Annotated in this window: 52 protein-coding genes (2 of these 52 running past the window's edge); 38 read left to right on the top strand and 14 right to left on the bottom strand. The window is 40.1% G+C overall.

Annotation, left to right across the window (positions count from 1 at the left end):
• On the top strand, window positions 1-221 hold the 3' portion of the coding sequence (locus tag IGK53_RS00855; RefSeq protein ID WP_002293437.1) for a hemolysin family protein. 1,081 nt of this gene lie to the left of the window's left edge; the window shows 221 of its 1,302 coding nt (coding positions 1,082-1,302); its start codon lies off the left edge, out of view; its stop codon occupies window positions 219-221.
• Between the two features lie 128 nt (window positions 222-349).
• Here IGK53_RS00855 and IGK53_RS00860 read toward each other — a convergent pair whose 3' ends face one another.
• The 3 genes from IGK53_RS00860 to IGK53_RS00870 form a co-directional block, all read right to left on the bottom strand.
• The gene (locus IGK53_RS00860; RefSeq protein WP_430604879.1) at window positions 350-1,720 is read right to left on the bottom strand and encodes an MATE family efflux transporter; all 1,371 of its coding nucleotides are present in this window, start codon (window positions 1,718-1,720) and stop codon (window positions 350-352) included.
• A gap of 181 nt (window positions 1,721-1,901) precedes the next feature.
• The gene (locus IGK53_RS00865) at window positions 1,902-2,225 is read right to left on the bottom strand and encodes a DUF960 domain-containing protein (RefSeq protein ID WP_002289744.1); all 324 of its coding nucleotides are present in this window, start codon (window positions 2,223-2,225) and stop codon (window positions 1,902-1,904) included.
• Window positions 2,226-2,550: 325 nt separating this feature from the next.
• Window positions 2,551-3,159 (bottom strand): 50S ribosomal protein L25/general stress protein Ctc, encoded by a 609-nt coding sequence (locus IGK53_RS00870; RefSeq protein ID WP_002293435.1) that lies wholly within the window; start codon window positions 3,157-3,159, stop codon window positions 2,551-2,553.
• 327 nt (window positions 3,160-3,486) lie between these two features.
• Here IGK53_RS00870 and IGK53_RS00875 point away from each other — a divergent pair, with 327 nt between their 5' ends.
• From IGK53_RS00875 to IGK53_RS00905, 7 genes are all read left to right on the top strand, one after another.
• Complete coding sequence (locus tag IGK53_RS00875) at window positions 3,487-4,203, top strand: 16S rRNA pseudouridine(516) synthase (RefSeq protein ID WP_002293433.1); 717 nt, start codon at window positions 3,487-3,489, stop codon at window positions 4,201-4,203.
• 12 nt (window positions 4,204-4,215) lie between these two features.
• Complete coding sequence (locus IGK53_RS00880) at window positions 4,216-4,911, top strand: YjjG family noncanonical pyrimidine nucleotidase (RefSeq protein ID WP_002315562.1); 696 nt, start codon at window positions 4,216-4,218, stop codon at window positions 4,909-4,911.
• Window positions 4,912-4,994: 83 nt separating this feature from the next.
• On the top strand, window positions 4,995-5,624 hold the full coding sequence (gene udk, locus IGK53_RS00885) for a uridine kinase (protein ID WP_002289751.1): 630 nt from the start codon (window positions 4,995-4,997) through the stop codon (window positions 5,622-5,624).
• A gap of 461 nt (window positions 5,625-6,085) precedes the next feature.
• Window positions 6,086-6,688 carry a TVP38/TMEM64 family protein gene (locus IGK53_RS00890; RefSeq protein WP_002293431.1) on the top strand — a complete coding sequence of 201 codons (603 nt, stop codon included), beginning with the start codon at window positions 6,086-6,088 and terminating at the stop codon, window positions 6,686-6,688.
• A 21-nt stretch (window positions 6,689-6,709) separates the two neighbouring features.
• On the top strand, window positions 6,710-7,198 hold the full coding sequence (locus IGK53_RS00895) for a GNAT family N-acetyltransferase (RefSeq protein WP_002293430.1): 489 nt from the start codon (window positions 6,710-6,712) through the stop codon (window positions 7,196-7,198).
• A 321-nt stretch (window positions 7,199-7,519) separates the two neighbouring features.
• Window positions 7,520-8,893 carry a hypothetical protein gene (locus tag IGK53_RS00900; protein WP_002329728.1) on the top strand — a complete coding sequence of 458 codons (1,374 nt, stop codon included), beginning with the start codon at window positions 7,520-7,522 and terminating at the stop codon, window positions 8,891-8,893.
• Window positions 8,877-9,344, top strand: coding sequence for a YaiI/YqxD family protein (locus IGK53_RS00905; RefSeq protein WP_002293427.1), 468 nt, complete (start codon window positions 8,877-8,879; stop codon window positions 9,342-9,344). Before IGK53_RS00900 ends, IGK53_RS00905 begins: the two co-directional genes overlap by 17 nt.
• 182 nt (window positions 9,345-9,526) lie before the next feature.
• On the opposite strand, the gene IGK53_RS00910 is transcribed toward IGK53_RS00905, so the two are convergent.
• The gene (locus IGK53_RS00910) at window positions 9,527-11,272 is read right to left on the bottom strand and encodes an ABC1 kinase family protein (RefSeq protein WP_002329727.1); all 1,746 of its coding nucleotides are present in this window, start codon (window positions 11,270-11,272) and stop codon (window positions 9,527-9,529) included.
• Window positions 11,273-11,467: 195 nt separating this feature from the next.
• Here IGK53_RS00910 and IGK53_RS00915 point away from each other — a divergent pair, with 195 nt between their 5' ends.
• From IGK53_RS00915 to IGK53_RS00940, 6 genes are all read left to right on the top strand, one after another.
• On the top strand, window positions 11,468-12,544 hold the full coding sequence (locus IGK53_RS00915; RefSeq protein WP_002293424.1) for a D-alanine--D-alanine ligase: 1,077 nt from the start codon (window positions 11,468-11,470) through the stop codon (window positions 12,542-12,544).
• A gap of 152 nt (window positions 12,545-12,696) precedes the next feature.
• Complete coding sequence (locus IGK53_RS00920) at window positions 12,697-14,049, top strand: UDP-N-acetylmuramoyl-tripeptide--D-alanyl-D-alanine ligase (protein ID WP_002293421.1); 1,353 nt, start codon at window positions 12,697-12,699, stop codon at window positions 14,047-14,049.
• A gap of 321 nt (window positions 14,050-14,370) precedes the next feature.
• Entirely contained in the window at window positions 14,371-15,882 is a 1,512-nt protein-coding gene (cshA, locus tag IGK53_RS00925) for a degradosome RNA helicase CshA (protein ID WP_002293419.1), read from the top strand.
• A gap of 129 nt (window positions 15,883-16,011) precedes the next feature.
• Window positions 16,012-16,362: a holo-ACP synthase gene (acpS, locus tag IGK53_RS00930; protein WP_002293418.1), complete on the top strand. Its 351-nt coding sequence runs from the start codon at window positions 16,012-16,014 to the stop codon at window positions 16,360-16,362.
• A gap of 15 nt (window positions 16,363-16,377) precedes the next feature.
• Window positions 16,378-17,499 carry an alanine racemase gene (gene alr, locus IGK53_RS00935; RefSeq protein ID WP_002329725.1) on the top strand — a complete coding sequence of 374 codons (1,122 nt, stop codon included), beginning with the start codon at window positions 16,378-16,380 and terminating at the stop codon, window positions 17,497-17,499.
• Between the two features lie 10 nt (window positions 17,500-17,509).
• Window positions 17,510-17,872: a type II toxin-antitoxin system PemK/MazF family toxin gene (locus IGK53_RS00940; protein ID WP_002289874.1), complete on the top strand. Its 363-nt coding sequence runs from the start codon at window positions 17,510-17,512 to the stop codon at window positions 17,870-17,872.
• A gap of 171 nt (window positions 17,873-18,043) precedes the next feature.
• Here the strand turns inward: IGK53_RS00940 and rpsN are convergent, their stop codons facing one another.
• Window positions 18,044-18,313: a 30S ribosomal protein S14 gene (rpsN, locus tag IGK53_RS00945; RefSeq protein WP_430604881.1), complete on the bottom strand. Its 270-nt coding sequence runs from the start codon at window positions 18,311-18,313 to the stop codon at window positions 18,044-18,046.
• 187 nt (window positions 18,314-18,500) lie between these two features.
• Between rpsN and IGK53_RS00950 the strand changes: the two genes are divergently transcribed.
• From IGK53_RS00950 to IGK53_RS00960, 3 genes are all read left to right on the top strand, one after another.
• Window positions 18,501-19,448 (top strand): NADP-dependent oxidoreductase, encoded by a 948-nt coding sequence (locus IGK53_RS00950; RefSeq protein ID WP_002293412.1) that lies wholly within the window; start codon window positions 18,501-18,503, stop codon window positions 19,446-19,448.
• A 307-nt stretch (window positions 19,449-19,755) separates the two neighbouring features.
• Entirely contained in the window at window positions 19,756-22,461 is a 2,706-nt protein-coding gene (locus IGK53_RS00955; protein ID WP_002329724.1) for a YhgE/Pip domain-containing protein, read from the top strand.
• Between the two features lie 417 nt (window positions 22,462-22,878).
• A complete protein-coding gene (locus IGK53_RS00960) occupies window positions 22,879-24,702 on the top strand; it encodes an APC family permease (protein WP_002329723.1) in 1,824 nt (607 codons plus the stop codon).
• A 97-nt stretch (window positions 24,703-24,799) separates the two neighbouring features.
• Here IGK53_RS00960 and IGK53_RS00965 read toward each other — a convergent pair whose 3' ends face one another.
• Genes IGK53_RS00965 through IGK53_RS00980 form a run of 4 tightly spaced genes read right to left on the bottom strand, consistent with a single transcriptional unit; the run spans window position 24,800 to window position 28,208 of the window.
• On the bottom strand, window positions 24,800-25,477 hold the full coding sequence (locus IGK53_RS00965; RefSeq protein ID WP_002329722.1) for an ABC transporter permease: 678 nt from the start codon (window positions 25,475-25,477) through the stop codon (window positions 24,800-24,802).
• Window positions 25,474-26,391, bottom strand: a complete 918-nt coding sequence (locus IGK53_RS00970; RefSeq protein WP_002293406.1) for an osmoprotectant ABC transporter substrate-binding protein — start codon at window positions 26,389-26,391, stop codon at window positions 25,474-25,476. Before IGK53_RS00970 ends, IGK53_RS00965 begins: the two co-directional genes overlap by 4 nt.
• On the bottom strand, window positions 26,388-27,029 hold the full coding sequence (locus IGK53_RS00975) for an ABC transporter permease (RefSeq protein WP_002293405.1): 642 nt from the start codon (window positions 27,027-27,029) through the stop codon (window positions 26,388-26,390). The genes IGK53_RS00970 and IGK53_RS00975 overlap by 4 nt, the downstream gene beginning before the upstream one ends.
• Before the next feature lie 3 nt (window positions 27,030-27,032).
• Entirely contained in the window at window positions 27,033-28,208 is a 1,176-nt protein-coding gene (locus IGK53_RS00980) for a betaine/proline/choline family ABC transporter ATP-binding protein (RefSeq protein WP_002329721.1), read from the bottom strand.
• A 217-nt stretch (window positions 28,209-28,425) separates the two neighbouring features.
• On the opposite strand from IGK53_RS00980, the gene queA reads away from it, so the two are divergent.
• Window positions 28,426-29,457, top strand: a complete 1,032-nt coding sequence (queA, locus tag IGK53_RS00985) for a tRNA preQ1(34) S-adenosylmethionine ribosyltransferase-isomerase QueA (RefSeq protein WP_430604885.1) — start codon at window positions 28,426-28,428, stop codon at window positions 29,455-29,457.
• 865 nt (window positions 29,458-30,322) lie between these two features.
• The gene (locus IGK53_RS00990; RefSeq protein WP_002329719.1) at window positions 30,323-32,962 is read left to right on the top strand and encodes a cation-translocating P-type ATPase; all 2,640 of its coding nucleotides are present in this window, start codon (window positions 30,323-30,325) and stop codon (window positions 32,960-32,962) included.
• A 227-nt stretch (window positions 32,963-33,189) separates the two neighbouring features.
• Here the strand turns inward: IGK53_RS00990 and IGK53_RS00995 are convergent, their stop codons facing one another.
• Window positions 33,190-33,888 carry a DUF975 family protein gene (locus IGK53_RS00995; protein ID WP_002329718.1) on the bottom strand — a complete coding sequence of 233 codons (699 nt, stop codon included), beginning with the start codon at window positions 33,886-33,888 and terminating at the stop codon, window positions 33,190-33,192.
• Between the two features lie 215 nt (window positions 33,889-34,103).
• On the opposite strand from IGK53_RS00995, the gene tgt reads away from it, so the two are divergent.
• The 9 genes from tgt to IGK53_RS01040 all read left to right on the top strand — a co-directional run bounded on the left by tgt (window position 34,104) and on the right by IGK53_RS01040 (window position 44,703).
• On the top strand, window positions 34,104-35,249 hold the full coding sequence (tgt, locus tag IGK53_RS01000) for a tRNA guanosine(34) transglycosylase Tgt (RefSeq protein ID WP_002294183.1): 1,146 nt from the start codon (window positions 34,104-34,106) through the stop codon (window positions 35,247-35,249).
• Window positions 35,250-35,345: 96 nt separating this feature from the next.
• Window positions 35,346-35,726: a preprotein translocase subunit YajC gene (gene yajC, locus IGK53_RS01005; protein WP_002293398.1), complete on the top strand. Its 381-nt coding sequence runs from the start codon at window positions 35,346-35,348 to the stop codon at window positions 35,724-35,726.
• Between the two features lie 304 nt (window positions 35,727-36,030).
• On the top strand, window positions 36,031-38,628 hold the full coding sequence (gene adhE / locus IGK53_RS01010) for a bifunctional acetaldehyde-CoA/alcohol dehydrogenase (protein WP_002329717.1): 2,598 nt from the start codon (window positions 36,031-36,033) through the stop codon (window positions 38,626-38,628).
• A gap of 229 nt (window positions 38,629-38,857) precedes the next feature.
• Window positions 38,858-39,964 carry a glycoside hydrolase family 88/105 protein gene (locus IGK53_RS01015; protein WP_002309738.1) on the top strand — a complete coding sequence of 369 codons (1,107 nt, stop codon included), beginning with the start codon at window positions 38,858-38,860 and terminating at the stop codon, window positions 39,962-39,964.
• A gap of 16 nt (window positions 39,965-39,980) precedes the next feature.
• The gene (locus IGK53_RS01020) at window positions 39,981-41,009 is read left to right on the top strand and encodes a TRAP transporter substrate-binding protein (RefSeq protein WP_002293394.1); all 1,029 of its coding nucleotides are present in this window, start codon (window positions 39,981-39,983) and stop codon (window positions 41,007-41,009) included.
• 5 nt (window positions 41,010-41,014) lie between these two features.
• Entirely contained in the window at window positions 41,015-41,494 is a 480-nt protein-coding gene (locus IGK53_RS01025; RefSeq protein ID WP_002329716.1) for a TRAP transporter small permease, read from the top strand.
• A gap of 15 nt (window positions 41,495-41,509) precedes the next feature.
• On the top strand, window positions 41,510-42,805 hold the full coding sequence (locus IGK53_RS01030) for a TRAP transporter large permease (RefSeq protein ID WP_002329715.1): 1,296 nt from the start codon (window positions 41,510-41,512) through the stop codon (window positions 42,803-42,805).
• Between the two features lie 10 nt (window positions 42,806-42,815).
• A complete protein-coding gene (locus tag IGK53_RS01035) occupies window positions 42,816-43,640 on the top strand; it encodes a sugar phosphate isomerase/epimerase family protein (RefSeq protein WP_002329714.1) in 825 nt (274 codons plus the stop codon).
• 163 nt (window positions 43,641-43,803) lie between these two features.
• Window positions 43,804-44,703, top strand: coding sequence for an AraC family transcriptional regulator (locus IGK53_RS01040; protein ID WP_002329713.1), 900 nt, complete (start codon window positions 43,804-43,806; stop codon window positions 44,701-44,703).
• A 116-nt stretch (window positions 44,704-44,819) separates the two neighbouring features.
• Here the strand turns inward: IGK53_RS01040 and IGK53_RS01045 are convergent, their stop codons facing one another.
• A complete protein-coding gene (locus tag IGK53_RS01045) occupies window positions 44,820-45,689 on the bottom strand; it encodes a helix-turn-helix domain-containing protein (RefSeq protein WP_002315595.1) in 870 nt (289 codons plus the stop codon).
• 152 nt (window positions 45,690-45,841) lie between these two features.
• On the opposite strand from IGK53_RS01045, the gene rhaB reads away from it, so the two are divergent.
• The 10 genes from rhaB to IGK53_RS01095 all read left to right on the top strand — a co-directional run bounded on the left by rhaB (window position 45,842) and on the right by IGK53_RS01095 (window position 55,284).
• On the top strand, window positions 45,842-47,302 hold the full coding sequence (gene rhaB / locus IGK53_RS01050; protein ID WP_002329712.1) for a rhamnulokinase: 1,461 nt from the start codon (window positions 45,842-45,844) through the stop codon (window positions 47,300-47,302).
• The gene (gene rhaA / locus IGK53_RS01055) at window positions 47,299-48,555 is read left to right on the top strand and encodes an L-rhamnose isomerase (protein ID WP_002329711.1); all 1,257 of its coding nucleotides are present in this window, start codon (window positions 47,299-47,301) and stop codon (window positions 48,553-48,555) included. Before rhaB ends, rhaA begins: the two co-directional genes overlap by 4 nt.
• Before the next feature lie 13 nt (window positions 48,556-48,568).
• Window positions 48,569-49,414: a rhamnulose-1-phosphate aldolase gene (gene rhaD, locus IGK53_RS01060; protein WP_002293380.1), complete on the top strand. Its 846-nt coding sequence runs from the start codon at window positions 48,569-48,571 to the stop codon at window positions 49,412-49,414.
• Window position 49,415: 1 nt separating this feature from the next.
• Window positions 49,416-49,727, top strand: coding sequence for an L-rhamnose mutarotase (gene rhaM / locus IGK53_RS01065; RefSeq protein ID WP_002329710.1), 312 nt, complete (start codon window positions 49,416-49,418; stop codon window positions 49,725-49,727).
• An 81-nt stretch (window positions 49,728-49,808) separates the two neighbouring features.
• Window positions 49,809-50,960 (top strand): lactaldehyde reductase, encoded by a 1,152-nt coding sequence (fucO, locus tag IGK53_RS01070; RefSeq protein WP_002329709.1) that lies wholly within the window; start codon window positions 49,809-49,811, stop codon window positions 50,958-50,960.
• A gap of 126 nt (window positions 50,961-51,086) precedes the next feature.
• Window positions 51,087-51,845 carry an IclR family transcriptional regulator gene (locus IGK53_RS01075; RefSeq protein WP_002329708.1) on the top strand — a complete coding sequence of 253 codons (759 nt, stop codon included), beginning with the start codon at window positions 51,087-51,089 and terminating at the stop codon, window positions 51,843-51,845.
• A gap of 99 nt (window positions 51,846-51,944) precedes the next feature.
• A complete protein-coding gene (locus IGK53_RS01080) occupies window positions 51,945-52,589 on the top strand; it encodes a bifunctional 4-hydroxy-2-oxoglutarate aldolase/2-dehydro-3-deoxy-phosphogluconate aldolase (protein ID WP_002288242.1) in 645 nt (214 codons plus the stop codon).
• Window positions 52,590-52,595: 6 nt separating this feature from the next.
• On the top strand, window positions 52,596-53,603 hold the full coding sequence (locus IGK53_RS01085) for a sugar kinase (protein WP_002329707.1): 1,008 nt from the start codon (window positions 52,596-52,598) through the stop codon (window positions 53,601-53,603).
• Window positions 53,604-53,618: 15 nt separating this feature from the next.
• A complete protein-coding gene (gene kduI, locus IGK53_RS01090) occupies window positions 53,619-54,461 on the top strand; it encodes a 5-dehydro-4-deoxy-D-glucuronate isomerase (RefSeq protein ID WP_002288239.1) in 843 nt (280 codons plus the stop codon).
• A gap of 19 nt (window positions 54,462-54,480) precedes the next feature.
• The gene (locus tag IGK53_RS01095) at window positions 54,481-55,284 is read left to right on the top strand and encodes a gluconate 5-dehydrogenase (protein ID WP_002320630.1); all 804 of its coding nucleotides are present in this window, start codon (window positions 54,481-54,483) and stop codon (window positions 55,282-55,284) included.
• Window positions 55,285-55,401: 117 nt separating this feature from the next.
• On the opposite strand, the gene fni is transcribed toward IGK53_RS01095, so the two are convergent.
• The 3 genes in view from fni to mvaD are tightly spaced (at most 12 nt apart) and all read right to left on the bottom strand, a layout consistent with a single transcriptional unit that may run on beyond the window.
• Window positions 55,402-56,457 (bottom strand): type 2 isopentenyl-diphosphate Delta-isomerase, encoded by a 1,056-nt coding sequence (gene fni, locus IGK53_RS01100; RefSeq protein WP_002329706.1) that lies wholly within the window; start codon window positions 56,455-56,457, stop codon window positions 55,402-55,404.
• Window positions 56,454-57,539, bottom strand: coding sequence for a phosphomevalonate kinase (locus IGK53_RS01105; protein WP_002329705.1), 1,086 nt, complete (start codon window positions 57,537-57,539; stop codon window positions 56,454-56,456). The genes fni and IGK53_RS01105 overlap by 4 nt, the downstream gene beginning before the upstream one ends.
• 12 nt (window positions 57,540-57,551) lie before the next feature.
• Window positions 57,552-57,671, bottom strand: the 3' end of a protein-coding gene (gene mvaD / locus IGK53_RS01110; protein WP_002293367.1) for a diphosphomevalonate decarboxylase. Its footprint extends 858 nt past the window's final position; 120 of the gene's 978 nt are visible here — the last part of the coding sequence; its start codon lies beyond the right edge, outside the window; it ends in the stop codon at window positions 57,552-57,554.

Below are 57,671 nucleotides of genomic sequence, written 5' to 3' on the forward strand. Positions count from 1 at the left end.
AACTAACATTAGATGATTTCCAACGTTATTTTCATGTAGAGATTCCAGAGTTTGAAGAAACGAATTTTACTACACTTGCGGGATTTGCTTCTAGCCGATACAAAGAAATAAACGCAGGAACGATCATTGAGATTGCCTCATTTCGCTTCACGGTATTAGAATACCAGCATGCACATATCGATTATTTCAAAGTAGAGACCATGGAAAGAGAAGCAGAATAAATGAAAAAGGGCTGTGACAAAAAATGTCACAGCCTTTTGTTATCTAAAAAACCTGTTTTCGGTAAACGAAGAAGATATTTTCAATAAAAGTTTTCATTTTTAGCCGCACCGATTTCTTTTAATCAAGGTTACCTTGCTTCGGCATGTTCTAACGTGAAATGCTCCTCTTCACCCATGTGTTTCAATTGTTTCATCGAACGCATGTAAGAGTAAAGCAACACAGCAACAGAGCCGATCCAAGCTAGAGGAGAAGCTGCTGCGGCTCCTGGATACCCCCACATTCCTGTAAGAACGATAGCTGCAAAAGAACGCATAAGCAATTCCATCATACCGGCGATCGTAGGAATCTTGCTTTGTCCAAGACCTTGAAGCGTGTAGCGTAAAATGAACAGGACTGCTAAGATCCAGTAAAGAGACCCATTGATATTGAAGTAGGTTTGTGCTAATTCAAATACATGTGTTTCTGATGGGCTAACAAACAGTTGAACAAAGAAATGTCCGAAGAAAATGACGATAGCACCTGCTAAAAGACTAAATCCGACACTCATCAATAAAGTTTGTCGTACACCTTCCAAGATTCGGCCATATTCCTTTGCACCATAGTTTTGTGCAGTGAAAGTCGCCATTGCGATACCAAATGACATCATCGGTTGATTGGCAAATTGATCAATACGACCAGCAGCGGCTTGAGCAGCCACAACATCTGTCCCTAAGCTATTTAGTGCTGCTTGTAATACGATAGCACCGACAGCGATGATTGAAGACTGGAACGCCATTGGCAAAGCTGCATTTAGATGTACACGAAACTCTTCTTTGTCAAAATTGAAATCTTTTTTGCGTAACTGTAATAAAGGCATCTTTTTCTTGATATACACAAGACACAGTACGCTAGAAGAAACTTGTGCGATTACGGTAGCAATAGCTGCACCTTCCACACCCATACCAAAATAGATAATAAAAATCAAATCAAGTACGACATTGATGATGACCGCAATGATCAGAAAGAATAATGGTGTGCGGCTGTCACCAAGTGCGCGAATGACATTAGAAAGCAAATTGAAACTGACGGATGCAAAGATCCCTAACAAAATAATTGAAATAAATGTTTGTGCTTGATCAATTATTTCAGGAGGAGTTTGCATCAACTGAAGCATCGGACGAATAAACAGGAGACTCAGGACAGTTAAAATCACAGTGACGACAAGACTAATAACAACACTAGCAGCAAAACTTTTCTTCAGACCCCGATAATCTTTTGCACCGTAACGTTGTGCAGTAATAATGGCTAAACCAGCTGTTAATCCTTGGGCAAAACCAATGATCAAAAATGTCAGGCTTCCAGTTGCACCAACCGCTGCCAGCGCATTTTTACCTAGTGTCTGACCCACGATGATCATATCGATCATATTATAAAACTGCTGAAAAACGTTTCCGATCAGTAAAGGAACAGTGAACAGCAAAATCAGTTTAGCGGGGCTTCCTTTTGTTAAATCGCGCATCTTTTAAACTCCTTATATCTTTAAAATTTAGTTAGTAGTATATAGCGTTTATCCTGAGAATACCAATTAGAAATCAATGATAATTGATGAAATTCCATAAAAAGAAGCCAAGAATTGAGTCAAAGAATCAACAACTTGGCCTGGTCTGTAAAATAAGGGACATCCACGTTTATCTATCACCTTAATATTGTCTGATCTCACTTGGTAAAAGGATCGTTTCTCTCGTACCGTCATCATAGGCGTATACTTGAGCAGGAAATTGGTTCGAATAGGCAAACGGCAAATCAATATCCATTTCCACATTGCTTCCTGCTTGAGAAAAATGCATCGTCACTTTTCCACGATTTTCGATCAAATCAAAGGTTAATATATTTTCTAATGGAATGACTCCCTTAAGATCTAGGTCAATAATAAACCATATACTGTCAATCAATTCATCTGGCAAACTTGATACTACACCAACTGAAGCGTAACGGTTGCGGCTGCTATCAAAACTTTCAAACATCTGGTTAACCTCCTTCGAATCAACGAATGTTTTTATTTTTATAATCAATCATAGGATAAACTAGAAATACTTACTTTAACGAGGGTTCATTCTAATAAAGAATCAGGAAAAATGCAACAATAATTGAATACTTTTTTTCAAAGTATAAATTTTTATAAAGGTACGATAAAAATATGCGAGGAAAAGCTTGGTAAATCAGCATTTTTCGTTTGCAAAGCTATTTACAAAAGCGGAAGCCCCATATGAAAATAAACGATTAGAAATAAAAAAGGCGTGTTAAAAGCTGCTGACCCGCCGCTTCTAACACCACCTGATTGTTTCAGTATTATTCTTCTTTTGAACCGATTACTTCTGGTTCGCCGCCTTCACCTGTGCTTTCTTCTTCTTCACTTTGAGCGACTACAGCAGCAATTTGTTCTTCACTGTCGGTCACGAACTTGTAATCGTCGTTTTTTGGAAGATCGGCTACTGTAATAGAATCGCCTAATTCCAAGTTTGTCACGTCGACTTCAATTCGTTCAGGCAATTTGTCTGGTGTAGCAGATACGACTACTGTATACAAGTTTTGAGCTAACACTCCACCCGATTTGACACCAACTGATTCGCCAACAAGAACGACTTCTGTTTCGACTTCTGTTTCTTCCGACATGTTGACAGATAGAAATTCTGCATGTTCGAAATGATTAGTAAAAGTGTTCGTTTGGATCTTATGAACCAAAGTATTGACTTTTTGTCCGTCAATGTCCATCGTGATAACTGTGTTTGCTCCATGTTCACGCAGCAATTTGCTTAGTGTCAAACCATCGAATGAGATAGGGGTACTTTCTATTTTATACCCATAAACAACAGCTGGAACTTTCCCTTCATGACGAAGTTTATTTCTTAATGAACGGGGACGTACTTCTCTTTTACTTACTTCTAATGATACTGACATAACCAAAATTCCTCCTTAAAATGTGACTGTCTGCTTTGGTAACGGACAGATTTTATTTAAGTGAATTCTAAAGGCTAATCTCTTGCACATCATCGAAGGCAGGGCGCTTAAAAAACGCAAAAGGAGAGATGTGCGCATCTCCCCTTAGAAAGTCAGGATTCAACTTTTCTCCACCAGGTCATTACGCTGTGTATGAGAAATCCAATTCACTTTACTCTTTAACCGTAACGCGAACTGCTAGTTAAGTCAAGGAATAACGTTGATGATTTATTTGCAAGCAAACATATTCAAGGTATAATTCTTATTAGTAATAAGAAAGGAAACGGTATGCGCTTAGATAAATTAATAGAAGAAAAATTAGAAACGACACGTAAGGAAATGAAGCGGCTGTTTGCTTTGAAGCAAGTGATGATCGATGGCACAGTCGAATTTCGACAAAATCGAAATGTAGACAGTTTGCTGCATCGGATTGAAGTAGCAGGTGAACATTTAGAAACAAATGAGTCCTACTATCTTCTCAACAAGCCTAAAAAAGCTGTGACTGCTGTGTCAGATCCAGAAAAGACGACGGTAATCGATCTGATTGCAAGTGCCGATCGTTTTCAGCCGCTCTATCCAGTGGGAAGACTGGATAGAGATACAACAGGACTATTGCTGATTACTTCGAATGGCCAATTGGGATATGAAATGCTCCTTCCTGAAAAAAAGGTCTCAAAGACTTATCAAGCAGTGGTGAACGAAAGGGTGACATCAGCAGACGTAGCAGCATTTGAAAAAGGAATCGTATTCGCTGATGGGTACCAATGCCAGCCGGCTAATCTAAAAATACTCAAAGCAGACAAGCACCAAAGTACCGTTTTATTGACGATCCAAGAGGGGAAATTCCATCAAGTCAAAAAGATGTTTTTAGCCCAAGGAAAGAAAGTGATCGCATTGAAGCGGTTAAGCATGGGACCATTGGAATTAGATGAACACTTGGCAGTAGGCGAGTACCGATCGTTGACGCTAGCAGAGATGAAAAAGTTAAGTATTTATTTTAAATAGGAGATTAAAAGGATGAGATATAACACTTTATTGTTTGATGTTGATGATACATTGCTAGACTTTCAACAAACTGAGGCAAATGCTTTAAGTGCTTTGTTCGCAGAGCAAGGGATCACATTGACACCAGAAATCAAAACGAGCTATAAGGCTTTGAATCATCATTTATGGCAGGAATTTGAAAAGGGCAGACTATCACGAGAAGAAGTAACAGGCAGTCGTTTTGGATTACTCTTCCAGCAATTTGGGAAAACAGTAGATAGTCGCCAAATGGAGAAACGCTATCGTCACTACTTGAACCAAGGACATGATCTTGTTCCGGGAAGTCTAGAACTTCTGAAAAAGCTCCATCCTCACGCCGAACTTTATATTGTAACGAACGGTGTGTCGCATACTCAATATCAGCGTTTAACAGATGCAGGAATGCTTGATTATTTTAAAGATATATTTGTCTCAGAAGCTGTCGGAGCGCAAAAGCCGATGAAAGAATTTTTTGATCATGTATTTTCCCACATTCCTGATCTTGATAAAAAGCAGACGGTGATCATTGGTGATTCACTGACTTCTGATATCAAAGGAGGGAACATGGCAGGGATCGATACGATTTGGTTCAATAAAAACAAATTGCCGGAAATCGAAGAGATCCAACCCACTTATCGAATCGATTCTTTAGAAGAACTTTACTCATTATTGGAAATTGAAAAGGATTAATTTTCAGAAAAATATAGCATTTTCGTGTTTTTTCGCTATAATAGATTAGAATGAAAAAACGGATACGAAAGAGGTTTTAGTCAATGACAAAAAGCAAGCCAATTATCATTGGTGTGACGGGTGGGTCAGGAAGCGGAAAGACAAGTGTCAGCCGTGCGATTTTCAACAACTTCCCGGACCATTCCATCATGATGCTTGAACAAGATTCTTATTATAAGGATCAGAGCCATTTGAGTTTTGAAGAACGATTGAACACAAATTACGATCACCCTTTTGCCTTTGATAATGATCTGCTGATTCAGCATGTAGGCGACTTACTGAACTATAAAGCCATTGAAAAACCCGTGTATGACTATGTAGCGCATACAAGAAGTCAGGCAACGATCATTCAGGAACCAAAAGAAGTGATCATTCTAGAAGGAATCCTGATCTTAGAAGATGAACGTCTGCGTGACTTGATGGATATCAAGGTATACGTAGATACAGACGATGATATTCGTATTATTCGTCGTATCAAACGGGATATGGAAGAACGGGGACGCACATTGGACTCCGTGATCGAGCAATATTTGACAGTTGTTAAACCGATGTATCATCAATTTATCGAACCAACGAAGCGCTATGCGGATATCATTGTTCCAGAAGGCGGAGAAAACCACGTTGCTATTGATTTGATTACAACAAAAGTGGCTAGTTTCTTAAACCATAAATAGTGCGCAGCGAAACAGTTGAACGGACTGCGACCGTTTGAAAAGCAAGGATCCTGCTTTTTGAACAGTCACCAGTCAACTGTTTTTTTATTTATAACAAGAGGTTGTGAAATCAGCGTCTTGACTTGAGTATTAGAGAAACAAACGGAAAAATAGTTCCTTATATTTTACCGTTTTTTGAGCTAATACCGAAGGTCAGCTGATTGAGCACCGTGAATCAGAGGTCGTGAAAAAGCTGCCCTGCATCCAGTAATAAGAACAAATCAAACAAAAACAGCTTCTCATGTTTTTCGTTTGGTTGGGTTTATTATCGCAGATGCAAGCTTTTGAACACCGTTTAACAAGAGGTTGTGTCAGAAGTAGTCAGCTTCAATAAATAAGAAGGAATTTTCCGAAGAAGCTACTTTTGCATCACCCCCTAAGGAGGCAGTTTTAGCAAATGAAAAAAGATATGAGGAAGAAAGATGTCTAAAAAAGCATCAGTTTTACAAAAATGTCTTCAGATCATGCCAATCATCGGTCTGTTGTTTTTCTTTGTGTTGATTCTCTATGCTTATCATCATGGGATTTTTCGTTCAAGCACGTCTTTGCAAGCGTTTATCCAGGAATTCGGCAAGTATGCAGTGATAGTATTTGTTCTGCTGCAAGTGATCCAAGTGATCATTCCTATTTTGCCGGGAGGAATCTCTTCGGTAGCTGGCATGCTGATGTTTGGCAATGGATTTGGGCTTTTATATAGTTGTATTGGTCTAGTGATTGGAGAAGCAATCGGATTTTTGCTTGTCCGTTACTATGGCGTAGCCTTTGTCCAGCTTATTTTATCGCCAAAAAAGTATCAAAAATTTGATGAATTGCTGACAAGAAAAACGAAAGATATCAAAAAAGTATTAGTCGTTACCTTGCTGCTTCCCTTTGCGCCAGACGACTTAATCTGTCTAGTAGCTGGTTTGACGAAATTATCTTTTAGAGAGTTTATGCAGATCGTGATTTTCTTGAAGCCGTGGTCGGTAGGTGTGTACAGTATGATCATGCTCTTTTTATTCCATCAAGCGCAAGGTCATTTATAATGTAAAAAAGGACGTGGGTGTATGGAAAAAATAAAAGTAACAGAAAATGAACTGGATGAGCTGATGGCAGTCATTCAAGAAGTATGGCCGGAAGCTTTTGTACCAATTATTGGTCAAAAGCAAGTCGATTATATGCTGAAAACTTATCAGTCAAAAAAGCAGATCCAAAAAGAACTGGCAGAAGGCGTTTCTTATTTTTTATTAAAAAGTGAAGGGAAGACTGTTGGTTACACTGCTTATGAAGAGATAAAAGGTAAAATCTATTTAAGTAAATTATATTTGCTGAATAAAGCCCGTGGCCAAGGATTGACTTCTTCGGTTTTTCGCTGGTATGAAGAACTTGCTGCGCAAACAAAGGAAAAAGAGATTTTTTTACGAGTGAACCAGGGAAATCACCAAGCAATCGAGGTTTATAAGCATGAAGGGTTTGAGATTACAGAAGAACTTGTTTCAGATATCGGTCAAGGATTTCAAATGGTCGATTATAAAATGAAAAAAGCTCTCGCATAATCTTAGGAACTGTGTTAAAGTAACTTCATGCGACGGGTCGAGAAGGACTCTGGTTTACAGAGCTCCTAATTGATTTTGGAGGCACAGGATAATTGATTTCTATCTTTATCACCTGCCGGATGCAGGGGTGTCGGGCAAGACTTTTGTGGAGAAGGGCTTGTCTGCTTGAGTAATCAAGTACCGCAAAAATGCGGAAAGAAGCTTATGCTTCTTTCCGCATTTTTTTTACAAGAATATATTCTGTAAAATTGGTTTATTTCCCCTTTAATGCTAAAATCGAAGAGCAGATTAGTTATAAGACTGTTTAAGGGAGCCATTGTCATGTTCGAAAAACTCAAACGATTTGGGCGCAATTTTACGCAAACAACGCCCTTTATCTTAAGCAATACGATTATTTTGATTCCTTATCTTTTATTTTTGGGAATAACAGATTCGCATAATTGGCTGACGATTTTGCCATTTACGCTGTTTTATGCCTTTCGGATGACTGGGCTGTTTTTAGTCAATAGTCTACGATTTGGTCTAGATAGTTACACGTTGCTGATGATCGCTCTGCTGATGGGTGGTACTGGTTCATTACTTGGAATACTAGGCGTATTTTATTTTCCTTTGTTTTATTTTTCAAGTGTTCTTCTAGGGCTGAGTGCAGCATGGCTTGTACCTGCTAATATCACGGTCAATTTCCATGAGAAGACGCAAGGCTTTATCAATATGGATGGGAAAAAATACTTATTTGCAGCTATCTGGCTATTTATCCTGTATCAAGCGATCGGACTGCCTGCACCGACTCAGATTGCAGCAAGCTTTACGATTTATACACTTTTTTACGTCATGGCCTACCATACGGTCAGTCATTATCCGCGTTACGAACTGGATTTCAAAGATATTAAAAGAAACCTAGTGGCTACGCGGGAGCTTGTTTTATTTTTGGTGTTCTTTGGCTTATTGTTTCTTTTGAGAAATGCCCGATTGTTATTCGATGAAAGGCTTTTTGATCTTGCTGTTTATGGTTTCTTGGTGTTGTTCATTGTGTTCGTGTTCGTCTTAGGCCACCAGAAGAAGGAATGGAAGTTGCCAAGTTGGCTGAATCTGTTTACTTTTCTAAACGGAATGCTAGGGAATTTTCTTTTTTTGTTTAGCAGTTTTTATGTTGGCATACTGTACGGATTAGAGAAACTTCCGTTTTATATGTATTTTCCTTATGCTGCCGGTTTGATTGCAGCAAAAATAGTCGGACCATTGATTTTGAAACGTTTATCATGGTCTCCATTGGCTACGCAATTGCTTGGACTGAGTTCTTCTTTGCTGGTCCTCTTGATTCCAAATGGTTTTGCGATAGGTGTCTTTCTGCTTAGTTTCTGGCACGTAGTAACAGGCAGTTGGCTAAATAAGGAATACTATCAAACCGATGTAGCTATTCCAATGGATCGTCGGATTATTGCCAAATACACTACTCAAAATAAAGGAAGTGTGATCCACCAGTTTTTATTGATGACGCTTTTGTTTATTTTAGCAAAAGAAATGGGAGAGCCAATCCATCTACTACTGATCATGCTGAACCATGGAGCAGTGCCGATAGCAAGTGCGCAACTGCTTATTTTAGCCAAATGGATCAATGTCGGTCTTTTAATGAGCGGATTGGTGACTGTATATCATTTATGGAAGAAGGCGAAAAAGAATGAGGCTATTCATTGATGGGGATGGTTCTCCAGTAAAAGACGACGTCATAAAGTTAGGAGAATCCTATGGTCTCGACGTGATTATCGTAACCAGTGTAGATCATTATACGATCAAAGAATACGCTAATCATGTCCAAATCGTCTACGTAGACCGTGGAGCTGATAGTGCAGATTATAAAATCGTCGGTATGGTTAAGAAGAATGACTTTTTGATCACGCAAGATTATGGTTTAGCTTCACTTGTATTGCCGAAGGGTGTTCGAGTATTCCATCACTCTGGAAAAGAATTTGACGAAGCGAATATCGGTACGCTTCTCGAACAACGTTACCATAGTGGGAAGTTAAGAAAAGCTGGCATAAGGACAAAGGGTCCAAAACCTTTTACGGAGAAAGATCATACGGCTTTTCGTCAAGCGTTGAAAAAGGCAATTGACCAAGGTTTACCAAGTACAGAAGATAGTAGGTAACGAAGGTAGTTTACTTGTGCGCGAATACACCAAAAAGGAACAGGGAAACAGGATAAATGGGTTCCTTGTTCCTTTTTTTGTTGTTCTTCGGTACTCGCTCAAAAAACGGTAAAATAGGAGGAGCTATTTTTATTTGGTCGTTCTTATTGCTTGAGACAGAACAGCTTTCTCCCAACTTTTTTCTACTTTTTCCTCTTCTTATACATTTGGATCAATGCATCGATTGCTAAAAAAATAATGACAAATGCGGCAATAGCATACGTAAATATCCCTAATAAGGAAACAACCTCTGCATTTTCTACAGGTGCAGCTTGGACAAGTAGGGAAGATCCTACGATCAATGCAGCTAAAATCATACCGAAAACAAGCCGATTGATCATACTTTCGATCCTGCTCAATAATTTGTCTTGCTTTTTTAATTCCAAATTGACTTTTCCTTGTCCCGAAGTCCACATTTCTAATAGATGATGGAGCTGTTGTGGAATCTTAGGCGCAGCCTTCATTCCCTCTAATAGGTCTAATCCACTTTGTTTCAATGTATCTTCTACATCCAAATGGGTGAGAAAGTAATGTTGGGCAAAAGGCGAAGCAACTTCCATGAGGGAAACTTCAGGGTCAAGGACACGGATCACCCCTTCTAATGTCCCAAATGCTTTCAGCAAAAGCGTGATATCACGGTCGAACTGCAGATTATTTTGATGACAGATCATCACGACTTGTGCGAATACTTCTTGCAAGTTGATTTCATCAATAGGGGAATCATAATATTGTTCAAGAAAACTTGTCAGTTCTTGATGAAACCGACTTTCATCAAATAAGCCTTCCTGCTGACAAAGTCGAAGGACCGCTTTTTCGATTCGATAAGCATCTTTCGTATACAGCGCTAAAACGGCTTGTGTGAGCTTTTGCCTAAGACCTGCAGAAAGATGCCCCATCATGCCAAAATCAATGTAGTTGACCGTATATGGCGCAACAGGGTCTTCTGTAGAAGTAGAGGCTCGAAAAGCAAAGGGACCGAACTCTTTTTCATGAACTGTTTCAGCTGTTCGGCGAGCTCGTGTCTGTTCTTCTTTTGTTAGCACATGGAACAGCAAATTCCCCGGATGAGGATCAGCATGGAAAAAACCATCATCAAACACCTGTTTCATAAAGTTCTCAACTAAAAGCTTTGCAACTTCTTGTTTCAGCTGCTTGTTTTGAATACCGGTGATAAAAGTTTCTGTTCCGTTTTCGGCATTCATCAAATGATTCAAGTTTTTACCAGACATTTCTTCCATCACGATCACTTTTTTCGAACAAAAAGCGTCATAAATTTTGGGGCTGCGGATCTCTTTCCAGCCATTGTTCTTTTGATAGAATTGTTCGCCATTTTGACTTTCTTTTAAGAAGTCCATTTCATTGATCAAGGAACGTTTTACTTCTTGGAGTACCCCTTTTAGATCAACGACGCTAGTTTCAGGAATGTATTTGATCAAAGGGATTGCACGTTCAAATAGTTGAAGATCAAGGCGGATCTCTTCGGCAATGTTAGGGTGTTGGATCTTAACAACTACCGCGTCACCGCTTTTCAGCTTGGCACGGTGCGCCTGTCCCATAGAAGCGGAAGCAAAAGGTGATTTGGAAAAATCATCGAATATATCTGATACTGAAAGAGAAAGTTCCGTTTCAATCGTCCTTTTGACCGTTGAAAATGTGTCGCTAGGTACACTGTCTTGTAATGTTTTGAATGTCTGAGTGAAGGCAGAGGAAAGCAAGTCCTCCCGAACAGAAAGCATCTGTCCTATCTTGATGAAGGTGGGTCCTAATTCTTCAAAGGCTTTTTTTACCTGTTCGGGATTTTTTTGCTGTACAAAGTTTGGCACTACATTGTAGTTGATGAACACTCGAATGATTTCTGCCAAGCGGTTGCGTGGATTTGTTTGCGCCATCATCATCCCTCCTTTCCTTTATCATAACTTTTTATAAAAAACGGGACAAATAATCTAGCTGACAAAAAATAAATGACGTTTGTTCTTTTAGAAACCAACTCGTTTTTTTATAAATAAGTTATTCGTTTATTTTTGTTTTGTGCTAAAATATGAGAGTAAATCACTGAACGATTTAGAATACAGGAGGACAATCTTTTGAAGATTACTTTACTATATGGCGGACGCAGCGCAGAGCATGAAGTGTCCATTCTTTCCGCATTTTCAGTTTTAAATGCCATTTATTATAATTATTACCAAGTTCAACTCGTATTTATTACAAAAGAAGGACAATGGGTCAAAGGTCCATTACTAACAGAAAAACCTGCCAGCAAAGATGTCTTGCATCTTTCATGGGACCCAAGTGGACAGACAGAGGAAGGCTTTACAGGAAAAGTGATCAATCCGGGCGAAATCAAAGAAGAAGGAGCCATCGTTTTTCCAGTTTTACATGGGCCAAACGGAGAAGATGGAACGATCCAAGGCTTCTTAGAGACATTGAATATGCCTTATGTCGGCGCAGGCGTATTGACCAGTGCATGTGCCATGGATAAAATCATGACCAAATATATTTTACAAGCTGCTGGTGTGCCACAAGTTCCTTATGTACCAGTACTTAAGAATCAATGGAAAGAAAATCCTAAAAAAGTATTTGATCAATGTGAAGGTTCTTTGCTTTATCCGATGTTTGTCAAACCGGCGAATATGGGTTCTAGTGTCGGTATTACAAAAGCAGAAAACCGCGAAGAATTGCAAAATGCTTTAGCAACAGCCTATCAGTATGATTCTCGAGCAATCGTTGAACAAGGAATTGAAGCGCGCGAAATCGAAGTTGCTGTATTAGGAAATGAAGATGTTCGGACGACTTTGCCTGGTGAAGTCGTAAAAGACGTAGCATTCTATGATTATGAAGCCAAATATATCAATAATAAAATCGAAATGCAGATTCCAGCCGAAGTGCCGGAAGAAGTTTATCAAAAAGCGCAAGAGTACGCGAAGTTAGCTTACACGATGTTAGGCGGAAGCGGATTGAGCCGGTGTGATTTCTTTTTGACAAATAAAAATGAATTATTCCTGAATGAATTAAATTCTATGCCAGGATTTACGGAGTTCAGTATGTACCCACTCTTATGGGAAAACATGGGCTTGAAATACGGTGATTTGATTGAAGAACTGATTCAATTAGGAATGAATCGATACCATCAGCGTCAATCTTTTTTTGAAAAAAATGAATAAAGAGAAATAAAGAAGAAGCTGGAGTGATTGCGTAACCGCGTTCATTCTAGCTTCTAAATACGAATAGAGAAATTTACTTGGAAGTGAGAGTCATGCGAACCCGCCGTTTAGGCCAAACGCTTTTTTCACAACCTTTTTTAGGAGAGATCTCAATGAATCTAACAATACAAGAAATTGCACAAGCCGTGGGCAGCGAATGCTCTGCACTGACAAAGATTACCAATGTCGAATTTGACAGCCGGAAGATAACCGAAGGAAGTTTATTCGTTCCTCTTGTCGGTACGCGAGATGGACATGAATTTATCCAGCAAGCGATCACAAACGGCGCATCTGCTTCATTTTGGAGCTTGCCTGTTGAACAAGCACCAAAAGATTTTCCAGTTATCCCTGTAGCAGATCCTTTGAAAGCCATGCAGCAATTGGCAACCTATTACTTGGAAAAAGTAGGCGCAGAAGTCGTTGCAATTACAGGAAGCAATGGTAAAACAACCACGAAAGATCTAACCGCGTCTGTCTTGTCTGAAAAATACAAAACATATAAGACGCAAGGAAATTACAACAATAATATTGGTCTTCCTTACACGATTTTGCACATGCCGCAAGATACAGAAAAAATCGTTTTGGAAATGGGCATGGATCACGCCAATGAAATCACAGAACTTTCACTTATGGCTCAACCAAAAGCTGCAGCAATCACAATGATCGGTGAAGCACACATAGAAAATCTTGGGTCGCGAGAAGGAATCGCTAAAGCCAAAATGGAAATCACTGACGGACTTGTACCAGACGGATTACTCGTTGTGCCCGCAGATGAACCGTTGCTGACACCTTTAACGGCAACATTAGTACAAACAGTCACAACATTCGGTATTGGAAATGGCGATGTTCATGCAGAAGTGACAGCAGAAGGAAAAGCGCAAACCGATTTTGTAGTAGAAGGAGAAACATTTACGATCCCGCTGCCTGGAAGTTATAATGTAACGAATGCTTTGATTGCGTATACGATCGGGCGCTTCTTTGGACTGTCCATACCTGAGATACGCCAAGGGCTCGCTCATGTTTCTATCACACAAAACAGAACTGAATGGCTAACGGCAGGAAATGGTGCAGCTATTTTGAGCGATGTCTACAATGCAAATCCAACAGCCATGGGACTAGTATTAGATACTTTTAAAAATCTGCCAACAAAAGGGCGCAGAATCGCTGTGTTAGCAGATATGCTGGAATTAGGGAAAGATTCATTAAACATGCATGCGCAAATGAGTGAACATATCGATCCTGAGAAGTTTGCCATGATTTTCTTGTACGGGGAACAAATGCATGCATTAAAAGAAGACTTGAATCAAAAATATCCGCAACTACCTGTGTTCTATTTTGAAAAAGAAAAGAATAAATTGATTGAAGCTGTCAAACAAAATCTTGAATCAACAGACAGTATTATGCTGAAAGGCAGCAACAGCATGGGCTTATTCGAAGTAGTAGAACAGCTTCAGCAAATGAAATAAAAATCTGTAAACTTGCAGAAAATGAAAAGCTATGTTAGAATAACCTATTGCCGAAAGATGAAGAGAAATTGGACTGGTTTTGCCATGGAAGCAACTTGTCGAAACCAGATGTCATAATCATGATAAAGCTGAACGCGACCCGTTTGGCTTTTCTAATGCCTAAACTTCGCAAAGTGATTTTTCGGTGGTGCCACAGGGGCTAAGAATGGGTAAAAACGTGCGTGGCCACTGTCAAAAAGAAACAATACACTTTGACCGAACAAATCGACGGGGTAGCAAAAAAGCTACATCCTCAGTTAACAACCATATAGGAGGATTCATTTGAAATTTAAAGAACTAGAATTATCACCAGAATTGTTGAAATCAGTCGAACGTGCTGGTTTTGAAGAAGCAACACCTATCCAAGCAGAAACGATTCCGCTAGCATTAGCTGGAAAAGACGTTATTGGACAAGCTCAGACAGGTACAGGGAAAACAGCTGCATTTGGATTACCAATGTTAGAAAAAATCGATCCAGATCGTCACGAATTACAAGGTCTGGTTATCGCACCAACACGTGAATTAGCTATCCAAACACAAGAAGAACTATATCGTTTAGGGCGCGACAAAAAAGTGCGTGTGCAAGCCGTCTACGGTGGAGCAGATATTGGCCGTCAGATCCGTGGCTTGAAAGATCGTCCACATATCGTTGTGGGTACACCAGGACGTATGCTTGACCACATCAACCGCCATACATTGAAGCTTGGAACTGTTCAAACATTAGTCTTGGATGAAGCAGATGAAATGTTGAATATGGGCTTCTTGGAAGATATCGAAAAAATCATTTCTCAAGTTCCTGAGCAAAGACAAACATTACTTTTCTCAGCAACAATGCCGCCAGCCATCAAGAATATCGGCGTTAAATTCATGAAAAGTCCACATCATGTGAAGATCAAAGCGAAAGAAATGACAGCTGACTTGATCGATCAATACTATGTCCGCGCAAAAGAATACGAAAAATTTGATATCATGACTCGCTTGTTTGATGTTCAAACACCGGAACTAACAATCGTCTTCGGACGTACAAAACGCCGCGTAGATGAATTGGCACGCGGATTAGAAGCACGTGGTTATCGTGCAGAAGGAATCCATGGCGATTTGTCTCAACAAAAACGGATGAGCGTATTGCGTTCATTCAAGAACGGTCATTTAGATATCCTTGTAGCGACAGACGTTGCCGCACGTGGATTAGATATCTCAGGTGTCACTCATGTGTACAACTATGATATCCCTCAAGATCCAGAAAGCTACGTTCACCGTATCGGACGTACAGGTCGTGCCGGAAAAGGCGGTATGTCTGTGACTTTCGTTACACCAAATGAAATGGACTACTTGCATGTGATCGAAAACTTGACGAAAAAACGGATGACGACTTTACGTCCGCCAACTGAAAAAGAAGCATTCAAAGGTCAATTAGGTGCTGCAGTTGAACAAATCGAAACAAAACTTGCAGAAAACGGTCTAGATAAATACCTGCAAACAGCAGATAAATTATTAGAAGAATATTCTGCACAAGATTTGGTTGCATTACTGCTGAAAACGACAGCAAAAGATCCAGCTGATGCAGTACCAGTGAAGATCACACCAGAACGTCCATTGCCAATGCAGAAAAAAGGATACAACAAAAATGGCAAACGTGGCGGCGGAAACAACCGTAATCGTCGTGACGGCGGGAATTATCGTGGAAACAAATCAAAAGGCGGTTATAGCAAAAATAATAACAGCCAAAAAGATGGCGGTAAACGTCACAATGATAAAAAACGCGGATTTGTGATCCGTTCAAATAACGATTAAACCTAAAATGAAAGTTTCTCTGTTTTAAGAGAAACTTTCATTTTTGTTATTTGTGGACTTATTTGTGGCAAAATGGTTATAATTTGGTAGAATGAGAGTGTTCTAAATTTATTGAAAAGAGAAAAGCATATGATAAAAGGAATTGGGATCGATGCAGTCGAATTGTCTAGGATCACTCGGCTGATCGAAGAAAAACCAAAATTCATTGCACGAATCTTGACCTCTGAAGAAACGAAACTGTTCCAGTCCTTGCCTTTTCATCGCCAAGTAGAATTTTTAGGCGGGCGTTACGCCTGTAAAGAAGCTTTCTCTAAAGCTTGGGGAACGGGGATCGGGAAAGTTACCTTTCAAGATATCGAGATTTTAAAAAATGAAAACGGTCAGCCCGTTGTTACGCGTTCCCCTCATGAAGGCAATGTATGGGTCAGTATTACTCACACAAATGAAACAGCTTTTGCACAAATTATTTTGGAAGACTAGAAAGAAGGAAAAATGATGGTTGTCGCTTGGCACCGCCCAACGAAAGCAGTGATACATAAAAAAGCTATAACTGAAAATGTAGCAAATGAAGTGGCAAGACTTCCGCAAGGGAAAGAATTGTTTGCAGTAGTAAAAGCAAACGGATACGGTCATGGAGCTGTAGAGACAGCTGAAGCAGCAGTTGCTGGTGGAGCTTCGGGCTTTTGTGTTTCAAATTTAGATGAAGGAGTCGAGTTGAGAGAAGCTGGATTTACTCAGCCCATCCTTATCTTGAACATGGTTCCTTACGACGCACTGGCTTTAGCTGTTGCTCATGATTTGTCAGTAACTGCAGGTACCCGGGAATGGTTGCAGGCAGCAGCTGCTATTTTAGAGGAAAGTAAGCTAGAGATGCCTCTTTCGATCCATTTAAAAGCAGATACTGGGATGGGGCGTATCGGTTTTTGTACACCTGAAGAAGTAAAAGAGGCAGCTGCATTCATCAGAGAAAGTCGTGTATTAGAATGGGAAGGATTATTTACCCATTTTTCTACAGCAGATCAATCAGACGATACGTATTGGAATCTGCAAAAGGAACGCTTTATGGAAGTGCTAAAAAAACTTTCTGAACTTCCTCGATATGTACATGTCAGTAACAGTGCAACGGCTTTATGGCATGATGAAACAATCGGCAATATGATTCGTTATGGAGTAGCAATGTACGGACTGAACCCATCTGGACATGCACTACCGGAAGTTTATCCGTTACAGCCAGCGCTTGAACTGGTTTCTGAATTGATCCAAGTCAAAAAACTCCCAGCAGGTGAAGGAATCGGCTACGGGGAAACATATATCACTCCTGAAGCAGAATGGATCGGAACGATACCGATCGGTTATGCAGATGGCTGGCTACGAAAGATGCAAGGTTTTTCTTTATTGGTAGAAGGAAACTATTGTGAAACGATTGGACGTGTATGTATGGATCAACTGATGATCCGATTGCCTCAAGAATTTCCGGTCGGAACAAAAGTGACGCTTATCGGCAAAAATGCAGACAAAGAAATCACTATGCAAGATGTAGCAGATCAATTAGGTACGATCCACTATGAAGTGGCATGCGGATTAGGACAGCGGATACCAAGAGAATATCAAGAATAAGGAGGATCCTATGGTAAAAAGAGGAGATATTTATTTTGCTGATCTTTCTCCAGTCGTGGGATCGGAGCAAGGCGGAACACGTCCAGTTTTGGTTATTCAAAATAATCTAGGTAACCATTTCAGCCCGACGATCATTGTTGCGGCTATAACGGCAAAAATGGCTAAGCCTAAGCTTCCGACTCACATTGGGATCAAAGCTACTGGAACAGGAATAGAAAGAGACTCCGTTATCCTGTTGGAGCAGATCAGAACGATCGATAAATCAAGATTGAAAGAAAAAGTCTGCCATTTGGATCGTCCAATTATGGCAGAAGTTGACCGAGCATTAAAAATTAGTGTGGGCATTGAGGCACTCACTCCTGTTACTAAATAAGTATAGCGAAGTAACCATGCAGCCTTTACATATAAAAAAAGGACCAACTGTGCGTAAAAAAAGATACGTCCGCTTCTAGTACCAGCATTTCTGCTAGAAGAAGCGAACGTATCTTTTTTGATGATCCAAGGAGTGGTCCATGCGCCCTCCTCCTTTACAGCCAGACTTGGACTACCAGCTGGCTTTTTTTACTCCTGGAATCAAACCTTTATGTGCTAACTCACGGAATTTTATACGGGACATCCCGAATTTACGCATGTATCCGCGAGGTCGTCCATCGATTAGATCGCGATTTTTCAACCGTTCTGGACGAGCATCTAAAGGAAGTTTACGCAAGCCTTCATAATCTTTTTGCGCTTTTAATTCCTGACGTAAAGCAGCATAGCGTTCAATCGTTTTTTGCTGTTTTTTTGCTTTGGCAATCTTTGATTTTTTAGCCATCAACAAATTCCTCTAATTTTTTTATTAGCGTAAATCGTAATCTTTACGCTTTTAGATGAATAATTTAACACGATACGCGAAAAAAAACAACTATTTTGTTTTGGATCATGTTCCAAATCGAAAAGACATTTTTTTTGTCAAAATAAAGGCATGAACGTAAACTTAAAGAAAAAGGGAGATGGTAACCATGCGAAGATTTGCAATTAACGGTTACGGAGAAGCGCAAGATGTTTTTGAAGAAATCGATGCTCATCCCAGAAAAGTCGATTCCGGACATATTCGTGTAGAAATAAAAGCATTCAGCGTGAATCCGTATGATGTTGCCTTGCGTTCAGGAGAGATGAAAGAGATACGAACATTGAAATTCCCTTATGTACTAGGTAATGATGGCGCTGGTATCGTGACAGAGATTGGTTCAGATGTCACAACTGTTCATGTAGGTGATCGAGTAGCTGTCCATGCAGTCGGCGGGACTTACGGAGAAGAAGTCGTACTGCCATCAGCAAAAGCAGCAAAAATTCCAGATGAAATGAGTTGGGAAGAAGCAGCCGGAATGGTCACACCCGGGATTACGGCGTACAATCTAATCAATCATTTGACGGAAATCCAGCCGACAGATACAGTGATGGTTCTAGGTGCCTCAGGTGCGGTCGGGTCTAGTCTGATCCAGCTTCTCCACGAAAAGGGTATCCGAATCTTAACCAGTGCCTCTAGTAAAAACGAAGAAAAAGTAAGGAAACTAGGAGCTTCAGCATTTGCTGCTTATGATAAAACAGATCCAGGTATGCAATTTGCTGATCAAGCAGACCTTGTGATTGATGCCACGAAAGGAAGCATCAAAGGAGAAACCGGCATCCATATCCTGAAACCAGGTGGGAGATATGTTGCATTAAATGACCTCCCAGACCTAGATTTGCGGCAAAAAAAGGAAGGCTTTTATGAATCATTTGTTCCAAGAAAGGAATATCAAGATGCAGAAGCCTTTGCTGGCATAATCAAAGCCTATCAAAAAGGTGCCTTTCATATTTTTATTTCAATGAATCTGTCTGCTTCCCTTGCACATGTCATCCAAGCACATCAGCAAGTTGAAGGGCATCCTCCTGCTGGGAAAATCATTTTGTCATTCGAAAAGTAAGAAATATAGGAATAAAAAATGAAAAAAGCTGAAACATTTTTGTAGGGGCAAAGACCAAAAAAGTGTTTTAGCTTTTTTGCGTATACGTATAATAGATAAAAACTTTGGCATAAAATTATCTTTCCCTTTTATTTCATGATAAAGTAAAGGCTGTAATCCTTAATTATTTCTCAATATGTAAGAGATTACAATGAGACAATTGCCGTGATATGTCCAAAAATTCGACTTTTTTGAAAAAAGCCGATTGAAAAAAGTATGAAATACATGGTAAAGTAATTCAGCTGAAAAAAGAAGAAGGGGGAGAACTATGCAGTCAATCAAAAATACACTTCGTTTATATTTGCTTGACTGGAAACGGATTTTCAAAAACCCGATTGCTACACTTTTGATCATTGCGATCATGATCATCCCTTCGCTATATGCGTGGTTTAACATTAAAGCACTATGGGATCCATATGGAAATACTGGAGAGCTGCCAATTGCTGTTTACAGTGCAGACAAGCCAGCAGAGTTTCAAGGTAAAGAAGTGGCCATTGGGAAGCAAGTCATCGAATCGCTTCATAAAAATAAACAATTAGGATGGCAATTCGTTGATTCAAAAGAGCAATTAGAAGACGGAGTCCGTTCCGGAAAGTATTACGCAGGTATTTACCTGCCAAAGGATTTCTCAGAAGATCTGCTGAGTTTTACTAGTGGTGACATCAAGAAACCGAAAATCGAATATACGGTAAATGAAAAAATCAATGCGATTGCACCGAAAATCACCGATAAAGGAGCAAGTTCGATCCAATCGCAAATCACAAATGAATTTATCAAAACAGCCAGTTCGACTTTATTGAAAGTATTCAATGAAATAGGTTACGACATCGATACGAACCTAGTAAGTATCAATAAAGTCAAAGATATGATTTTATCAACAGATGAAAATCTGGACACGATCGACGGCTACACAAAGCAAGTCCTCGAATTACAAAGTCAACTACCTGACATTAAAGAAAAACTGAATAAAGCAAATGAATTCGTGGATTACATCCCTAAAGTAGACGAGATGGGCGAAAAAGTCGTTGCATTGAATGACAAAATGCCTGAATTGAAAGACCAAGCAAAAATCATCCTTGATTTGCAAGAAAAAATCCCAGAGATCCAAAATGCCGGTAAACAACTAGCAGAGATCGACGGTGATTTTGCTTCGATCCAAGAGACAATGAATCAAGGAATTGACGAAGCAAAACAAGGCTTGACGATCATCCAACAAGTACAAGATATCTTGCCAGATGTGAAAAATTTAGAAAACCAGGCAAGTGATTTAGCAAACCAAACAAAATCAGGTGCCTCTCAGCTGAAAGATGCGATACCAAGCATCACAAACAGTGTAGATGTTACATTGAAGTCAATTGGACAAGTGGCAACAACGACAGGTTCGCTAGCTGAGACGATCAATGCAGCTGTCCAAGATAACCAACTAAGTGAAAAAGAAAAAGAAGATATCGGGAATGTATTAAACAGTTTTATCAACAGTATTCCTCAACAACAAAATGCAATCGATAAACTGGTCGAGTTCCTGACTAAATTGCAAACAAGTGCTGGAAATACGAAATTGCAGCCAGTTATTGATCAGCTAAATCAATTGAAACCCTTGCTAGGCGATTTGCAAAGTCGTCTCACTGATTTGAACACAGCTGTTCAAGAAGGGAACACGGATAGAGTTACTGATTTATTAAAACAAGTACAAACTGCTGCTGAAAATGTTAATGATATCGTTACTGGTATCAAGACGGATCAAGTCAGCTCCACCGTCACTTCTCTACTAGACCAAGTCATCGATACGATTGGGACTGCACAAGGCGCACTGAGCAAAGCGGACCAGATCGACTTTGATTCGCTTCTCAGCTCAACGAAAGCAACTGTAACAAATGCAGTGGCAATCTTAGAAAAATATCAAAAAGAAATGCCTGCAATTGGACAAGAAATCCACGATGCCAATACAATGTTGAATGGCAATATGGAGACCATCGTCAATGGCATCAATGAAGGGGCAGACCTATACAACAATGAATTACCGATCCTTCAGCAAAAATTAGGGTTGGCCGCTGATTTTATCCAAAATGATTGGCCCGCACTAAAAAATGAAATCACCGGTACATTGACAACAGTAAATGAAAAAATGCCAGAAGTCGAAACAGCTGTGAACGCTGCTGCGGACTTGATCAACAATGACTGGCCAAATATCAAAGCTGGTATCCAAAAAGCAGCAGATGCGATCCGAAAAGGCGAACAGGAAGTTGATCTAGGCGAAGTCATCAAATTATTGAAACTAGATGCAACAAAAGAAAGTGACTTCTTTACACAACCTGTTGAGCTGCAAACCAATGCGCTCTATCCAATCGCAAATAACGGTTCAGCTAGCACCCCATTTTATACTGCACTATGTCTGTGGGTCGGCGCTGTTCTTCTTTCAAGTGTTGCTACGACAGAATACTATTTAGGAAAGAAAGACCGAAACAATTTTACGAAACGAGAACAATTCGTTGCTCGTATGCTGACATTCTTGACAATGGCAATCGCGCAAAGCTTGATTGTTACATTAGGGAATATTTTCTTACTAGGAGTAGATGTCCAAAATCCAGTTTACAGCGTGTCATTTGCTGTCTTGATCGCCTTAGCGTTCATGATGATCGTTTACGTCTTGGCTGCATTATTCGATAATGTCGGTAAAGGGATCGCTATCATCATTTTAGTACTGTCAATCTCTGGTGGAGGCGGGAACTATCCGATCCAAGTCTCAGGAAAATTCTTCCAAATGATCAATCCGTTCTTGCCATTTACGCATGCGGTAAACTTGTTGCGAGAATCTGCAGGAGGCATTTATTGGCCAAATGCTACGAATGCAATCTGGATCATGGTCGGTTTGTTTGTTGTCTTTGGAGTCGTAGGAACGGCAGTCTATCCGTTCATCGAAGAAAAAATGACGAAATTCAAAGAAGCGGCGCACGAGAGCCATATTTTTCATTAAAGAAAAGAGGGTGTGAGATCAGCGTTTTGAGCTAATACCGAGGGTCAGCTGATGGAACACCGTGTACCAAGAGGTTGTGAAAAAGCTGTTCTGCATAAAGTAATAAGAATGACCAAACAAAAACAGCTTCACATTTCTCTTTCAAAAGTTAAGATATAAAAAAGGATAGAACCTGATTTTCTAAGTCAAGTTCTATCCTTTTATTATAGAATTCAAAGAAAAAGCCCATAAAAAAATGTTAGATTTTTTCTGTATTAAAGCGTTTGAAAAAGGGCTTGATATTTTTCTGTTTTTTTCCAATTATTTTCTTAAAGTTTATTGACTTTTAAGGTCAGTGAGCGTACTATAACATCTTGTTTACTATAAATTTTCGACTATAATACTTGAAGTAAAATTGCGTGTAAAGGAGTTTAAAAATTGGATTACTTAAAAAGGTTGTTAGTAGGTAAGCCTTTAAAATCTGCTGAAAATGATGAGCACAAATTAACCCGTTTTGCTGCTTTGGCATTATTGTCGTCTGATGCGTTATCATCTATTGCATATGGTACGGAACAAATCGTTGTCGTTTTAGTCGCTTTGTCTGCTGCAGCTATCTGGTATTCGCTGCCCATTGCCGCTTTTGTTATTATTTTATTGATTTCCTTAACGCTATCATATCGTCAAATCATCCATGCTTATCCTCATGGCGGTGGAGCTTATGTCGTCAGCAGTGAGAATCTTGGGAAGAATGCGGGCTTGATTTCCGGTGGCTCTTTATTGATCGACTACATGTTGACGGTAGCAGTATCTGTCTCAGCAGGTGCTGAAGCAATCACATCAGCGGTGCCAGCATTATACGGGCATCAAGTTGCTATTTCTGTGACAATCGTTTTACTACTGATGATGCTGAATCTTCGTGGTCTGAGAGAATCTGCATCGTTCCTGTTATTTCCGGTGTACACATTTATCCTTGTGATCTCGTTGCTAATCGTTGTTGGGTTATATAATATCGTGACAGGTGCTGTGCCATTGCAAGCTACTGCGCTTCCAGGAGCGGCTGTTCCGGGGATTTCTATTGCCTTGATTTTACGAGCATTTTCTTCTGGTTCCTCCTCTTTGACTGGGGTTGAGGCTATCAGTAATGCCGTACCATTCTTCAAAAAGCCAAGAGCCAAAAATGCCGCTGCCACATTGACGATGATGGCCTTGATCTTAGGTTTCTTCTTCGTTGGAATCACATTTATCAATTATTGGTATGGAATCGTTCCAGAAAAAGAAGTCACTGTTTTGTCTCAAATCGGTAAAGCTGTCTTTGGACATGGTATTTTGTATTACATCCTTCAATTTGCTACAGCGCTGATTTTAGCCGTTGCTGCCAATACTGGTTTTTCTGCTTTTCCAGTTCTTGCATACAATCTGGCAAAAGATAAATTCATGCCTCACATGTATCAAGATCGTGGGGATCGACTAGGCTATTCCAATGGGATTATCACTCTAGCGCTAGGTTCGATCGTGTTGCTGTTTATTTTCCATGGCTCAACAGAACGCTTGATTCCGTTATACTCTATCGGCGTGTTCATTCCATTTGCTTTATCTCAAACAGGGATGGTCGTCAAATGGAAAAAAGAAGGAAAAAAATGGTTAAGCAAATCGATTGCCAATATTACAGGTGCGTTCATCTCATATGCAATCATTGCGATTTTGTTCGTCTATCGGTTAGGAGACATTTGGCCTTTCTTCATCATCATGCCAATCGTTATGTTCATTTTTTATAAGATCCATGATCATTATAAAAAAGTGGCAGAACAGCTTCGTTTAGAAAATGATGCAAAACTACATGACTATGACGGAAATACCGTTCTTGTATTAGTTGGGAATGTGACACGGGTGAATATCGGTGCGTTGAATTATGCACGTTCGATCGGTGATTATGTCGTTGCGATGCACGTTTCGCTAGACGAAGATGTCGAAAAAGAAAAAGAAATCGAAGCAGAATTTAAAAAGCATTTCCCAGATGTCCGTTTCTCAATCGTCCACTCTTCTTACCGCTCGATTGAAAATCCAATTATCCGTTATGTAGATATCGTAAGTAAAAATGCAGCGAAACAAAACTATACAACTACTGTGCTGATTCCTCAATTTGTACCAAACAGACGCTGGCAGAATATTCTCCATAACCAAACAAGTTTGCGGTTAAGATTGCGATTGTCTTGGCGTGAAAATATCGTTGTCAGCACCTATAGCTACCATTTGAAGAAATAAGTCCATCAAGAATCTGGGACACAAAGTAGTTTATTGAATATCATTTAAATAAAAAAGGTCGTAGCGCTCAAGCGCTACGACCTTTTTTTGTCTTGATTCATTCTGTCTGCGATTTTTTTGAAGCAGGATCTAGCCGTCTTTCCAAAATACCTAAAAGCCAGTCCGTGATGATCGCCATTAATGCAGTTGGCAATGCACCGGCTAAAATAATCGATGTGCCATCTGTTGCATTGGTTCCTCGGATAATGATATCTCCAAGACCACCAGCACCGACGAATGCACCGATCGCGGTTATCCCGATGGCAACAACTAACGCATTTCTTATGCCTGCCATGATAACAGAAACAGAGAGTGGTAACTCTACCATGAATAGTCGTTGTCTAGCAGTCATCCCCATGCCTTTGCCGACATCAAGGATATTTTTGTCTACTTGGATCATCCCAGTGTACGTATTCTTGATAATGGGTAACAGGGAATATAAAAATACAGTAACAATCACGACATTGACTCCCAGACCTAATCCAATGATCAGAATGGAGATCATGGCTAAGGAAGGGATCGTCTGGATGATATTCGCCAAACGAATCACCCAGTTTGCTAATTTACGTCTCCTAGAAATCATGATCCCGACCGGAATCCCGACAACTGCTGCAAAGAGGACACCATAGATAGAAATCAGGAAGTGACGGATAAATTGTGCAAAGATATAGGAGCCATTTTCCTGGAAATAATAGAAAAATTGTTGAAAGACATTCATTTTATCCAATTGCTTCACTTCCCTTCAAAATAGTGGTTTTCTTGTAAGAAACGTTGTGCTACTACTGATGGTTCCACTAGATTATTATCTGCTTCGTAGTTCAATTCCTGCATTTTTTCCGTACTGATGGTATGACCTAACTTATTTAAGGCTTCTTTTAAATGAGGTGTATCAGCTAATACCTTGTTGTCTACAACTGGAGCAGCATCATATGGTGGGAAGAATTGACGATCATCTTCCAACATGACTAGATCATAACTGGCAATCCGTCCATCCGTAGAGTAGCCAAGAACAATATCCATTTTTCCTGCTTCGACTGCATCGTAAACAAGTCCAATCTGCATAGGTAAGATCGAATTAAAAGAGAAGCCATAAGTTTCCTGGAAGCCGTCGTAACCGTCTCCTTTACGATTGATCCAAGAAGTATCTACACCAGCTACTAATTCATCCGCTACATTTTTCAGATCGCTGACTTTAGATAGATGGTATTTTTGTGCGGTGTCTTTTCGAACAAGAAAGACATACGTATTTTCAAAACCATAGGACGGGAACCACGTTTGATCGTATCTTTTCTCAAATTCATCTTTCACGGTAGCAAATGCTTTTTTCGGATCTTTTTCAGGAGGAAGATTCAATGTAGTGGTTAAATCTGTTCCTGTGTAACGAGCTGCTGAAATCGAAGCATCTCCGTTCATCATCGCTTGGTGGTTGATAGTTGTAGTAGCCAGATTGTTGATGATCGCTGTGTTTTTATCTGTATAATGTTCAACCATACCGGCAACTAGACTTGCTAAGATCTGAGCTTCAGAAGTGATTCCACCTGTGATCGAGATGGTGTCTTCATCTGTATTGCTGGCAAGTCCAGGGAAGGAACAACTCGCAAGTATAAGAAGAGAGAGAAGAACCATGGTCATTTTTAATATACGTTTCATTCTTCATTCTCCTCTCTAAGTGCGATCGGTGTCAGCCGGTGTTCCAAGAGACCTAGAAGCCAATCAGCCAACAGTGCTAAAATCGTTACAGGGATCGTACCTGCCAAAATGAGATCTGGTTGGTAATTATTCAGTCCACTAAAAATCAAATCACCTAGACCACCAGCCCCGATATAAGAGGCAAGGGTAGCCCATGCAATCACGTAAACGGCAGCTAAACGAATGCCGGCCATGATCGTTGGCATAGCAATAGGCAGTTCGACGGAAAAAATGGATTGGAACTCAGTCATTCCCATCCCTTTTGCCACATCCCGATAATTCCAATCGACATTTTTCATCCCGATATACGTATTTCGTAGAATTGGCAATAATGAATAAATAAAGAGAGCGATGATCGCAGGTAATTTACCTACACCAAATAGCGGGATCATCAATGCCAATAAAGCAAGAGAAGGGATTGTCTGCAAGGCACTGGTTAAGCCAATCACAATCGTGGCAGCTTTCGGAAAACGTGTCAGTAAGACACCAAGCGGTACAGCAATGATGATACCAATGATCAAAGCAAGTCCCGAAATATAAAGATGTTCAAAACCTTTTGAGAGAATTTCTGAACCGTGCTGATGAAAAAACTGCTGCATAGGTCAGACCTCCTTAGATTCTTCAGGAGTAGCTGACTCTGCAACATCAGTAGTTGCGGGGTCTTCTCCCCAAATCACATCGTAGACGATATCCACTAATGATGCGCGAGTCAAGATACCTACGACTTTGTTCTGTTCATCAACGACCGGCACGTATTTCAGCCCGCGTTTTAAAATGCGTTGCAAGGTATCACGAAGATAGGCGGATTCTTTTACGTAAAAAACATGTTTATTCAAAATGTCGCCTACACTGGATACTTTTCCTCGTTTTTTATTCAACGTTTCTACATCGATAAATCCTTTTAATACATTCGAATTATCGGTAACTAACAACGTATCTACACGTTTTTCCCTCATCAGTTTGATTGCTTCTTGTAATGATTTTTCCGGTGTAATCGTGATTGCTGTATTTAGCATAACTTCTCCGACTCTTGTCGCATTTGGTTTTGCTTGTAGTAAGCGATCTTCTCCAATCAACTCTTCTACGAAATCGTTTGCAGGATGACGTAAAATATTTTCTGGTGTATCGAATTGGATCACACGACCTTCACTCATGATGGCGATACGACTTGCTAGTTTAATCGCTTCATCCATGTCATGGGTAACGAAGACGATGGTTTTACCGAGTCGTTCTTGTAAATCTTTGACCAGATCCTGAAGTGAATCGCGAGTGATGGGATCAAGGGCACCAAATGGCTCATCCATCAGTATGATATCCTGATTGGCTGCCAAGGCACGAACGACTCCAATACGCTGCTGCTGACCACCAGATAATTCATGTGGGTAGCGATCTAACATCTCACGGGGCAATTCCACAAGATCAATCATTTTTTCAGCTGTTTTATTCCGTTCTTCTTGACTGACTTTCAACAATTTTTGGACAAGAGTGATATTTTCACGAATCGTCATGTGAGGCATCAATCCAATACTTTGGATAACATAGCCTATCTGACGTCGCAATTCCACTGGATCAATTTCTTGGATGGATTTTCCATCAATCAAAATTTTCCCTTGTGTTGGATCAGTCATTCGGTTGATCATCCGCATCGTTGTGGTTTTTCCGCTTCCGCTTGTACCGATAAAACAGATGAATTCGCCTTTTTCAAACGATAGATTGACGTCTTCGACAGCGATTTTTCCGCCTTTATAGATTTTTGAGACATTCTGGAATTCAATCATGGTGCCACCTCTTCTTTTCTTTTTCAATGAAGGTTCTCCTACTACTAGTATGCCTAAAAGAACGCTAGATTACAAATGAGGTGTATTTTTTTGGGCGCTGAGTGTTTTTGATGAAAATAAAAGGGACAGAGTCAAGAAAAATCAGTCGCCGTTTTTTGCCAATTCAGCACGAAAAATGGTAGAATGATTGAGCACATGATAGAAAGTGAGTGACGATATGTTAACAACAGAAGATTTTGATTTTGACTTGCCGGAAGAGTTGATCGCACAAACACCATTAAAAGACCGCGATCATTCTCGTTTACTTGTTTTGGATCGGAAAACTGGAGAAATGAAAGACAAGCATTTCCATGAAATCATTGAAGAATTACACCCTGGTGATGCGCTAGTCATGAATAATACACGAGTTCTGCCCGCTCGTTTATATGGAGAAAAACCAGATACTGGTGCTCATTTAGAAGTCCTTCTTCTAACGAATACAGAAGGAGATACGTGGGAGACATTGATCAAACCTGCGAAACGTGCCAAAGTTGGGACAAGAATCTCTTTTGGTGATGGCAGATTGCAAGCAGTAGTGAAAGAAGAATTGGAACACGGCGGACGGATCATTGTCTTTGAGTATGAAGGAATTTTCCTAGAGATTCTTGAATCATTGGGCGAAATGCCATTGCCACCATATATCAAAGAACGTCTGGAAGACCCAGATCGCTATCAAACTGTCTATGCGAAAGAAAATGGTTCTGCTGCAGCGCCAACAGCGGGATTGCATTTTACGAAAGAACTGCTTGATGAGATCGAAGCAAAGGGTGTTGAATTAGTCTATCTGACACTACACGTAGGGTTAGGAACATTCCGTCCTGTCAGCGTAGATAAGATCGAAGAACACCATATGCATAGTGAATTCTACCGTTTGACGGAAGAAGCAGCTGAACGATTGAATCAAGTACGTAAAAACGGCGGGAAAATCGTGGCTGTCGGAACGACTTCGATTCGAACATTAGAAACGATTGGAACGAAATTCAATGGAGAAATCAAAGCAGACAGTGGATGGACCGATATTTTCATCACGCCTGGCTATGAATTCAAAGTGGTGGAAGCTTTCTCAACCAATTTTCATTTGCCAAAATCAACTTTAGTCATGTTAGTAAGTGCTTTTGCCGGAAGAGAATTGACATTATATGCTTATCAGCATGCGATTGACGAGCGCTATCGTTTCTTTAGTTTCGGAGATGCGATGTTCGTGAAATAAGACTGTTTAGAACAATCGTACTCTGAGTATGAAAAAGTCAAGAATATCTCCGTAAAAACAAAGAAAAAAGCTGCCAATTTTTTAACTGGCAGCTTTTTTCGATGCTTCTATTCGCAGATAATTATGCAGTTGCGTTTCTGCTTTGAAGCACGTGTTATTACTAGAAACTTCATTAACGAGTAATAACATTGAAGAAGTTAAGAACTATCTTTATGATACACCAACTTTTCAGCGACAATCGATCAATTTTTGTATGAAAAATGTAGTAAAATGCAAGTTAAAAGTTAAGAAAAATGCGTACAAATAAGAAAAAGCCGAGCTCTCGATAAGCTCGGCTTTCTTGTATCTCGGAAGGATTCAAATAAACAGAAATGATTGTAACTTTCCATCATACATGCAAAGCACGGTGTTGAATTTCTTCATGTTAAACAAAAATTTTGTTTTCGTTACATCTTCAACATTTGAAACATCTCTTGTTCCTATTCAATTTTCAGACGTTTACGTTATTCAATTGTTACGTATCGCATTACTTCTTGTTTCGGATACTTCGTGATCCAAACATCCATACGCATTCACTATTTATAGTTTTGTACTCTACACGCATGTCTGGGTGAAACCTGTACTTCTAACAACTTTGTTTGCTTACACTGTTCTATCGAGAAATTCTTCTGTTTATTTGATGGTATCCTCCTTCCTTACATCTATATAATAGCATCTTTTGGTAGCGTTTGCAAATGTAAGTGCTTTGGATTTTATACTTTCTTAACAAATAATCAATAGGCCCTTTGTTTGAAGTAATTAAAAAAAGGATGTTATAGTAAAATTAGTACCTTTTTTTGTACGAAGATTTTAAAGGAGGAATAGGATGGAAGAATACAAGCAGACAATAGAAGAAGTAAGGAAGGTAACGGAAGCAGATCCAGATACTGGGTTGTCTTCACAAGAAGTGGATGAACGACGAAAAAAGCAGGGATTGAATAAATTCGATGAGGCACCAAAAGAATCAATGATCAAAAAATTCTTTCGAAGCTTGTCGGATTTTACAACGATCGTACTTCTTATAGCAGCGGTGATTTCCTTTTATACTGCATTTGCTACAGAGCATGGAGATTTATTTGAAGGACTGCTGATCATCGCTATCGTTGTGATCAACTCGGTATTGTCAATCGTCCAAGAAGGAAACGCAGAAAAAGCACTGGAATCCTTGCAAGATATGAATAAACAAACGGCAACTGTCATACGTGATGGCAAAGTGACCACTGTTGAGTCAGAGCAACTGGTGGTTGGGGATATTCTTGTTTTAGAGTCCGGTGATGCTATTTCTGCCGATGCCCGTTTGATCGAAGCATCCCAATTACGTGTAGAAGAATCGGCGCTGACTGGAGAAAGTGAAGCAGTCGAAAAAGATGCAGCATTCCTCGCAAAAGAAGATGAGTCATTAGGTGACCAACTCAATATGGTATTTAAAGGATGTACGGTTGCTGCAGGTCGTGGGAAAGCCATCGTCACTGCTATTGGTATGGCTACTGAAATGGGTAAGATCGCGGATCTTTTGAACGAAAACACCATGCAAAAGACACCTTTACAGGTCCGGTTGAATCAGCTAGGCAAACGAATCAGTATGATCGCTTTAGCGGCTGCGGCTTTAGTATTTGTGATTGGTGAATTACAAGGAGAACCACTCCTTGAAATGTTCATGACTTCGATTTCCTTGGCTGTTGCAGCTGTACCGGAAACCTTGACTGTTATTGTTACGTTGACACTTGCATACGGTGTGCAGAAGATGGCGAGGAAACATGCGATTATCCGGCAGCTACCAGCAGTAGAGACGCTAGGAACCGCTAATGTTATCTGCTCAGACAAAACAGGAACGCTGACACAAAATGAAATGCGCGTCCGCCGAGTCTGGAGCAAAGACGATGAAGTAACGAATATCGAAGACTCAATGACGAACAGCGCGATGGAAATATTGAAAATGGCTGCATTATGTACAGATGTGACGGTCGAACAAGAAGACGATGATCTTGTTATCAAAGGTAATCCAACAGAGGTAGCCATCGTTAGGGCTGTTGAAGAGAATTATCATACAAAAGCAGAATTAGAAGAAAAATATCCACGAGTAAACGAGCTTCCTTTTGATTCTGAACGAAAAATGATGACAACGGTTCATCAAATGGGTGAAAAATACATCTCAATCACCAAAGGAGCATTCGATGTTCTGGCTCCGCGCTTTAGTTCAGGCGATGTAGAACAAGCAGGAATCGTTAATGATCGTTTCGGTAAACGGGCACTGAGAGTGATTGCTGTTGGTTATGCTACTTATGACGAAGAACCGCAAGATATTTCTTCTGAAGCATTGGAAAAAGACTTACGTTTGATTGGCCTGATCGGAATGATTGATCCGCCACGTCCAGAAAGTAAAGGAGCAATCAAGCGAGCGAAAAAGGCCGGTATCAAAACAGTCATGATCACTGGAGATCATGTGGTAACTGCCAGTGCCATAGCGAAAGAATTAGGTATCTTGAATGATCCGTCAGAAGCACTCTCAGGATCAGAACTGCATCAATTATCAGACGAGGAATTAGATGCGCGTGTCAAATCTCTCTCTGTCTATGCTCGGGTAACGCCAGAAGATAAGATCCGAATCGTCAAATCTTGGCAACGTACGGGTGCAGTCGTAGCGATGACTGGTGATGGCGTGAATGATGCACCAGCGTTGAAAGCAAGTAATGTCGGATGTGCCATGGGGATCACAGGTACAGATGTGGCGCAAAGTGCCGCAGATATGATTCTGACGGATGACAACTTTGCGACGATCGTCGATGCTGTCAGTCAAGGACGCTCGGTTTATCAGAATATTCGTAAAGCAATCAACTTTTTGCTAAGTTGCAATATTTCGGAGATCTTTATTGTTTTGATTGCGATGCTGTTAGGCTGGGGAGCGCCATTCACAGCTGTACAACTACTGTTTGTCAATGTAGTTGCCGATGGACTTCCAGGATTTGCATTAGGAAGAGAACCAGCAGAACACGGTATCATGGATCAGCCACCTATTCCGAAAAACGAAGGAATCTTTGCTCGAGGCTTATTGCAAAAAATCGCCATAAACGCAGGGGTCTTTACCATCGTGACACTGTTTGGTTATTATTTAGGTAGTTATGTCGATACCATCAGTCCATGGGTAGACGCAAGTCAGCATGTCGGTCAAACAGTTGCATTCTTGATCTTAGCTTATTCATCAATTTTGCATGTGTTCAATGTACGCAGCAGTCAATCGATCTTCAAAGTCAATTTAGCAACGAATAAAGCGTTGTTTGAAATGGCGTTACTGGCATTAGCTATTACAACAGCTGTTGCTTTGCTGCCGTTTACGCAAGAACTATTCGGCCTAGTACACATCAGTTTGAATCACTGGTTCTTGGTAGGGATTTTGTCTATCGTACCAATCGCGGTCAATGAACTGATCAAGTTCCATCGATTACCGGAAGCAGAAGAAGAGGAATGATCAACTGTTTCTAAGTTGATTTTCTTTTTACTGGAACTATACAAAAAGGAGGTGTGACATGAATGTTGTCACACCTCCTTTTTTGCTAATAGGCTGAATGTTTCTTTTACTGCCTTTCGATAAACGGTGTTCTCCTGCCAACCCCACGGTCACAAGTCACGATATTCATCAAACATGAGAAACTGTTTTTTGTGACTCGGAATTAAACGGCAGGTTCACACTCTCTTTTAAATATCTTTCGGCAATTGTTCATAAAATGCTGCTTTTGTTGCGGAAATATATGGGCTGAGCCATAGATAACCGATACCAGCAGTTGCTAATGCTAAGATATGCCAGCCGATAAATGAAAGATCTAACCAGAAAAGTTTTCCTTTGTAACCATCCATCAATTTTCGACTTGCGGTGATCGTATCCAGTACTTTAGGCGTTTGACCTGTTTCTTGGACGATATCATAATAGATAAAATAGCTTTGAGAATAAGAATAGCTTTTAATGATTCCAGGAATAACTAATAACAAACCCCATAATGTTGTAAAGATTGAAATCAACACAGCTAAACCGATCACTCCGCCGATAAACAAACCTTTGAATCCACGAAATGCATCTTTGAATGGTTCAATCTGATCTTTTTGACCACGTAAAACATCAAGATAAGTCCAAGAAATACCACTCATGAACAAAGCGCTGATAATGCTAGAAATAATTCCACCACCGCCTCCTGAACTACCGCTTCCTGATGCCATCGCATCTGAGACGTTCGCTGAGCCATCATATGTGGCAGTAGCAAACAAGATAATAGGAATCATAATAAGAAGAATAGCAACAATACCAATCAATGTAGGGATTAGATTTAATAAAACAGCTTGACCCCACCGACCTTTTAAACTCTCTTTTGCTTGGCGTTTTAATTCTGCAGAAGATTGCATGATTTTACCCTCCTTTCTTTCATAAAACCAATATACCATGTATCAAAAAATATTTCTGTCATAATGTTTTTTTCTTTTTTGTTATTCATGAAAAAAAATAAAAAAAAGAATATTAAATAAAGTAGAAGGAAGCCGAGGGAACTTGCAAAAAGCACTTGAAACGATTATGATGGTGGGAGTTGTCAAGATATTTTATATAGAAAGTAGGGAAATGAATGACGCAACCTGCCATTCGCTATCGTTTAATCAAGAAAGAAAAACATACTGGCGCGCGTTTAGGGGAATTGATCACGCCGCACGGAACTTTTCCCACACCAATGTTCATGCCAGTAGGAACATTAGCTACAGTAAAAACAATGTCCCCAGAAGAGTTGAAAGAAATGGGTGCTGGCGTTATTTTAAGTAATACATATCATTTATGGCTACGCCCTGGTGAAGACTTAGTAGAAGAAGCTGGCGGACTGCATAAATTTATGAACTGGGATCAACCGATTTTAACAGATTCAGGCGGCTTTCAAGTTTTTTCATTAAGTGATATGCGGAATATCGAAGAAGAAGGCGTGCATTTCAAAAACCACTTGAATGGTTCGCGTATGTTTTTATCACCAGAAAAAGCAATCAACATCCAAAATAAATTGGGCTCTGATATCATGATGAGTTTTGACGAATGTCCACCATTCGATGAAAGTTACGACTACGTGAAAAAATCAGTAGAACGTACGTCTCGATGGGCAGAACGAGGATTGAAAGCTCATGCTAACCCAGACCGTCAAGGATTATTTGGAATCATTCAAGGAGCAGGATTTGAAGATCTTCGTCGTCAAAGCGCGAAAGATCTAGTCGGCATGGATTTCCCTGGTTACTCAATCGGCGGGTTATCTGTCGGGGAACCTAAATCAGAAATGAACCGTGTATTAGAATTCACTACACCGTTGATCCCCGAAAACAAACCACGTTACTTGATGGGTGTCGGTGCTGCTGATTCATTGATCGATGGTGTTATCCGTGGAGTAGACATGTTTGACTGTGTCTTGCCTACTCGAATCGCTCGAAATGGCACATGTATGACTTCTCAAGGCCGTCTAGTAGTGAAAAATGCGAAATATGCCCATGATTTCCGTCCAATTGATGAGAAATGTGATTGTTACACATGTAAAAACTATACACGTGCCTATATCCGCCATTTGATCAAATGTGATGAAACATTTGGCATTCGTTTGACTTCTTACCATAATTTATACTTCTTGTTGAATCTAATGAAACAAGTGCGTCAAGCAATCATGGATGATAATTTGCTTGAATTTAGAGAAGCCTTTTTTGAAGAATACGGGTTCAATAAAGAAAACGCAAAAAGTTTCTAAAGGAAAATCTTTTAAAAATTAAGTAAAAAACTAGTGTTAGCAGCATTTTTCTGCTAAAGTGTTTTTTGTAGATACAGAATTAGTGAGGTGAAAAAAATGGGATCATTACCAATGCTTGTGATGTTTATCGCGCTATTAGCAATGTGGTTTTTTATGTCACGTTCGCAAAAGAAACAACAGCAAGAACGTCAAAACTTGTTAGATAGCATGAAACCAGGTGATTCAGTCGTAACGATTGGCGGATTACACGGAGTTGTTTCAGAAATCGACAATGATAAACGGACAGTCGTTATAGACTGCGAAGGGATCTTCCTTGAGTACGATCGTGCAGCAATCAAAACGGTCAAACCAGGAACTGTCGTAACAAATGATGCAACAACGACTGTTGAAACAACAGAAGAACCAGCTGAGACAGTTGAAGTAAAAACTGAAACAACAGAAACGCTGGAAGAGACAGAAGAGAAGAAAGAAAAATAAGTATCAAAGCTTATTTAAAGACGAGGTAGGGCAGAAAGGTGTCCTACCTCATTTTTTATTCAAAAAAGAAAGAGATAAGAGCATAGGATACATTGCTCAACGTTGAATAATCGGGTGTGTCATATAAATGATAATAAATAACTTTATATATTTTTTCATGTAAACACTTATAAATAAAGGGATTTTATATTTAAAAATAACTGTGAAAAAAATCACAAAAAAGTGTTTACATAGAAAAACAAATATTGTATGATATACATGTGAATGATTTAACAAATAACCATGACCCATTAGGAGGATAATGATGGCTAAAGTAATGGAAAAAGAAAAGACGAAGACAATTGACGTACAAGCAATGATTGATGGTTTGGCAGAAAAAGCAAATGTAGCATTGAAAGAAATGGAAAGCTTTGATCAAGAAAAAGTGGACCATATCGTGCATGAAATGGCAATGGCAGCTTTAGATCAACATATGCCATTAGCAAAAATGGCTGTGGAAGAAACAGGTCGCGGTGTTTACGAAGATAAAGCAATCAAAAATATGTATGCGTCCGAATATATTTGGCATAATATCAAACATGATAAAACAGTTGGTGTAATCAATGAAGATGTCCAAAAGGGATTGATTGAAATTGCTGAACCAGTCGGTGTGGTTTGCGGAGTAACTCCAACAACGAATCCGACTTCCACAACGATTTTCAAATCAATGATCGCGTTGAAAACAAGAAATCCAATCGTTTTTGCTTTCCATCCAAGTGCCCAAAAATCTTCTGCAGAAGCAGCACGAGTGGTACGTGATGCTGCTATCGCTGCCGGAGCTCCTGAAAATTGTATCCAATGGATCGAACATCCATCGATCGAAGCGACTTCTATGCTAATGAACCATCCAGGTATCGCGATCGTCTTAGCGACAGGTGGAGCTGGAATGGTCAAGTCTGCTTACTCTACAGGAAAACCAGCTTTAGGTGTAGGTCCAGGTAACGTACCAGCTTATATTGAAAAAACAGCAAAAATCAAACGTGCAGTGAACGATTTGATCGTTTCGAAAACATTTGATAATGGGATGATCTGTGCTTCTGAACAAGCTGTGATCGTGGACAAAGAAATCTACGCAGCAGTAAAAGCAGAATTCCAAGCACACCAAGTTTATATCGTAAAACCAGATGAATTGCAAAAATTGGAAGATGCAGTGATGAACGAAGGGAAATATGCGGTCAATCCATCAATCGTTGGACATTCTGCGATGGAAATCGCTAATTTGGCAGGAATCAGTGTACCAAAAGGAACGAAAATGCTGATTGCTGAATTGGAAGGCGTAGGACCAGATTATCCGCTTTCAAGAGAAAAACTTTCTCCAGTTCTTGCCATGATCAAAGCTAACAACACGGACCATGCGTTCGATTTGTGTGAAGGTATGTTGAATCTTGGAGGATTAGGACATACAGCAGTTATCCATTCAGAAAACGAAGAGTTGCATGTCAAATTCGGTCTTCGAATGAAAGCTTGTCGTATTTTAGTGAATACACCATCTGCAGAAGGCGGCATCGGTGATATCTATAACGAAATGATTCCGTCATTGACTTTGGGATGCGGTTCTTATGGTAAGAACTCTGTTTCTCGTAACGTCTCTGCTGTAAACTTAATCAATGTCAAAACTGTAGCGAAACGGAGAAATAACATGCAATGGTTCAAATTACCGCCAAAAATCTTCTTTGAAAAGAATTCTCTATTGTATTTAGAGAAAATGGAAAATGTTGAACGTGTCATGATCGTTTGTGACCCAGGTATGGTCCAATTCGGTTACTGCGATACAGTTCGTGAAGTATTGGCACGACGCAAAAATGATGTGAAGATCGAAGTCTTCTCAGAGGTTGAACCGAACCCATCGACAAATACCGTATACACAGGAACGAAATTGATGGCAGACTTCAAGCCAGATACAGTGATCGCTCTTGGAGGCGGTTCTGCAATGGACGCGGCTAAGGGAATGTGGATGTTCTATGAACACCCAGACACATCTTTCTTCGGTGCAAAACAAAAATTCTTGGATATCCGTAAACGGACATACAAGATCGATAAACCAGAAAAGACACAATTCGTATGTATCCCGACAACATCAGGAACTGGTTCTGAAGTAACACCATTTGCGGTCATCACTGACAGTGAAACACATGTGAAATATCCGTTGGCAGATTATGCATTGACACCGGATGTCGCAATCGTCGATCCTCAATTCGTTATGTCAGTTCCAGCATCTGTCACAGCAGATACAGGAATGGATGTGTTGACGCATGCAATTGAATCTTATGTTTCAGTCATGGCTTCAGATTATACACGCGGATTGAGTCTGCAAGCGATCAAATTAGTCTTTGACTATTTAGAAAAATCAGTGAAAACACCTGATATGGAATCACGTGAAAAAATGCACAACGCTTCTACAATGGCTGGTATGGCGTTTGCTAACGCATTCCTAGGTATTTGTCACTCAGTCGCACATAAAATCGGCGGGGAATACGGGATCCCTCATGGGCGGACAAATGCGATTCTTTTACCGCATATTATCCGCTACAATGCAAAAGATCCACAAAAACATGCGATGTTCCCTAAATATGACTATTTCCGTGCAGATACAGATTACGCAGATATTGCAAAATTCTTAGGTCTGAAAGGCGAAACAACAGAGGAATTAGTCGAAGCTTTAGCAACTGCTGTTTATGAATTAGGAAAATCTGTCGGCATCAACATGAGTCTAAAAGCTCAAGGAGTCACACAAGAAACACTAGATACTACCGTAGACCGTATGGCTGAATTAGCTTACGAAGACCAATGTACGACAGCTAATCCGAAAGAACCATTGATCTCTGAATTGAAACAAATCATCATTGATGCTTACAATGGATAAGCAAAAGAAAGCATAGAAAAGAGATAAAAAAATAGATGAAAAAGAACTTGGAAAACGTTGTTTCTCCAAGTTCTTTTTTTGTTTTCTAAGTATTTGAAAGTTACTTTTGTTATTTAACGTTTAGGTCAATTTTAGACAGTTTTTGTTCAAAAAGCGATATTTATAGTGAACGGTATTACTGCTATATTAAGGATATAAAAATGAAAGCGTTTAAAAAGGTGGCATAAAGATGATTATTAAAGAAGAGATTTTTGTACCTAAAGAATTAGTGAAAGAAAAAATTGACCTGCTCGTTGAAAACCTGACAACGATCAAAGACGATAACGGTGAATTTTTATTGGACTTTGATGGATTGAAAGTAGATGACAAAAGCTGGACAGTATGGAATTGGCCACAAGGTGTCGGATTATACGGTATTTATAAAAATTACCAGATGACAAAAAATCCTCGCGCTTATCAAGTAGTCAATGAATGGTTTGAAGATCGGATGGAAGAAGGCGCTCCGCCAAAAAACGTCAATACGATGGCCCCGTTGTTGACGATGGCTTACTTGTATGAAGACACGAAAGATTCACGCTATTTGCCTTATTTAGAACAATGGGCAGAATGGGTCATGAATGACATGCCTCGGACAAATGAAGAGGGGTTGCAACATGCCACATATGGACCGGAAAATAAGAATCAGCTGTGGGATGATACATTGATGATGACAGTGCTTCCTTTGGCAAAAATCGGGAAACTGTTGAATCGCCCAGAATATTTAGAAGAAGCACGTTACCAGTTTATGATCCACATCAAATACTTGATGGATAAACGGACAGGGTTGTGGTATCACGGCTGGACGTTTGAAGGAAATCATAACTACGCCGAAGCATTTTGGGCTCGTGGAAACTGCTGGTTGACGATTGCTATTCCAGAAATCATCGAGATCTTAGAACTATCGAAAGAAGATGCATTGCGCAAATTGTTGATTGAAACACTTGAAGCACAAGTGCGCGCATTAAAAACTTATCAATCTGAAAGCGGTTTATGGCATACGTTGTTAGATGATCCTTCTTCTTATGTGGAATCTTCTGCAACTGCAGGATTTGCTTACGGTATTTTGAAAGCGGTCCATAAACGTTATTTGCCGCAAGAATATAAAGAAGTCGCTTATCGTGCTATCCAAGGATTGCTTGAACAAATCGATGAAAAAGGAGAAGTCCAAAACGTTTCAATCGGGACAGGAATGGGGGATAGTTTAGATTTTTATCGGAATATCGGAATCACAGCAATGCCTTATGGACAGTCGTTAACGGTGCTTTGTTTGACAGAATTGCTCGTCTCTTATTGTTAAAAGAAAGGAAACCCATATGAAAAAAACATCACTGTTGTTTGCAGCAAGTTCGCTTAGCCTAGGTCTGCTAGGTCTAAGCGGCTGCGGAAATAATTCTAGTGTGGCAACTGTCGCAGATGCAGACGTAAATGAGACAGTTACCTTGCGCTTTGCTTATGCAAGCAACAGCCAGCCGGTAATTGATGCAATGAATGAATTTGGGCGTTTAGTAAAAGAAAAAACAGACGGTTCCGTACAGATCCAGTATTTTCCAGATGGACAACTGGGTGGAGAACGGGAACTAATCGAGTTGACACAGTCAGGAGCAGTAGATTTCACAAAAGTAAGTGCCTCAGCATTGGAAAGTTTTTCTAAAGATTATTCGATTTTTTCAGTCCCTTATCTATTCAATGATGAAGAACATTTCTTTAAGGTGATGGATAACGAAGAAATAATGGAACCAATCTACCAATCAACCAAAGATTTAGGGTTTACCGGATTGACCTATTATGATTCTGGTCAACGCAGTTTTTATATGGTAGACGGTCCAATCCATACACCGGAAGATTTGAAGGGAAAGAAAATCCGTGTGATGCAAAGCGAAACAGCTATTAAAATGGTCGAGCTTTTAGGCGGTTCGCCAGTCCCCATGGGAAGTGATGAGGTATACACTTCTCTTCAATCCAATTTGATCAACGGATCAGAAAACAATGAGTTTGTCTTGTATACAGCTGGACATGGCGGGGTAGCTAAATACTATTCTTATGATGAGCATACACGTGTGCCCGATATCATCATCATGAATGATGCTATCAAAGAACAGCTAACTGCTGAACAGGAAAAAGCGATTGAAGAAGCAGCAAAAGAATCGACGGTTTTTGAAATCGAAGCTTTTGCCAGAGCAATTGAAGAAGAGAAAGCTTTAGCACAAGAAGAACATGGAGTTCAATTCAATGATGTAGATAATACACCGTTTCGAGAGGCAGTCGCACCGCTTCATGATACATTCAAAAACGATCCTGCCTACAAAGACCTTTATCAAAAGATCCAAGAGCAAGGAGCGTAGCTGTGATGAAAGTGATTTTAAATAAGGTGTTAGAGATCCTAGGAGCTGTTTTGCTTGTTGGGATGGTCGCTGTCGTTTTATGGCAAGTATTTTCCAGAACGGTTTTAGGAAATCCGAATACGGTGACAGAAGAGCTTGTCCGATTCGGTCTTGTCTGGTTTGCCATGTTGTCTTCCGCGTATGTTGTGGGACAAAAAGCACATCTAGCCGTAACGGTTTTAAGTGAAAAATTATCTGGTAAAAAAAGTAAAATTTTAGAAGTCGTTGTTCAAAGTTTGTTTCTGGTATTTGCTGCGATGATCATGGTGTATGGCGGATGGAATGCTGTCACGTTGACAATGGGGCAGATCTCGCCTTCTTTAAGCATTCCGATGGGGTACGTCTATTTGTCAGTACCTGTCTCAGGGATACTCATCATTATCTATAGTCTGATAAATCTAATCGATACATTAAGCAACAAGCCAGCAATTCAAGAAAAAATATAAAAATGGAGGAATAAAATGGCAATAGAAGCCGGATTAGTGTTATTTTTTGTATTTGTCGTGTTGCTTGTATTAGGGATGCCGATTGCTATAAGTATTGCGTTCTCATCAATGATGACTTTATTGTTAGTTATACCGTTTGATGTTTCTGCTTTTAGTTCAGCTCAAAAAATGGTGGGAAGCATCAACAGTTTTTCGCTCATCGCTATTCCGTTTTTCGTTCTTTCAGGTATTATCATGAATAATGGAGGGATAGCCAAGAAACTAGTGGATTTTGCGATGTTGTTCGTCGGACGCGTACCGGGGGCTTTAGCTCATACGAATGTGTTAGGGAATGCTTTATTTGGTTCCATCTCTAGTTCAGCCATTGCCGCTTCTACCGCGATTGGCGGAGTCTTGATCCCTCAGCAAGTGGAAGAAGGATATGACCGGAAGTTTGCAACAGCGGTCAATATCGCGTCAGCTCCGACAGGTATGGTCATTCCTCCAAGTACTGCTTTTATCATGTATTCACTTGTTGCTGGTGGTGCTTCGATTTCGGCTTTATTTATGGGAGGGTATCTCGTAGGAGCTTTGTGGGCACTAGGAATCATGCTAGTAGCATTCATCGTTGCTAAAAAGAATAAATACCCTGTTGTCGAAAAAGGACAGATGGCTCATGCTGGAAAAATAATAAAAGAGGCGATTCCTAGCCTTCTATTGATTGTCATCATTATCGGTGGTATCTTGACGGGGATATTTACAGCAGTAGAAGCTTCAGCGATAGCTGTCATTTACTCCCTGTTGATTGCTATGTTTTACTATAAAACGGTAAAACTAAAAGATATACCTAATATGTTGTTTCAATCAGTAGCAATGTCAGGGACGATCATGTTCTTATTAGCTACTTCTTCCATGATGTCTTTCGCCATGGCGTTTACCGGTATTCCTCAGGCAATTAGTTCGTTGATTATGGGCGTAACGGATAATAAGCTAGTGATTCTGTTATTAGTAAATCTTGTGTTATTACTTGTGGGTATGTTTATGGATGTAGCGCCTGCTATTTTGATTTTTACACCAATATTTTTACCGATCGTCACAAGTGTAGGGGTTGATCCTGTACATTATGGATTGTTTTCAATCATGAATCTGTGTGTAGGCTCAATTACACCTCCTGTAGGTACAGGGTTATATGTCGGTGCAAGTGTAGGAGGCGTAAAAGCAGAAGCCATGCTGAAACCACTTCTTCCGTTTTATGGGATTATCCTAGTCGTCTTGTTTTTGATTACCTATTTCCCGCAAATCGTCATGTGGCTACCCAATATGCTGAGTTAGGAGAATAATTATGTTGAACATTACAATTAGAGGACATGATCTTTCCCAAGTCCAAACGATAGAAGATCTTGCAGAAAAAACAAAAGAACAAGGGATCCATACACTGCAGCTCGCCTTAGGTCTTTCGTTTCCTGAAATGTCTTCTGGCGCAAACGAAATCAATTCTGGGATGGGAAATTATGTCAAACGTGTCTTAGAAAAGCAAGAAGTGTCCGTAGGAATTTTAAGTTGCTATATCAATATGATTCATCCAGATTTAACGATACGAGAAGAGTTGCTGACAAAGTTCGAGCAGTATCTTCGCTATGCTTCTTCCTTTGGTGCGTCAATGGTTGCTTCGGAAACGGGATGTGTTTTGCCGGAACTCCAATATACGGAAGAAAATTTCACAGATGAAGCATTTGCTGAAGCAGTGTCCGTTATCCGTCGCTTGGTAAAAGCTGGAGAAAAATACCAAATGATGGTGGGGATAGAACCAGGTTTGAATCATCCGGTGTATTCTTTAGAAAGAGTAGAGCAGCTGATCCAAGCAGTGGATTCGGACTATCTAGGAATCATTTTAGATCCGACAAATTTGATTACAAGTACTGATTATCAAGGACAAGTCCAATTGGTAGAAGAAGCTTTTGAGCGTTTTGGTAAAAAGATATGTGCGGTTCATTTGAAAGATTTTCGTGTCGAACAGGAAAAAATCGTGCCGGTAAATTTGGGAGACGGTGTGATCGAGTACACAAAAATCAAAGAAATCATCAAGAAGAACCGTCCGTATCTGTATGTGGTTCTTGAAGAAACAAAAGATGATGGGATTCGTTATGGAAGAAGTCTTCTTGAATAATGTAAAGAAGACATTGATTAACTAATATTTAGAATGGAGGGGGCGGGGCTAGAAGATGTCACGTCTCTTCTTTTTTATAAGAGTATATAAAAGCAGCTCTTTTTGATTGCAAAAAACGTGATATAATATAATTGTGCACAACTGAACAAAGGAGGTGCAGCACATGCTTCAAAAGAAAATAAGCGGTGAGCAAGTCAATACGATGGTTTCTGATCAGTATGAAATCTATCATGTCAAAGATGTCGTTAGCCAAAGTAAAACAATCTACCATCACCATGATTTCTATGAAATCCATGCTACATTAAAGGGCGAAGCGACTTTTTATTTGAACGGACGGCAATTTACGATCAAAGCAGGAAGTGTGCTGCTCATCCATTCCAACGATTTGCATCGTATCGTCCGCCAGTCTTCAGATGTATTCGAGCGTGTCTATATCTTTGTTACCCCTTCTTTTCTGGGAAGTCGTTCCACGCCATGGTCTAATCTATCGGCTTGTTTTCAACCAATGGGAGAGAAAAGGAGTCGTGTATTGCAAGTCGAACAGGAAGTATTGAAGCAAAAATTATCATTTATCGACCACCCTCCTGATAAAAAAAATTACGGTGAAGACATAAAATATGAACAAGCTCTGGTAGAATACTTGATTTTTCTCAATCAAGTAGTACAAAAAGAAGAGAGTGCGCAAGAACAGAATGCTGTAGTTCCAAATGAGCGTGTGGAACAAATGTTACAATATATCTCAAAAAATTTATCTCATCCGCTTTCTTTAGAGGAAATGGAGAAGCAATTTTTTGTCAGCAAATACCATATCACCCGAGAATTCAAAAAGTACACTGGATTTACGTTTCATCAGTATGTAATGAAGAAAAAGCTGATCTATGCCAAGCACTTGTTGCGAGAGTACCGTAGTTCTAGTGCTGTATATAGTAAAAGTGGTTTTTCATCTTATCCGCATTTTCTGAAAGCATTCAAGAGAGAGTTTGGTATAACGCCTAAAGAATTTTTGAAACGCGATACACAAAACCAGCTTATTCATTATGAACATTTTGAAGATGAACAATGAGAATAACCACCCCAAAATAACCGAAGTAGCTGCTGTTGTTTATATAGAAGCAGAAACTGCGGTTATTTTATTATTCTACTATAACTTTTAAAAAAAGTGCGTACATATTATATGAATCAGCTAAATTTACGAAAATCTCTCGGTGATAATCCAGTTTTTGCTTTGAACAAGCGACTAAAGTAAGCAAAATTCTCGATTCCGATTTCTTCGGAAATCATTCGAATAGTAAATTCTGTATACCGAAGAAGGTCTTTAGCGTAAGAGAGTTTTTTGCTGATTAAATAATCGATTGGCGGAGAACCGATGAATTTGGAAAAATCTTTGCTCAGCTGATATTTATTCAGTAAAAATTGCTGTTCTAATTGATCAAGTGTGATCGTTTCTTTGAAGTGTTCGTCCAAGTATTGCTTAAGCTTATAAACGTAAGGGGGAATATCTTCTTCTTCGAAATCCAGCTGATACTTCTGCAAAATCAGTTCATTCAACAGCTCGTGGATAGCTACAGAGGACTGGAAATCGGTACGGGCATTCGCACCTTGCTGCATGTGGATCAATTCTGTGATCAGATGATGGATCTTGTTTTCTGATGGATCACCTGTCGAATGGAAGGTGTTATGGCCGTCTTTTGTGAATTCTTGATAAAATGATTGGACGCTCTGACCATTCAAATGGATCCAATCCATTTCCCATGGTTCTTCGCTAATCGTTTGATAACGCTGATATTCTTGGCAGTCAATAAAAAAGAGGTCTCCAGCTTTTAGCTGGTGCTGATTAGCTTTATATGTAAGCAAACCCTCGCCAGACAAAGTAAATTTTATCAAATAAGAAGGTAAATGTGCTCGTTCAGTATAGTAAGGGACCGGCGCTTTAAAGTAACCGATTTCTTGGATATAAAAAAATAAATTCCTACTTCTTTGCGTAGGTGTCAAGATCACTCTTTTTGAGTCTTCCGACCATGAGTGATTGGCTTTTTCCCAGTAATCCATGTAAACACTCCCAACTTGTCAAGATAATGCAATTATATACCAAAATAGTGTGAAGCAAAATATAAGTTTATGTAATATGATAGCATTGTTAATAAATGATAACGCTTTATTAAGGAAGTGTTAATCAACAATAAAGTAAAAGAGGTGGAGAAATGAATCCGACATTTGTTGCCATCGATATCGGTGCGTCAAGCGGACGACTAATGAAAAGTACGAGAAATGATGAAGGTTCTTTAGTCTTGGAAGAAGTACACCGATTCAAGAACGGCTTTCGAAAAAAAGACGGTCATGACCGCTGGAAGATCGATTATCTTATCGAAGAGATTTTGATTGGATTTGAAAAATTAAAGAAAACAGGGATCGATCGCTGTTTTGCAGGGATCGATACATGGGCAGTCGATTACTGTTTGATTGACAAACAAGGGGAACGGCTGAATGATCCGATCGCTTATCGGGACGATCGTACCGATGAAGCAGTAAAACAGTTTTCTGAAAGCTATTCTCTAGATAAGTTGTATGAGCAAACAGGGATTCAGATCCAGCCTTTCAATACCTTATTCCAATTGTTTGTCGAAGAAAAAGACCATTTGGCAAAAGCACATAAATTGTTATTGATTCCTGATTATTTAGGCTACGTCTTTACTGGCAATATAGTGACGGAGAAAACCAATGCGTCTACTATGCAGCTGCTGAATGCAGGGATAAAAGAGTGGGAAACAGAACTTCTTGAAAAAGTTGGTGTTTCGAAGGGATTATTTCCTCCATTGACAGAGCCGGGAACGATACTGGGAGATTTGCAAAAAGAAAAATTCTCAAAATATGATTTGCCAGATGTGACCTTTATCACAGTAGCAAGTCATGATACGGCGTCAGCTGTATTAGGCACACCAGGGCAAGGAGAACAGTGGGGCTATATCAGCAGTGGGACATGGTCGCTTTTAGGGATGGAAACAAAGATCGCCAATGTTTCTCGCGCCGCTTTTTCTGAGAATTACACGAATGAATGGGGTGCTCATAATACGGTGCGTTTCTTGAAAAACATCATGGGGATGTGGTTGATCCAGGAAGTTGCTCGAATGCAGGAGTACGAATACAGTTACGCGGAATTGGCAGAACTTGCTGCAAAAGAAAAGCCACTGCAACAAGTGATGGAAATCAATGACCCTCGATTTTTGAATCCTAAAAATATGATAGAAGAGATTCAGCAATACTGTTTTGAAACAGAGCAGCCAGTCCCTGTTTCACCGGGAGCTCTCGCTCGTTGTGTGTATGATAATCTTGCTCTTTGTTACGCACAAGAGCTGATCAAAGTAGAACACTTGACTGGAACGAAATTGGAAAAACTGCACATCGTAGGGGGCGGATCGAATAATCGCTTACTGAATCAATTGACAGCAGATTATGCCGGAATCATTGTAGAAGCAGGTCCTAGTGAAGCCACAGCAATCGGGAATGTAGCCATGCAAATGCTCAGTACAGGTCAGTTTTCGAATATAGAACAAGCAAGAAATGTAATCAAACAGTCGTTTCCATGTGAAACTTTTTACCCAGATGAAAATAAGCAAAACACGATGGAATGGTACGTGAATAAAATCAAAGGAGTAATCGTATGAACACGATTGAAAGAAATTACGAACAAGCAAAAGAAAGATATGCAACTATCGGTGTAGATACAGATGCTGTACTAGAAAAGATGCAAGACATCAAAATTTCTATGCATTGCTGGCAAGGAGACGATGTCAAAGGTTTCTTGACACCGGATGGCGAATTGACTGGTGGAATCATGGCAACAGGAAATTTCCCAGGAGCTGCACGGACACCCGAAGAGCTTAGACAAGATTTGGAGAAGGCATATTCGTTGATACCGGGCAAACATAAGTTGAATCTTCATGCTATCTATTTGGACACAGAAGAAGCGGTCGATCTCAATGAGATTGAGCCGAAGCATTTTGAGAAATGGGTAGAGTGGGCAAAAAAAGAAGAGATCGGTCTTGATTTCAATCCGACTTTCTTTTCGCATCCAATGATGAAAGACGGCTTTACATTAGCTCACCCAGATAAAGAAGTTCGTGAATACTGGATCGAACACGGGAAAAGAAGCCGTAAAATCGCAGAATACTTTGGAAAAGAAACTGGACAAACATGTATCAATAACTTTTGGGTACCTGATGGGATGAAAGACAATCCAATCGACCGTTTTACCCCACGGAAACGTTTGATGGAATCGCTTGATGAAATTTTTACAGAAGAGCTAGATGAAGGGTATGTACAAGATGCAGTAGAAAGCAAACTATTTGGTTTAGGCGCTGAAGCTTATACAGTCGGTTCCCATGAATTTTATATGGGTTACGGGTTGACTCGTGACAAACTTGTTTGTCTAGATGCTGGACATTTTCATCCAACAGAAGTGATTTCCAATAAATTGTCTTCCTTAGCTTTATTCAGCAAAGGAATCATGTTGCACGTTTCTCGTCCAGTTCGTTGGGATTCAGATCATGTCGTTTTGATGGATGATGAATTGCAGGAAATTGCTAAAGAATTAGTCCGTAACGAATTACTGGAAAAAACGAATATCGGTCTGGATTTCTTTGATGCAACGATCAATCGTATCGCTGCTTGGGTCATTGGTACGAGAAATACACAAAAAGCATTAATGAAAGCTATGCTGGAACCAGTTAAGCGATTGAAAGAAATGGAGCTGGCTTTTGACTTTACTTCAAGAATGGCTTACACGGAAGAATTGAAAGATTTCCCGTATGCCGATGTATGGAATTATTTCTGTTACAAAAATCAAGTTCCAGTTGGTTTGGATTGGCTAGAAGAAGTCCAAGAATATCAAAAAGTCGTGTTGGGATTAAGAAAATAGGAGTGTGGCTATATTGAAAAAAATAGATATTTTACAAGCGCCTTATGTGAAAGAAATGATTGAAACGACATCGAATCTTTATCGCTTGGGATGGGATGAACGAAATGGCGGGAATATTTCTTATTTACTCAAAGAGGAAGAGATCACACCGTTCTTGGATCCTGAAAAAGTGACCCGCCGCATCTCGATGATTTTTGATGCCAGCCGTTTAGCAGGATGCTATTTTATTGTAACTGGTTCAGGAAGATATTTTAAAAATGTAGCGAGCGAACCTGCCGAAAACCTTGGAATCGTTCGAGTTGCCGAGGATGGCAAAACATTAGAGCTTTTGTGGGGGTTAGAAAATGACTGCCTTCCTACAAGCGAGTTGCCAAGTCATTTCATGAGTCATATCGCCCGTTTAGAAGTAGACCCAGATAATCGGATCGTTATGCATTGCCATGCTAGCCATTTATTAGCGATGAGCTTTACGCATGAATTAGACGAACGTTCCTTTAGTCGTACGCTGTGGCAAATGTGCACGGAATGCTTAGTTGTTTTTCCAGAAGGGATTTCCATCATTCCGTGGATGGTTCCAGGAACAAATGAGATTGGGGAAGCAACAGCTGAAAAAATGAAAGAAACTCGATTGGTTTTATGGCCGCAACATGGAATCTACGGGTCAGGAAAAGACATGGATGAAGTCTTTGGTTTGATCGAGACAGCAGAAAAGGCAGCAGAAGTCTATACGTACGTCAAAGCGCAAGGACCAATCTTGCAAACAATCACAGATGAGAATTTGTGGCGCTTAGCAGATGCGTTTGGTGTTACTCCGAAAGCAGGTTATTTGGAGGAAGTTCATACGAAAGCAGGTGTCTGACATGGTGAAAAAAGCCTTTTGCATGAAAGTTTACCCAGAAAAACAAGAAGAATACAAAAAAAGACATGATGAACTTTGGTCAGAGATGCGCACAGCGCTTCGTGAACATGGGGTCATCGACTATTCGATCTATCTTGATCCGAGTACAAGTTTATTATTTGGTTACCTAGTGGTCGAGGATGAAGAGTTATGGGGGAAAATGGCAACTACACCGATTAATCAAAAATGGTGGAAATACATGGAAGATATCATGGAAACAAATCCAGATGCCTCCCCAGTCAGCCGTGAATTGACGCCAGTCTTCGAACTGTAGCAACAAGCAACTGGGCAACCGGTTGCTTGAGGTTCTTTCATTTTTATTGTGAAAAATAATACAAATCAGGAGGAATAGAAAATGAGTAATCGAATGATTTTAAATGAAACATCGTATTTTGGAAAAGGAGCGATTGAGTCAATCGTTCCCGAATTTCAGCAGCGAGGATTCAGCAAAGCAGCTGTCATTACTGATAAAGGATTGATCGAACATGGCATAGCGACAAAAGTAACAGAGCTTTTGGATAATGCAGGAATCGATTATGTTTTATACGACGGGATCGTACCTAACCCAACGATCCAAAACGTAAAAGACGGAGTAGCTTTTGTTAAAGAGGCAGAAGCAGACTGTTTGATCGCAATCGGTGGGGGGTCGCCAATCGATACGGCAAAAGCCATTGGGATTATTTTGACGAATCCAGAGTTTTCAGATGTCATCAGCTTAGAAGGTGTGGCTGATACAAAAAATCCATGTTTACCTATCTTAGCTGTACCAACGACTTCTGGGACAGCAGCTGAGGTAACGATCAACTACGTCATCACAGATGAAGCAAATCACCGGAAATTCGTCTGTGTCGATCCACATGATATCCCAATCGTTGCGTTCATCGACAGTGACATGATGATGGGAATGCCGAAAAAATTGGCTGCGTCAACAGGGATGGATGCTATGACACATGCTATCGAAGGGTTGATCACAAAAGGCGCTTGGGAAATGACTGATATGCTGCATTTGAAAGCAATTGAAATCATTGGTCATTCTTTGGAAGCTTCTGTAGAGGGTGATCAAAATGGGCGAGAAAAAATGGCATTAGGACAATATATTGCAGGAATGGGCTTCTCAAATGTAGGTTTAGGACTGGTGCATGGGATGGCTCATCCGTTAAGTGCATGGTACAACATCCCACATGGTGTAGCGTGTGCAGCGCTCTTGCCAACGATCATGAAATATAACAAAGAATATACTGGAGAAAAATACCGTGAAATCGCTCTTGTACTAGGAATCAAAGGAGCAGCTGAAATGTCTTTAGAAGATGTAAGAGATGCAGCTTGCGGTGAGATCGATCGATTGAGCAAAGCGGTTGGAATCCCAGCGACCATTTCTGAGTTAGGTGTAAAAGAAGCGGATATCCCAGCAATTGCAGAAGATGCTTTGCGAGATGTATGTACACCAGGAAATCCAAGAGAAACGACAGTAGAAGAAATTATTGCCTTATATCAAAGCTTGATGTAAAAATGAAGCGGATCTTTAACTTTGAGTTGCCTATAAAGAGAAATAGCAGTTTGTATTCGGTTATCTCTTTTAAATTGATGATATTTCCGCTATAATTTTTCTTATAAAGAAATAGGAGAATATTATATGGAAAATAAAAAACCTTATGGAACTGTATTGATCAAAGCTTCTAAAATACTAGACTATTTAGCGGAAAATCCAGACATCTCTTTGCAGACGATCGCAAAGGGTGTGGGAATGACTTCTTCTACAGTCTTGAAAATACTAGATACTTTACTGATGATCGGCTACGTAAATAAAAATTCAGAGAAAAATTATCGTTTAGGTGCAAAGCTTATTCGCTACGCGAATAAAAACATTGAGCAAATCGATTTGGTAGAACTGACTTTACCATTTTTAGAACAGTTGCAGCAAAAGATCGATGAGACTATCCACTTAGGGTTATTGGACAACAATGAAATCTTGTATGTGAACAAACTAGATCCAAAACATCAAACGATCCGTATGTCTTCAAAAATCGGAATCACCCGACCATTATACAATTCTGCGATGGGTAAAGCCGTATTAGCAGAATTCAGTGAAGAGCAGTACACTGATTATCTTGAAAAACATCCGTTGATCCCTTACACGGAGTACACGATTACCAATGCCTTGCGTTTGAAAAAGGAAATCCAAACGGTAAAAGAAACCCACGTTGCATTTGACGATGAAGAAATCGAACGTGATATTTTTTGTATAGGAGCCTCAATCGTGAAAAATGAACAAATCATTGGTGCATTTAGTGTAAGTATGCCGAAATATCGTTTAACAGATGAGACAAAAGAACAAATAATCAGTGCCCTCAAGCAAACAAAAAGCGAAATCGAGCAAAGAATTCAAAAATAATGAAAAAAGCGTTTGCATTTTTTCTTTTCTGCCGTATAATATGGGTATAGATTTCCAAATTATAAAATAAAATTTCTAAATAGGAAATAGGTGGAGAAGATGAAAAAAATTGATATTTTATCTCGATTGAAAAACGCCGGAGTGATTGCGGTGGTACGCGGAAAAAGTAAAGAAGAAGCTTTGAATGCTTGCCACGCAATCATCAAAGGTGGTCTAACTGGTATTGAGTTGACTTTTACAGTCCCTCAAGCGGATCAAGTAATCAAAGAACTTTTGTCATTCTACAAAGATCAACCAGAAATAGTGATTGGCGCAGGTACAGTATTAGACGCTGTCACAGCTCGCTTGGCTATCTTAGCTGGCGCAGAGTATATTGTTAGCCCTTCCTTTGATCAAGAAACGGCAGAAATGTGCAATCTGTATCAAATTCCTTACTTACCTGGATGTATGACGATTACCGAGATCAAAACAGCCCTGAAAAGCGGGGTAGATATCGTCAAACTATTTCCTGGAAGCGCTTATGGACCAAGTATCATTTCTGCCTTCAAGGCACCGATGCCTCAAGTCAATATCATGCCAACTGGTGGTGTGAGTCTGGACAATATGAAAGAGTGGTTCGATGCTGGTGTCGTAACAGTCGGAGTAGGTGGGAACCTTTTAGCACCTGCAGCTACAGGAGATTTTGACAAAGTAACGGAAGTCGCGCAACAGTATGCAGCAAAAATGAAAGAAATCAAGAGGTAACTGCTTATGGGAAAAGTAGTGACACTCGGAGAAATCATGTTGCGATTATCCACAGAACAGGGAACCCGCATCGATTCAAGTGAACGATTCGTAGCCCATTATGGCGGAGGGGAAGCAAACGTAGCAATTTCTTTAGCTAATTACGGACATGACGCGGTTTTTGCTACCAAAGTACCTGATAACGCGTTGGGAAAAGCAGTCAAAAAGCACTTGCAATGTTATGGAGTAGATACGAAACAGGTATTATCTGGTGGTCCAAGACTAGGTACTTATTATATGGAAACTGGTAGTGGCGAACGCGCCGCCTCAGTGATCTATGATCGTGCCGGATCAAGCTTTGCTGAAATGGATCATTTGGAATGGTCGCTAGAGGAGTTATTCCAAGGAATAGATATATTTCATGTTTCAGGGATCACCCCAGCTTTGTCTAAAAAATGGCAAAAAATGACGAAACAAGTGATAGAAGCTGCAAAAAAAGCCGGCTGTCTGATCAGCTTCGATATCAACTATCGCGGGAAATTATGGACACAGCAAGAAGCCAGCGAAGTAATCCATCAGCTTTTACCTTTAGTAGATATCTGTTCAGCTGGAAAAATGGATGCTCTTTATTTGTTAGGTATCGAGAAAGCGCCAGAAGCAGAAGAACAACCGCTAATTTATTATTATCAAAAAATGCAGGAAAAGTTCCCGAATATCCAGGTGTTTTATTCGACCAAACGTACCGTTCATTCAGCAAGTGAAAATGAATTGAAGGGGACATTGTGGATGAACCATGAATATGTGGAATCCCATGTCCATAGAATCACCCCAATCGTAGATCGAGTAGGTGGCGGAGATGCTTTTGCAGGTGGCGTGCTCCATGGGATTTTATCCAATATGCCCCCGCAAGAAATCATTGATTTTGCTACGGCAGCTTCTGCCTTGAAGCATACGATCCACGGGGACTGCAACCAATTCAGTCAAGAAGAAGTCGCACAATTTTTAGCATGCGGCTCTGGAAAAATCATTCGATAGAAGGAGTAGAAGAAAATGCAAGAAATGGAAACACGTTATACACACAGTCCAGAAGATATCCGTCATTATTCAACAGAACAATTGAGAAAAGAGTTTTTAGTAGAGAAGGTATTTGAACCAGGAAAAATCAGTTTGACTTATACGCACAACGATCGAATGATCTTTGGTGGCGTGACACCTACTGAAAAAGAATTAGAAATCACATTAGACAAAGAACTAGGTGTTGATTACTTCTTAGAACGTCGTGAACTAGGTGTGATCAATATCGGTGGACCAGGATTCATCGAGATCGATGGGCAAAAAGAAGAAATGAAAAAACAAGACGGCTATTATATCGGAAAAGAAACACGACATGTCGTATTTTCTTCTCAAGATGCTGAAAACCCAGCTAAATTCTATATTAGTTCTGTTCCAGCTCATCATAAATATCCAAATGTAAAAATCAGTATCGACCAAGTAAAACCAATGGAAACTGGTGAAGGTCTGACATTGAATGAACGTAAAATCTATCAATATATCCATCCAAATGTATGCGAAAGCTGTCAATTACAAATGGGTTATACGATTTTAGAACCAGGAAGTGCTTGGAATACGATGCCTTGTCATACACATGAACGTCGTATGGAAGCGTATGTCTACTTTGATTATGCCAATGAAGATACACGTGTGTTCCACATGATGGGCAAACCAGATGAAACAAAACATTTAGTCGTAGACAATGAACAAGCTATTATTTCACCAAGCTGGTCGATCCATTCAGGTGTAGGTACAAGCAATTACTCATTCATCTGGGCAATGTGCGGAGAAAACATCACCTATACAGACATGGATATGGTGCAAATGGATCAATTAAAATAAGCATAAGGGAGAGAAAATGATGGAATTTAATATGGATATGTTTCGTTTAGATGGAAAAGTAGCATTAGTCACCGGTGCCGTCTATGGTATTGGATTTGAGATTGCACGCTCTTTAGCTACAGCAGGAGCAAAAATCGTGTTTAATAACTTGAATCAAGAATCAGTTGATGAAGGTATAGCGCATTATAAAGAAGCGGGCATCGATGCAAAAGGTTATGTCTGCGATGTAACCGATGAAGAAGCGGTTCAAGCAATGGTTCAGCAAATCAAAGAAGATGTAGGTTCAGTTGATATTTTAGTCAATAATGCAGGGATCATCAAACGGACACCGATGATCGAAATGGATGCGGCTGACTTCCGTCAAGTGATCGACGTGGATTTAAATGCTCCATTTATCGTTTCAAAAGCAGTTATTCCAGATATGATCGAAAAAGGCGGCGGTAAAATCATCAATATCTGTTCCATGATGAGTGAATTAGGACGCGAAACAGTCAGTGCTTATGCTGCGGCAAAAGGCGGATTAAAAATGCTGACGAAAAACATCGCTTCTGAATACGGTCAATACAATATCCAATGTAATGGAATTGGACCAGGTTATATTGCTACACCGCAAACTGCTCCATTACGCGAAACACAAGAAAACGGAGAACGTCATCCATTCGACCAATTTATCGTTGGACGTACGCCAGCAGCACGTTGGGGCGAGCCAATCGATTTGGCTGGGCCATCTGTCTTCTTGGCTTCTAGCGCATCGGATTTCGTTAACGGCCATGTCTTGTATGTAGACGGCGGCATACTTGCCTATATCGGAAAACAACCTTAAACGAGGTTTAGTACACTGTTTAGTGGAGAGGTTATGAAATCAGCAGCTTGAACGAATACCGAAGGACAGCTGATCAAACATCATTTATTTGAAAAAAAGGAGTATGACGTAAATCAGTCATACTCCTTTTTCTGTGCGTCTTCCATACTTCACTAAGTCGATTCCTCTTGCTTCGCACCAATCCTTCACTGGACCGGAAAAGATGAGAGATTGTTGGTGGAGGGTCGCGATATTCGTTGCGCCGACCATGGTATAAAGCAGACGAAGTTCCTCTTGCCATTGTTTCATTAGCATAATGGTTTCTTCTACGCCATGATTCATCAGGTGAGTCAATACAGTTCCTGAAGTGCCCACTGCTTTTGCGCCTAGACAAAGGGCCTTAAATATGTCATAGGCATTGCGGATACCTCCGGAGGCTAGGATTTCCATAGAAGTGTCTGCTTCATTTGCTTCAAGCAATGAGGCGACTGTCGATTGCCCCCAATCAGCTAGATAATTCAGTTCTCGCTTGGAGCGACGGGCATTTTCAATCTGGGTGAAACTTGTCCCGCTTCGACCGCTGATATCAACTGTATGAACCCCTAAAGAAGCTAAATCATTGATCGTTTCTCTTGTCATGCCAAACCCGACTTCTTTTACGATGAGGGGGACATCAATGGCTGTATGAATCTCTTGGATAAGTGCTTTCCAGTTAGTAAAATCACGGTCTCCCTCAGGCATGACCAATTCTTGAGGTGCATTCAAATGAATCTGTAAGGCATCTGCGTGAAACAATCGGATAGCTTCTTGGGCTCTTTCGACAGAAGTTCCTGCACCGATGTTGGCAATGATTTTCCCGTGAGGATATTCTTGTCGCACAATTGTATAAGTATCGGCTAAAGAAGGGTCCTTCAAGGCAGCGCTGACTGAACCAGTGGCAATCATCAAATCTGCTTCTCTTGCGACGATTGCAAGATTTTGGTTGATTTTTTTTGTTTTTTCGCTTCCGCCTGTCATCGCATTGATATAAAACGGGCTGCTTAGTGTAAACCCAGCTGCCTGTGTACTTAGATCGACATCAGCAACTGCTGTTTGCGGCAAAGGATTATGAATGACCCGTACGAAATCAAATTCATTTTTTTGCTTATCATGAAAGGCTTTAGCTAGTGAAACATGTTCATCTTTTCGATTCATCGGTTTTCCTTTCTTTGATCGCTATAGACATGTAACGGTAGGGGGGTGATTTCTGCTTTTTCCCATGCACTCATTAAAGGAAGGATGCCAGATTTCTGATCAACGATTACGATGCCGCAATCCCCACCACCTGCACCGGAAGACTTTGCAGCCCCTTCATACTGTTCAGCTAAATTACATAATTTGTTCAAAGCAGGCGTTTCGATAACAACCCCGGTGATAGCCGATAAATCATGCAGTAATTGTCGGTTTTTTCGAATCATCTGTTGGATCAACGTAACATTATCTTCTTTAAACCCTTTGATCATTTCGTTGACGCATTCTGTACTGTTTTTTAAGAAAAGCTGATAAGCCGCCATTTTATCTTCTCTCGAACGGTGAACTTGATCGACCAAATCAGAGGTAGAGGCAGGGCTACCCGTCCAACCAATCAATAAACGTAAATCTTCAGGAGCAATCAATGGCTCAATTGATAGACCAGGCCAATCCATGGCAAGTAACTCACTGATGGAATGCTGAGTTTCTTGTTCTTGGAGCCAAGGATGGTCGAAGGTCGAGAAGGCGATCCAGCCACCATAACAGCTAGCAGCGATGTCGCCGCAAGAACCATTATCTTGAACTGCTAAATTAGCGAGTGCTGCGATCTTGAAAATCTCTAGCTGAGATAAATTCAATGCGTAAAAAACATTCAAGGCTTTGACCGTTGCAACAGTAACGGCGCCGCTAGAACCTAATCCGTATTTCCGACCATTTGAACTGTCTAGCTCGCTTGTTACTTTCAGATCATAAAAGGATAAAAGAATGTTTTTTTCTTGTGCATACTTTTCAGTCAATCGAATAGCAGCAAGGATATAATGAAAAGGATTTTCCCGAATATCTAAAACTAATTCCCCGTTACGTCTTGTCCAACGTACAGGCATCCCGCTATATTGCGCAGATTGGATACTTCCCACTTTTCGTGCGGACTCTACAGTGACTGTCACGAATTGATCGACTGCAGCGATAACTGCCGGATGACCTGTTTCAACAACTGCATATTCTCCGGCAATATAGAGTTTGCCTGGTGCAGATACTTCAATCATAAAAATCTCCCTTTATTCAATAATCGCAATTCCTGGACCAGCGTGGGCAGTAATTACTTGTTCTTTGCTAAATAATTTGGTAAATGTTTCTTGTACCTCAGATAAATGGCTGTTTTCCACTAAAACTTTGAC

The sequence above is a fragment of the Enterococcus sp. DIV1224 genome (genome assembly GCF_050555455.1).
Taxonomy (GTDB): domain Bacteria; phylum Bacillota; class Bacilli; order Lactobacillales; family Enterococcaceae; genus Enterococcus_B; species Enterococcus_B lactis.

Excerpts from the sequence above, each read along its gene's own strand:
- IGK53_RS00860 (WP_430604879.1), bottom strand. The coding sequence starts at position 1,720 with ATGCGCGATTTAACAAAAGGAAGCCCCGCTAAACTGATTTTGCTGTTC.
- IGK53_RS00865 (WP_002289744.1), bottom strand. The coding sequence starts at position 2,225 with ATGTTTGAAAGTTTTGATAGCAGCCGCAACCGTTACGCTTCAGTTGGT.
- IGK53_RS00870 (WP_002293435.1), bottom strand. The coding sequence starts at position 3,159 with ATGTCAGTATCATTAGAAGTAAGTAAAAGAGAAGTACGTCCCCGTTCA.
- IGK53_RS00875 (WP_002293433.1), top strand. The coding sequence starts at position 3,487 with ATGCGCTTAGATAAATTAATAGAAGAAAAATTAGAAACGACACGTAAG.
- IGK53_RS00880 (WP_002315562.1), top strand. The coding sequence starts at position 4,216 with ATGAGATATAACACTTTATTGTTTGATGTTGATGATACATTGCTAGAC.
- udk (WP_002289751.1), top strand. The coding sequence starts at position 4,995 with ATGACAAAAAGCAAGCCAATTATCATTGGTGTGACGGGTGGGTCAGGA.
- IGK53_RS00890 (WP_002293431.1), top strand. The coding sequence starts at position 6,086 with ATGTCTAAAAAAGCATCAGTTTTACAAAAATGTCTTCAGATCATGCCA.
- IGK53_RS00895 (WP_002293430.1), top strand. The coding sequence starts at position 6,710 with ATGGAAAAAATAAAAGTAACAGAAAATGAACTGGATGAGCTGATGGCA.
- IGK53_RS00900 (WP_002329728.1), top strand. The coding sequence starts at position 7,520 with ATGTTCGAAAAACTCAAACGATTTGGGCGCAATTTTACGCAAACAACG.
- IGK53_RS00905 (WP_002293427.1), top strand. The coding sequence starts at position 8,877 with ATGAGGCTATTCATTGATGGGGATGGTTCTCCAGTAAAAGACGACGTC.
- IGK53_RS00910 (WP_002329727.1), bottom strand. The coding sequence starts at position 11,272 with ATGGCGCAAACAAATCCACGCAACCGCTTGGCAGAAATCATTCGAGTG.
- IGK53_RS00920 (WP_002293421.1), top strand. The coding sequence starts at position 12,697 with ATGAATCTAACAATACAAGAAATTGCACAAGCCGTGGGCAGCGAATGC.
- acpS (WP_002293418.1), top strand. The coding sequence starts at position 16,012 with ATGATAAAAGGAATTGGGATCGATGCAGTCGAATTGTCTAGGATCACT.
- alr (WP_002329725.1), top strand. The coding sequence starts at position 16,378 with ATGGTTGTCGCTTGGCACCGCCCAACGAAAGCAGTGATACATAAAAAA.
- IGK53_RS00940 (WP_002289874.1), top strand. The coding sequence starts at position 17,510 with ATGGTAAAAAGAGGAGATATTTATTTTGCTGATCTTTCTCCAGTCGTG.
- rpsN (WP_430604881.1), bottom strand. The coding sequence starts at position 18,313 with ATGGCTAAAAAATCAAAGATTGCCAAAGCAAAAAAACAGCAAAAAACG.
- IGK53_RS00950 (WP_002293412.1), top strand. The coding sequence starts at position 18,501 with ATGCGAAGATTTGCAATTAACGGTTACGGAGAAGCGCAAGATGTTTTT.
- IGK53_RS00955 (WP_002329724.1), top strand. The coding sequence starts at position 19,756 with ATGCAGTCAATCAAAAATACACTTCGTTTATATTTGCTTGACTGGAAA.
- IGK53_RS00970 (WP_002293406.1), bottom strand. The coding sequence starts at position 26,391 with ATGAAACGTATATTAAAAATGACCATGGTTCTTCTCTCTCTTCTTATA.
- IGK53_RS00975 (WP_002293405.1), bottom strand. The coding sequence starts at position 27,029 with ATGCAGCAGTTTTTTCATCAGCACGGTTCAGAAATTCTCTCAAAAGGT.
- IGK53_RS00980 (WP_002329721.1), bottom strand. The coding sequence starts at position 28,208 with ATGATTGAATTCCAGAATGTCTCAAAAATCTATAAAGGCGGAAAAATC.
- queA (WP_430604885.1), top strand. The coding sequence starts at position 28,426 with ATGTTAACAACAGAAGATTTTGATTTTGACTTGCCGGAAGAGTTGATC.
- IGK53_RS00990 (WP_002329719.1), top strand. The coding sequence starts at position 30,323 with ATGGAAGAATACAAGCAGACAATAGAAGAAGTAAGGAAGGTAACGGAA.
- IGK53_RS00995 (WP_002329718.1), bottom strand. The coding sequence starts at position 33,888 with ATGCAATCTTCTGCAGAATTAAAACGCCAAGCAAAAGAGAGTTTAAAA.
- tgt (WP_002294183.1), top strand. The coding sequence starts at position 34,104 with ATGACGCAACCTGCCATTCGCTATCGTTTAATCAAGAAAGAAAAACAT.
- yajC (WP_002293398.1), top strand. The coding sequence starts at position 35,346 with ATGGGATCATTACCAATGCTTGTGATGTTTATCGCGCTATTAGCAATG.
- adhE (WP_002329717.1), top strand. The coding sequence starts at position 36,031 with ATGGCTAAAGTAATGGAAAAAGAAAAGACGAAGACAATTGACGTACAA.
- IGK53_RS01015 (WP_002309738.1), top strand. The coding sequence starts at position 38,858 with ATGATTATTAAAGAAGAGATTTTTGTACCTAAAGAATTAGTGAAAGAA.
- IGK53_RS01020 (WP_002293394.1), top strand. The coding sequence starts at position 39,981 with ATGAAAAAAACATCACTGTTGTTTGCAGCAAGTTCGCTTAGCCTAGGT.
- IGK53_RS01025 (WP_002329716.1), top strand. The coding sequence starts at position 41,015 with ATGAAAGTGATTTTAAATAAGGTGTTAGAGATCCTAGGAGCTGTTTTG.
- IGK53_RS01030 (WP_002329715.1), top strand. The coding sequence starts at position 41,510 with ATGGCAATAGAAGCCGGATTAGTGTTATTTTTTGTATTTGTCGTGTTG.
- IGK53_RS01035 (WP_002329714.1), top strand. The coding sequence starts at position 42,816 with ATGTTGAACATTACAATTAGAGGACATGATCTTTCCCAAGTCCAAACG.
- IGK53_RS01040 (WP_002329713.1), top strand. The coding sequence starts at position 43,804 with ATGCTTCAAAAGAAAATAAGCGGTGAGCAAGTCAATACGATGGTTTCT.
- IGK53_RS01045 (WP_002315595.1), bottom strand. The coding sequence starts at position 45,689 with ATGGATTACTGGGAAAAAGCCAATCACTCATGGTCGGAAGACTCAAAA.
- rhaB (WP_002329712.1), top strand. The coding sequence starts at position 45,842 with ATGAATCCGACATTTGTTGCCATCGATATCGGTGCGTCAAGCGGACGA.
- rhaA (WP_002329711.1), top strand. The coding sequence starts at position 47,299 with ATGAACACGATTGAAAGAAATTACGAACAAGCAAAAGAAAGATATGCA.
- rhaM (WP_002329710.1), top strand. The coding sequence starts at position 49,416 with ATGGTGAAAAAAGCCTTTTGCATGAAAGTTTACCCAGAAAAACAAGAA.
- fucO (WP_002329709.1), top strand. The coding sequence starts at position 49,809 with ATGAGTAATCGAATGATTTTAAATGAAACATCGTATTTTGGAAAAGGA.
- IGK53_RS01075 (WP_002329708.1), top strand. The coding sequence starts at position 51,087 with ATGGAAAATAAAAAACCTTATGGAACTGTATTGATCAAAGCTTCTAAA.
- IGK53_RS01080 (WP_002288242.1), top strand. The coding sequence starts at position 51,945 with ATGAAAAAAATTGATATTTTATCTCGATTGAAAAACGCCGGAGTGATT.
- IGK53_RS01085 (WP_002329707.1), top strand. The coding sequence starts at position 52,596 with ATGGGAAAAGTAGTGACACTCGGAGAAATCATGTTGCGATTATCCACA.
- kduI (WP_002288239.1), top strand. The coding sequence starts at position 53,619 with ATGCAAGAAATGGAAACACGTTATACACACAGTCCAGAAGATATCCGT.
- IGK53_RS01095 (WP_002320630.1), top strand. The coding sequence starts at position 54,481 with ATGGAATTTAATATGGATATGTTTCGTTTAGATGGAAAAGTAGCATTA.
- fni (WP_002329706.1), bottom strand. The coding sequence starts at position 56,457 with ATGAATCGAAAAGATGAACATGTTTCACTAGCTAAAGCCTTTCATGAT.
- IGK53_RS01105 (WP_002329705.1), bottom strand. The coding sequence starts at position 57,539 with ATGATTGAAGTATCTGCACCAGGCAAACTCTATATTGCCGGAGAATAT.